At 65.0% G+C, this 57,671-nt stretch carries 46 protein-coding genes (1 of these 46 running past the window's edge); 15 read left to right on the plus strand and 31 right to left on the minus strand.

Annotation, left to right across the window (positions count from 1 at the left end):
* Positions 1 to 193: 193 nt before the first annotated feature.
* The 6 genes from C8J98_RS10030 to gltX all read right to left on the minus strand — a co-directional run bounded on the left by C8J98_RS10030 (position 194) and on the right by gltX (position 4,285).
* The gene (locus tag C8J98_RS10030) at positions 194 to 361 is read right to left on the minus strand and encodes a 30S ribosomal protein THX (RefSeq protein ID WP_107913073.1); all 168 of its coding nucleotides are present in this window, start codon (positions 359 to 361) and stop codon (positions 194 to 196) included.
* Positions 362 to 445: 84 nt separating this feature from the next.
* The gene (locus tag C8J98_RS10035; protein WP_107913074.1) at positions 446 to 1,411 is read right to left on the minus strand and encodes a cation diffusion facilitator family transporter; all 966 of its coding nucleotides are present in this window, start codon (positions 1,409 to 1,411) and stop codon (positions 446 to 448) included.
* A gap of 36 nt (positions 1,412 to 1,447) precedes the next feature.
* Positions 1,448 to 1,906, minus strand: a complete 459-nt coding sequence (locus C8J98_RS10040; RefSeq protein ID WP_107913414.1) for a MerC domain-containing protein — start codon at positions 1,904 to 1,906, stop codon at positions 1,448 to 1,450.
* 160 nt (positions 1,907 to 2,066) lie between these two features.
* Positions 2,067 to 2,540 carry a transcriptional repressor gene (locus C8J98_RS10045; protein ID WP_107913075.1) on the minus strand — a complete coding sequence of 158 codons (474 nt, stop codon included), beginning with the start codon at positions 2,538 to 2,540 and terminating at the stop codon, positions 2,067 to 2,069.
* 40 nt (positions 2,541 to 2,580) lie between these two features.
* Positions 2,581 to 2,889 (minus strand): hypothetical protein, encoded by a 309-nt coding sequence (locus tag C8J98_RS10050; protein WP_107913076.1) that lies wholly within the window; start codon positions 2,887 to 2,889, stop codon positions 2,581 to 2,583.
* Entirely contained in the window at positions 2,882 to 4,285 is a 1,404-nt protein-coding gene (gltX, locus tag C8J98_RS10055) for a glutamate--tRNA ligase (RefSeq protein WP_107913077.1), read from the minus strand. The genes C8J98_RS10050 and gltX overlap by 8 nt, the downstream gene beginning before the upstream one ends.
* Positions 4,286 to 4,418: 133 nt before the next feature.
* On the opposite strand from gltX, the gene C8J98_RS10060 reads away from it, so the two are divergent.
* Positions 4,419 to 5,579, plus strand: a complete 1,161-nt coding sequence (locus tag C8J98_RS10060) for a glycosyltransferase family 1 protein (protein ID WP_107913078.1) — start codon at positions 4,419 to 4,421, stop codon at positions 5,577 to 5,579.
* Complete coding sequence (locus C8J98_RS10065) at positions 5,551 to 6,093, plus strand: phosphatase PAP2 family protein (RefSeq protein ID WP_107913079.1); 543 nt, start codon at positions 5,551 to 5,553, stop codon at positions 6,091 to 6,093. The genes C8J98_RS10060 and C8J98_RS10065 overlap by 29 nt, the downstream gene beginning before the upstream one ends.
* Before the next feature lie 789 nt (positions 6,094 to 6,882).
* On the opposite strand, the gene accD is transcribed toward C8J98_RS10065, so the two are convergent.
* The 13 genes from accD to C8J98_RS10130 all read right to left on the minus strand — a co-directional run bounded on the left by accD (position 6,883) and on the right by C8J98_RS10130 (position 21,527).
* On the minus strand, positions 6,883 to 7,761 hold the full coding sequence (accD, locus tag C8J98_RS10070) for an acetyl-CoA carboxylase, carboxyltransferase subunit beta (protein ID WP_107913080.1): 879 nt from the start codon (positions 7,759 to 7,761) through the stop codon (positions 6,883 to 6,885).
* A gap of 37 nt (positions 7,762 to 7,798) precedes the next feature.
* Complete coding sequence (gene trpA / locus C8J98_RS10075) at positions 7,799 to 8,599, minus strand: tryptophan synthase subunit alpha (RefSeq protein ID WP_107913081.1); 801 nt, start codon at positions 8,597 to 8,599, stop codon at positions 7,799 to 7,801.
* Complete coding sequence (gene trpB, locus C8J98_RS10080; protein WP_107913082.1) at positions 8,599 to 9,810, minus strand: tryptophan synthase subunit beta; 1,212 nt, start codon at positions 9,808 to 9,810, stop codon at positions 8,599 to 8,601. Before trpB ends, trpA begins: the two co-directional genes overlap by 1 nt.
* 10 nt (positions 9,811 to 9,820) lie before the next feature.
* Positions 9,821 to 10,432 carry a phosphoribosylanthranilate isomerase gene (locus tag C8J98_RS10085; RefSeq protein ID WP_107913083.1) on the minus strand — a complete coding sequence of 204 codons (612 nt, stop codon included), beginning with the start codon at positions 10,430 to 10,432 and terminating at the stop codon, positions 9,821 to 9,823.
* Positions 10,429 to 11,196 (minus strand): tRNA pseudouridine(38-40) synthase TruA, encoded by a 768-nt coding sequence (gene truA / locus C8J98_RS10090; RefSeq protein ID WP_107913084.1) that lies wholly within the window; start codon positions 11,194 to 11,196, stop codon positions 10,429 to 10,431. Before truA ends, C8J98_RS10085 begins: the two co-directional genes overlap by 4 nt.
* A 222-nt stretch (positions 11,197 to 11,418) precedes the next feature.
* Complete coding sequence (locus tag C8J98_RS10095) at positions 11,419 to 13,884, minus strand: FimV/HubP family polar landmark protein (protein ID WP_107913085.1); 2,466 nt, start codon at positions 13,882 to 13,884, stop codon at positions 11,419 to 11,421.
* 168 nt (positions 13,885 to 14,052) lie between these two features.
* Entirely contained in the window at positions 14,053 to 14,343 is a 291-nt protein-coding gene (locus C8J98_RS10100) for a hypothetical protein (protein ID WP_107913086.1), read from the minus strand.
* Positions 14,343 to 15,371, minus strand: coding sequence for an aspartate-semialdehyde dehydrogenase (locus tag C8J98_RS10105; RefSeq protein WP_107913087.1), 1,029 nt, complete (start codon positions 15,369 to 15,371; stop codon positions 14,343 to 14,345). The genes C8J98_RS10100 and C8J98_RS10105 overlap by 1 nt, the downstream gene beginning before the upstream one ends.
* Positions 15,372 to 15,402: 31 nt before the next feature.
* A complete protein-coding gene (locus C8J98_RS10110; protein WP_107913088.1) occupies positions 15,403 to 16,401 on the minus strand; it encodes a D-glycerate dehydrogenase in 999 nt (332 codons plus the stop codon).
* Positions 16,394 to 17,509 carry a chorismate synthase gene (aroC, locus tag C8J98_RS10115; RefSeq protein ID WP_107913089.1) on the minus strand — a complete coding sequence of 372 codons (1,116 nt, stop codon included), beginning with the start codon at positions 17,507 to 17,509 and terminating at the stop codon, positions 16,394 to 16,396. Before aroC ends, C8J98_RS10110 begins: the two co-directional genes overlap by 8 nt.
* Positions 17,510 to 17,527: 18 nt before the next feature.
* Positions 17,528 to 18,448 carry a 50S ribosomal protein L3 N(5)-glutamine methyltransferase gene (gene prmB, locus C8J98_RS10120; RefSeq protein WP_107913090.1) on the minus strand — a complete coding sequence of 307 codons (921 nt, stop codon included), beginning with the start codon at positions 18,446 to 18,448 and terminating at the stop codon, positions 17,528 to 17,530.
* 152 nt (positions 18,449 to 18,600) lie between these two features.
* The gene (locus C8J98_RS10125; protein WP_107913091.1) at positions 18,601 to 20,727 is read right to left on the minus strand and encodes a phospholipase C, phosphocholine-specific; all 2,127 of its coding nucleotides are present in this window, start codon (positions 20,725 to 20,727) and stop codon (positions 18,601 to 18,603) included.
* An 8-nt stretch (positions 20,728 to 20,735) separates the two neighbouring features.
* Complete coding sequence (locus C8J98_RS10130; RefSeq protein ID WP_107913092.1) at positions 20,736 to 21,527, minus strand: inositol monophosphatase family protein; 792 nt, start codon at positions 21,525 to 21,527, stop codon at positions 20,736 to 20,738.
* Between the two features lie 170 nt (positions 21,528 to 21,697).
* On the opposite strand from C8J98_RS10130, the gene C8J98_RS10135 reads away from it, so the two are divergent.
* The 6 genes from C8J98_RS10135 to C8J98_RS10160 all read left to right on the plus strand — a co-directional run bounded on the left by C8J98_RS10135 (position 21,698) and on the right by C8J98_RS10160 (position 31,224).
* Positions 21,698 to 22,699, plus strand: a complete 1,002-nt coding sequence (locus C8J98_RS10135; protein ID WP_107913093.1) for an ABC transporter substrate-binding protein — start codon at positions 21,698 to 21,700, stop codon at positions 22,697 to 22,699.
* 28 nt (positions 22,700 to 22,727) lie between these two features.
* A complete protein-coding gene (locus tag C8J98_RS10140) occupies positions 22,728 to 23,729 on the plus strand; it encodes an ATP-binding cassette domain-containing protein (protein ID WP_107913415.1) in 1,002 nt (333 codons plus the stop codon).
* The gene (locus C8J98_RS10145) at positions 23,726 to 25,384 is read left to right on the plus strand and encodes an ABC transporter permease subunit (RefSeq protein WP_158272670.1); all 1,659 of its coding nucleotides are present in this window, start codon (positions 23,726 to 23,728) and stop codon (positions 25,382 to 25,384) included. The genes C8J98_RS10140 and C8J98_RS10145 overlap by 4 nt, the downstream gene beginning before the upstream one ends.
* Positions 25,374 to 26,129: a DeoR/GlpR family DNA-binding transcription regulator gene (locus C8J98_RS10150; protein ID WP_107913095.1), complete on the plus strand. Its 756-nt coding sequence runs from the start codon at positions 25,374 to 25,376 to the stop codon at positions 26,127 to 26,129. The genes C8J98_RS10145 and C8J98_RS10150 overlap by 11 nt, the downstream gene beginning before the upstream one ends.
* 120 nt (positions 26,130 to 26,249) lie before the next feature.
* Complete coding sequence (locus C8J98_RS10155) at positions 26,250 to 29,270, plus strand: TonB-dependent receptor (protein ID WP_107913096.1); 3,021 nt, start codon at positions 26,250 to 26,252, stop codon at positions 29,268 to 29,270.
* A 10-nt stretch (positions 29,271 to 29,280) separates the two neighbouring features.
* Entirely contained in the window at positions 29,281 to 31,224 is a 1,944-nt protein-coding gene (locus tag C8J98_RS10160) for a CocE/NonD family hydrolase (protein ID WP_107913097.1), read from the plus strand.
* 187 nt (positions 31,225 to 31,411) lie between these two features.
* On the opposite strand, the gene C8J98_RS10165 is transcribed toward C8J98_RS10160, so the two are convergent.
* From C8J98_RS10165 to C8J98_RS10190, 6 genes are all read right to left on the minus strand, one after another.
* Positions 31,412 to 31,924, minus strand: coding sequence for a hypothetical protein (locus C8J98_RS10165; RefSeq protein ID WP_107913098.1), 513 nt, complete (start codon positions 31,922 to 31,924; stop codon positions 31,412 to 31,414).
* A gap of 146 nt (positions 31,925 to 32,070) precedes the next feature.
* A complete protein-coding gene (locus tag C8J98_RS10170; RefSeq protein WP_107913099.1) occupies positions 32,071 to 33,009 on the minus strand; it encodes a LysR substrate-binding domain-containing protein in 939 nt (312 codons plus the stop codon).
* Positions 33,000 to 34,007, minus strand: coding sequence for a ferrochelatase (hemH, locus tag C8J98_RS10175; RefSeq protein WP_107913100.1), 1,008 nt, complete (start codon positions 34,005 to 34,007; stop codon positions 33,000 to 33,002). The genes C8J98_RS10170 and hemH overlap by 10 nt, the downstream gene beginning before the upstream one ends.
* A 174-nt stretch (positions 34,008 to 34,181) precedes the next feature.
* Entirely contained in the window at positions 34,182 to 35,618 is a 1,437-nt protein-coding gene (locus tag C8J98_RS10180) for a catalase (protein WP_107913101.1), read from the minus strand.
* 341 nt (positions 35,619 to 35,959) lie between these two features.
* Positions 35,960 to 36,172 (minus strand): 4-oxalocrotonate tautomerase family protein, encoded by a 213-nt coding sequence (locus tag C8J98_RS10185; RefSeq protein ID WP_107913102.1) that lies wholly within the window; start codon positions 36,170 to 36,172, stop codon positions 35,960 to 35,962.
* 8 nt (positions 36,173 to 36,180) lie between these two features.
* Positions 36,181 to 36,915 carry an SDR family oxidoreductase gene (locus C8J98_RS10190; protein WP_107913103.1) on the minus strand — a complete coding sequence of 245 codons (735 nt, stop codon included), beginning with the start codon at positions 36,913 to 36,915 and terminating at the stop codon, positions 36,181 to 36,183.
* Between the two features lie 97 nt (positions 36,916 to 37,012).
* Here C8J98_RS10190 and C8J98_RS10195 point away from each other — a divergent pair, with 97 nt between their 5' ends.
* Complete coding sequence (locus C8J98_RS10195) at positions 37,013 to 37,930, plus strand: LysR family transcriptional regulator (protein ID WP_107913104.1); 918 nt, start codon at positions 37,013 to 37,015, stop codon at positions 37,928 to 37,930.
* Between the two features lie 99 nt (positions 37,931 to 38,029).
* On the opposite strand, the gene C8J98_RS10200 is transcribed toward C8J98_RS10195, so the two are convergent.
* Positions 38,030 to 43,531, minus strand: coding sequence for an autotransporter outer membrane beta-barrel domain-containing protein (locus tag C8J98_RS10200; protein ID WP_158272671.1), 5,502 nt, complete (start codon positions 43,529 to 43,531; stop codon positions 38,030 to 38,032).
* A 271-nt stretch (positions 43,532 to 43,802) separates the two neighbouring features.
* Between C8J98_RS10200 and asd the strand changes: the two genes are divergently transcribed.
* Together asd and C8J98_RS10210 are read left to right on the plus strand one after the other, a co-directional pair.
* Positions 43,803 to 44,657 (plus strand): archaetidylserine decarboxylase, encoded by an 855-nt coding sequence (gene asd, locus C8J98_RS10205; protein WP_107913106.1) that lies wholly within the window; start codon positions 43,803 to 43,805, stop codon positions 44,655 to 44,657.
* Positions 44,658 to 44,783: 126 nt separating this feature from the next.
* The gene (locus C8J98_RS10210) at positions 44,784 to 45,230 is read left to right on the plus strand and encodes a hypothetical protein (RefSeq protein ID WP_199229876.1); all 447 of its coding nucleotides are present in this window, start codon (positions 44,784 to 44,786) and stop codon (positions 45,228 to 45,230) included.
* A 10-nt stretch (positions 45,231 to 45,240) separates the two neighbouring features.
* Here the strand turns inward: C8J98_RS10210 and C8J98_RS10215 are convergent, their stop codons facing one another.
* Positions 45,241 to 46,770: a transglycosylase SLT domain-containing protein gene (locus C8J98_RS10215; RefSeq protein WP_107913107.1), complete on the minus strand. Its 1,530-nt coding sequence runs from the start codon at positions 46,768 to 46,770 to the stop codon at positions 45,241 to 45,243.
* A 133-nt stretch (positions 46,771 to 46,903) separates the two neighbouring features.
* Between C8J98_RS10215 and C8J98_RS10220 the strand changes: the two genes are divergently transcribed.
* From C8J98_RS10220 to greB, 3 genes are read left to right on the plus strand one after another with little or no spacing between them, the layout of a single operon-like run.
* Positions 46,904 to 48,412 carry a helicase HerA-like domain-containing protein gene (locus C8J98_RS10220; protein ID WP_107913416.1) on the plus strand — a complete coding sequence of 503 codons (1,509 nt, stop codon included), beginning with the start codon at positions 46,904 to 46,906 and terminating at the stop codon, positions 48,410 to 48,412.
* 2 nt (positions 48,413 to 48,414) lie between these two features.
* Positions 48,415 to 49,677, plus strand: coding sequence for a hypothetical protein (locus C8J98_RS10225; RefSeq protein WP_107913108.1), 1,263 nt, complete (start codon positions 48,415 to 48,417; stop codon positions 49,675 to 49,677).
* Positions 49,674 to 50,174, plus strand: a complete 501-nt coding sequence (gene greB, locus C8J98_RS10230; RefSeq protein ID WP_107913109.1) for a transcription elongation factor GreB — start codon at positions 49,674 to 49,676, stop codon at positions 50,172 to 50,174. The genes C8J98_RS10225 and greB overlap by 4 nt, the downstream gene beginning before the upstream one ends.
* Positions 50,175 to 50,252: 78 nt before the next feature.
* Here greB and C8J98_RS10235 read toward each other — a convergent pair whose 3' ends face one another.
* Positions 50,253 to 53,792, minus strand: a complete 3,540-nt coding sequence (locus tag C8J98_RS10235; RefSeq protein WP_107913110.1) for a transporter substrate-binding domain-containing protein — start codon at positions 53,790 to 53,792, stop codon at positions 50,253 to 50,255.
* Between the two features lie 82 nt (positions 53,793 to 53,874).
* On the opposite strand from C8J98_RS10235, the gene C8J98_RS10240 reads away from it, so the two are divergent.
* Positions 53,875 to 54,510 (plus strand): response regulator transcription factor, encoded by a 636-nt coding sequence (locus C8J98_RS10240; protein ID WP_107913111.1) that lies wholly within the window; start codon positions 53,875 to 53,877, stop codon positions 54,508 to 54,510.
* On the opposite strand, the gene C8J98_RS10245 is transcribed toward C8J98_RS10240, so the two are convergent.
* From C8J98_RS10245 to C8J98_RS10255, 3 genes are all read right to left on the minus strand, one after another.
* Complete coding sequence (locus tag C8J98_RS10245; protein ID WP_107913112.1) at positions 54,507 to 55,307, minus strand: DUF3025 domain-containing protein; 801 nt, start codon at positions 55,305 to 55,307, stop codon at positions 54,507 to 54,509. The two genes, C8J98_RS10240 and C8J98_RS10245, sit on opposite strands and share 4 nt — an antisense overlap.
* A 5-nt stretch (positions 55,308 to 55,312) precedes the next feature.
* The gene (rimO, locus tag C8J98_RS10250; RefSeq protein ID WP_107913113.1) at positions 55,313 to 56,629 is read right to left on the minus strand and encodes a 30S ribosomal protein S12 methylthiotransferase RimO; all 1,317 of its coding nucleotides are present in this window, start codon (positions 56,627 to 56,629) and stop codon (positions 55,313 to 55,315) included.
* Between the two features lie 162 nt (positions 56,630 to 56,791).
* Positions 56,792 to 57,671 carry the 3' portion of a serine hydrolase domain-containing protein gene (locus tag C8J98_RS10255; RefSeq protein ID WP_107913114.1) on the minus strand. Its footprint extends 665 nt past the window's final position, so only the last 880 of its 1,545 coding nucleotides appear in the window; the start codon falls outside the window, past its right edge — the gene reads right to left on this strand; it ends in the stop codon at positions 56,792 to 56,794.

Consider the following 57,671-nt stretch of genomic DNA (forward strand, 5'->3'; position numbering starts at 1 on the left):
CGCAGGCCACATAAGACATGGGCCGCGAAGCGGTCTTCCGAACCGAGCGCGGAGGACTGTCTGAGCAGCGAGGGTGGGCACCGAAGGCTCTGCGCTGCTACGTCACCGAACGCAGCGACGTCCCCGGAATTCCGCGATGAACCAACAAAAAGCCCCGCAATGCGGGGCTTCTCATCTCACGCTACAAAGGCAATCAAGCCTTCTTGCGCGGGGCCGCCTTCTTGGCAGCGGCAGCGGCCGGCTTTGCGGCGGCCGGCTTTGCAACGGCTGCACCGCTGACAACGTCAACGTGCGGACGAGCATTGCCATAGCTGGAACGGTTGATCTTGCCGCGACGAGTGCGGCGATCGCCCTTGCCCATGGGAAACTCCTTGATTCTGAAAAATGAAGAGGAACGGCCGGCCATCGTATCAGCGGCGGCGCAAATGGCAAGCCTGAGGGCTGTTCAGTGAACGCGCTGGCTGCCCTTGCCGCAGCCTTCGAGCTCGTCCGGACAGGGGCCCGGGTCGAACTGGACGGTGACATGGCCCACCTGCCAACGCTCGACCAGCATGGTCTTGATGGCGGTGAGACAGCGCGACTGATCCGCGCCGGGCCTCAGTTCGGCATGCAGCGTGGCCATCCGCGCGCCGGCGGTGACCTGCCAGACATGCACGTGATGGATGTCCAGGATGTTCTCATCGGCCTCGCGAAGGCCCTTTTCGATGTCGACCAGATGCACGCCCTCAGGCGTGCCCTCCAGCAGGATATGGCCCGAGCGACGCAGCAGCGACCACGCGCTGCGCAGGATCAGCAGCGAAACCAGGATCGACAGCAGCGGGTCCGCCCATAGCCAGCCCGCCCAACGCACGGCGAGCGCAGCGAGCACCGCGGCCACCGAGCCAAGCAGGTCGCCGAGGACATGCAGGCTCGCGCCTGCGATATTCACGTCGTCGGGGTCGTGTCCATGCAGCGTGCGCAGCACCACCACGTTGGCCACCAGGCCAATCACCGCCACCACCAGCATCACGCCGGAGAGAATGGGCTGCGGATCGAACAGGCGCTGCACGGCCTCCACAACGATGAAGGCGACCAGGGCGAACTGGGTCAGCGCATTCACGAAGCCGGCAAGCACCTCGATGCGGCCGTAGCCGAAGCTACGCCTCGCGTCGGCGGGCCGGGCGGCGAAACGTGCACCGAGGAAGGCGAGCAACAGGGCCAGTGCGTCCACCAGCATGTGACCGGCGTCGGCCAGCAGGGCCAGCGATCCGGAGACCAGGCCACCGGCCGCTTCCACCACCAGCATGAGCAAGGTCAGGACGAAAGCGAACAGCAGCTTCTTCTCGCTGCTCCCTTCGGAGTGGCTGTGGCCGTGCGCGTGCACCTCACCGTGCGAATGGCCGGCGTGGGCGTGGGAGTGGTCGTGTGCCATGCGCAAAGGCTAGGTAATCGTGCCGCGGTTACACAATCACGGGTGCGCGCAGGACGGGCCGTGGATATGGCCCGCGTGCTCACTGCGGTCCACCCGCAGGTTGACGAAATGCGCCGAGGCCAGCAGGAAACCGCCGCAGGTGACAAGCACGCTATGGACGATAAGCGAGTCGCTGTGCAGGAAAGTCACGCCCAGCACCAGCAGCATCAAGCCCGGTGTCGCCAGGACCAACGGCAGGCGGCGGCGATGCCGGCGGAAGCCAGAAATGAGTGCCGCACTGGCCAGAACGCAGGCAAATGCCACGAAACCGGTTTCGAAGCGGTGATCGGCCAGGAAAGAAAGGCCGAGTACGGGCAGCAGGGCCAGCACGAACGGCAGCGCGGCACAGTGGATCGCACACAGGAACGACGCCAGCGCACCGACCCGATCGGCCGCATGCCACCAACGGCGGGGCGTTTCGGGATCGACGGGGGATTCGATGGGGAAATCGGTCATGGGATACATAGCGTGACTTCTTGCACGGGTGCAGGCAAGCAATGCTACTTTATAACATTCCGAAAGCCAAGAAAAACAGGACTCCCCGTAGGAGCCGCTTCAGCGGCGATAACCAGATTGCCCCACCCCATCGCCGGCATCGCCGGCTCCTACAAAAAGCCTAGCGGCAGTTCTTGCAGATACCGTGAACTTCCAGGGTCTGCGCCTGCGGACGGAACCCCAGGGCCTTGGCCTGCACTTCGATCAGCTCCGCGACGCGCTCGTCGCAGACCTCCTGCGCGCACTGACACTTATCGCAAATCAGGAAAGGCACCTGGTGCGACTCGGCCGGATGATGGCAGGACACGTACGCGTTTATCGACTCGAGTTTGTGGATGAAGCTGTTCTCAAGAAGGAAGTCGAGCGCCCGGTAGACCGTCGGCGGCGCGGCATTGCCGTGCTTCTCACGCAGCCGGTCCAGAAGGTCGTAGGCCTTAACGGGCTTGCCCGCACTCGCCACCAGCTCAAGGACTTCACGACGCAATGGAGTCAGCCTCAGGCCGCGCTCGTTTGAGGCATGCTCGACCGCCGCGACAAAGCTTCGCGCGTCGTCGTGGTGCTCGTGATCGTGTCGGTGGGCAGCGTGCGTGGTCACATCGAAATCCTCGTGTGCGTCAGTCTAACATGAGGCCACGTCAGCGCTTTTTCGAGCCCGGAAGGGGCGGAGGCAGCGGGCCGCCCCCGGGTGACTGTGAAGGCGGGACCCGCTTTGGCATGAAGGGAACGACCCAGCCGAACGGGCCCAGCACCAGTGCCGCGACGATGCCCGCCATGGTCCTGCCCCGCCACCAGCCCAGCAGCGCGCCGACCACGACGAAGAAGACCTGCCAGGCAATCAGGTTCCACCAGGGCACCAGCCCCATCAGATTGCTGAAGATGCGCAGGGACGCAGCAGGGTCATCGGGATCGACGCCCTGCATCGCCCTGGCGAGGAGCTCATCCACGCGAGCGGGCGAGTGCCTCGTCGATACGCGAGATGGCGCCCTCGCGTCCGGCCAGGTAAATGGTGTGCTCGATCGAGGGCGAGACCTGAGTGCCCGTCATCGCCACACGCAGCGGCGCCGCGACCTTGCCCATGCCCAACTCCAGTGAAGCGGCCACGCGCTCCACCGCACCGTGGATAGCTTCCGGCGTCCACTCAGGTAGCGAGACCATTTCCGCTTTCGCCGCATCGAGCGCGGCCGCCGCCGTCTCTGTGCGCAGGTGCTTCTCGACGGCCTTGTCGTCCCACTCGACGATCGGGCCGTACCAGATCTTCGCGCGCTCGGCCATTTCCTTGAACGTCTGCACGCGGTCGCGCAGCGCGACGACGACATCCGCCGGATTCGGGCCCTTCGACGCGTCGATGCCGGTCTTCTCCAGGTGCCAGGCCAGCTCCGGACCGAGCAGGGCCGGGTCATCCGTCTTCAGGTAGTGCTGGTTGAGCCAGGAAAGCTTGGTCACATCGAAACGCGATGCCGCCTTGTTGACGTCGGCAACGTCGAACAGGGTCTTCATTTCGTCGACCGAGAAGATCTCCTTGTCACCATGCGACCAGCCCAGACGAACCAGATAGTTGAGCAGTGCGTGCGGCAGGAAACCGTCGTCGCGATACTGCATGACGCTCACTGCGCCGTGGCGCTTGGACAGCTTCTGGCCATCCGGACCGAGAATCATCGGCAGGTGCGCGAACTCGGGCACGGTCGCACCGAGCGCCTTATAGATATTGATCTGGCGCGGTGTGTTGTTGACGTGGTCATCGCCACGGATCACTTCCGTGATACCCATGTCGATGTCGTCGACGACCACGGCGAAGTTGTAGGTCGGGAAGCCGTCCGAACGGAAGATGACGAGGTCGTCGAGCTCTTCGTTGGACCACTCGATGCGTCCCTTCACCTTGTCCTCGAAAACGACGCTACCGGCGGCCGGATTCTTGAAACGGATCACCCGGTTTGGATCGTCGCGCATCGCCTCGTTGCGATCGCGGTAGTAGCCGTTGTAACGGGGCTTCACACCGGCCGCCATGGCGGCGTTGCGCATGGCCTCGATTTCTTCCTTGGTCTCGTAGGCGTAGTAGGCCTTGCCCTCACGCAGCAGCTGATCGGCCACTTCGCGGTAGCGGTCCATGCGAAGCGTCTGGTAGTACGGACCCTCGTCATGCACCAGGCCGAGCCAGGACATGCCGTCGAGGATGGCCTGCACGGCCTCCTGGGTTGACCGCTCGCGGTCGGTGTCCTCGATTCGCAGCACGAACTCGCCGCCGCGGCGGCGGGATTCCAGCCAGCAATACAGCGCGGTGCGGGCGCCGCCGATATGCAGGTAGCCGGTAGGACTGGGAGCGAAGCGGGTACGGACGGTCATCGTGTAGGTCGTTCGGCAGGCAAGACCGCGATTTTAACCCAGCCCCGCTGTCATATGCCGGTCATGCCCCGATAACCGCCCGGACACGCCATTGCGCGAGCATGCGTCAAGCCAGGCCAGAAGGGGCACCGCCATGCGAATCGGCATCGTCACCGAGACCTACGCACCGGACGTCAACGGCGTAGCCATTACCGTCCAGGCGCTTGCCCGCGGACTCGTCCGGCGGGGCCACGCGGTCGACCTCATCCGGCCGATCCACCCGGATACGTCGCCACTGGCCGACGCGGGTATGGATGTTCTCGCGGTTGAAGGTGCCGCCCTGCCGCGGTATTCCAGCCTCCGCTTCGGCCTCCCTGCCCGCTTCCGCATCGAACGACGCTGGCGCGCGGACCGCCCTGACGCGATCTACGTGGCGACGGAAGGCCCGCTCGGCTGGACCGCTGTCAGCGCTGCCCGTCGGCTCGGCATTCCCGTCGCCACCGGCTTCCACACCCGATTCGACTTCTACGTGGGCCACTACGGCTTCGGCGCGCTGACGCCTTTCGTACGTCGTTACCTCGCCCGCTTCCATCGCCGGGCGCAGACCACTCTGGTGCCGACCGGCCAGCTCGCCGGCGAGCTCAACGACCTCGGCGTTCATGACGTACGCGTCCTGCGCCGCGGCGTCGACACCGCGCGCTTCCACCCGGAGCGTCGCGACGAGGCCCTGCGTGACAGCTGGGGTGCCGGTACCGACGCGCCGGTGGTGCTCAGCGTCGGCCGCGTCGCGCCGGAGAAGAATCTCCACGTGGTGATCGACGCATACCGCGCGCTCGCGCGTCGGGTACCTCAGGCGCGTTGCGTCATCGTCGGCGACGGTCCGGGCCGGGCGGCACTCGAAGCGGCCAACCCGGATGTGATCTTCGCCGGGACGCGTCGGGGTGATGAACTAGCCGCGTATTACGCCAGCGCCGACCTCTTCGTCTTCCCCAGCCTCACGGAAACCTTCGGCAACGTCGTACTCGAGGCGATGGCGTCCGGCATACCCGTCGTTGCGTACGCGGAAGCCGCCGCGCGCGAGTTCATCCGCAATGGCCAGAACGGCATTCGCGTCGCGCCTGGCAACGAAGGCGGCCTCATCGAACGCGCCGCCACCCTCGGCGCGGATGCCACGGTACGCATGGCCATGGGGCACGCCGCGCGTGCCTCCGTCGCCGGCCTCTCATCCGAGTCGGTCGTCAACGAGTTCGAAACCATCATGCAATCCCTTTCCGAGGAGAGCGTCCATGAGCGCAGCACCGCCGTCGCCGCGTAGGGCGAACCTCGACCGCCGCATGTGCGTCGCCGCCAATCGCTGGGGCGCACGCCGGGCCATCGGCATCTTCTTCGGCGCCATTAGTCGACTGGGCGACGGCGTCTTCTGGTACTCGCTGATGACCGTTATCGCCCTCGTCGGCGGCTGGCATGGTGTCGCTGTCGCCGTCCAGATGGCCGTGACCGGCCTGACCGCGCTGATGCTCTACCGCGTCCTCAAGCGCTGGACGCGCCGTCCGCGCCCGTTCCGCACCTGCCCCGGCGTGATCGCCCACGTGCCGCCACTCGACGAGTTCAGCTTCCCCTCCGGCCACACCCTGCAGGCCGTTGCGTTCACCGTTGTCGCCGTCGCGCACTACCCGATCCTCGCGCCCTTCCTCATCGGCTTCGCCGCGCTCGTCGGTGCCTCGCGCGTGGTGCTCGGCCTGCATTATCCGAGCGACGTACTGGCTGCGACGGTGATCGGTGCGGGCCTTGGCACGCTGTCGCTGTGGGCGGAACGCGTGCTGGTCTAAAAAGAACGGTCCATCGTGGATTACCGGGCCCGGGCGCCCGGCTTTCAGCCCGGGCATTCTTTACCTCGCACATGGCTCGCCGTCGGCCTCGCGGGGCTCTGCTGCGCCATCGCTCTTTACACTCGGGCGCTTCGCGGGGGAGACCTTGGTGCCCACCCTCGCTGCTCAGACAGTCCTCCGCGTTCGAGAAGGAAAGACCGCTGACGCGGCCCATGTATCTATCTGGCCTACGGCCGCTCCACTTGTGCGGAACTCGCCTCGAGGGTGGACACCAAGGTCTCTCACGACGATACGGTTGAGTGGAAGGAGAGCCGTGGCGTGGCGCCGTCGTCGGCCCCGTCGGCTCCCGGAACACCAGGGCGAAGCGGACGCGGTTGCGCTACCCGGTTGCCGAACACCTTCCTCGCGCCTTTGCCTGCGTGCCTGTGTGCCTGCCGGCGATGCGGCCGCTCGCTCTGGCTCGACCCACGCGAACCTCAGGGCTCGGGAGAGCCTTCGGTGCCCACCCTCGAGGCGAGTTCCGCACAAGTGGAGCGGCCGTAGGCCAATAAGAACACGGGCCGCGCAGCGGCCTTTCCGCTACGAAACGCGGAGGACTGTCTGAGCAGCGAGGGTGGGCACCGAAGGCTCTGCGCTGCTACGTCCACGCCCGCAGCGACGTCCCCGGAATTCCGCGATGAACCTAAAAAAAGCCCGACCTGAGTCGGGCTTGCTTGCTCGGCGATAGCACGCTGTTGCGGCGAAAGGTTTTGGCAACGTGGATGTCGCCGCTAAAGCGGCTCCCACATATCACGCCGCGGCGCGCGGCGCCTTTTCCATGATGCCGAGCATCGCGCCGAGCTTGTCGCGCATTTCGCGGCGGTCGACGATGACGTCGATGGCGCCGTGCTCGACGAGGAAGTCGGGACGCTGGAAGCCTTCGGGCAAGGTCTCACGCACCGTCTGTTCGATGACGCGCGGACCGGCGAAGCCGATCAGGGCCTTCGGCTCGGCAACATTGATGTCACCCAGCATGCCCAGACTGGCCGACACGCCACCGGTGGTCGGATGCGTGAGTACCGAGATGTACGGCACGCCGGCGTCGCGCATACGCGCCAGCGCAGCCGAGGTCTTCGCCATCTGCATCAGTGAGAACAGGCCTTCCTGCATGCGTGCGCCACCAGTGGCGGCGAAGCAGACCAGGGCACTGTTTTCGGCCAGGGCGCGCTCCGCGGCGCGGGCGAACTTCTCGCCGACCACTGAGCCCATCGAGCCGCCCATGAAGGCAAACTCGAACGCCACCGACACCACCGGACGATCCAGCAGGCGGCCGGACATCGCGATGAGCGCATCCTTCTCGCCCGTAGCCTTCTGCGCCGCGGCGACGCGGTCCTTGTACTTCTTCTGGTCCTTGAACTTCAGCGCGTCGACCGCTTCCATCTTCGCCCACAGCTCGGTGGTGCTGCCTTCGTCGAAGAATGCATTCAGGCGGACACGCGCGCTGATCGCATGGTGGTGGCCGCACTTGGGGCAGACCATCAGCGATTTTTCGAGCTCCGGCTTATAGAGGACGGTGCCGCAACCGGCACACTTTTCCCACACGCCTTCAGGCACCTTGCCCTTGTTGTCGCCGGCCGCGCGCTGCTGCGCGCGGGTCTTCGGCGTCATGATTTTCTGCAGCCAGTTCATCGTTCTCTCCGTGGATCCGTTCTAACGCAACGGCCGTTCAGCGCGCGTCGAGCGCAGCGCGGATCGGCGCGAGGAAGTCATGTGCCCTGCCGGCGAGGTCGTCCGCCGAGGTCGCGCCGGAGAGGCGATCGACCAGGGCGCTGCCGATGACCACGGCGTCGGCGAAGGCGCCAATCGCCACGGCACTTGCCGCGTCGCGGACACCAAAACCGACGGCCACCGGAGCCTTCGACCGGGCCCGGATGCCTGCTACGCGCTCGGCGATGTCGCCGGTGCTCAGCTGGGCCGCGCCGGTGATGCCAGCGAACGACACATAATACAGGAAGCCCGCGGCGGCCTCGCTCAGGGCGGCAAGGCGCTTCTCGGTCGTGGTCGGCGAGGCCAGGAGAATCTGGTCGAGACCGACAGCCCGGAGTGGCTCGAGCACGTGTGACTCCTCCAGCGGACAATCCACCATCAGCACGCCATCGACACCCTTTTCAACGGCATCTTCAGCGAACTCCGCGTAACCATACATCTCGACCGGGTTGAGATAGCCCATCAGGACAATGGGCGTTTCGTTGTCTGTCTCACGGAATGCTGCGACCCAGGCCAGCACGTTATGCAGGCCGACGCCCCTGGCGATGGCCCGCTCACTGGCGTGCTGGATGACCGGACCGTCGGCCATCGGATCGGAGAACGGCACGCCGAGCTCGATCAGATCGGCACCTGCGGCGACCAGGGCGTGCAACATCGGCACGACGGCGTCGGGCAGCGGATCGCCGGCGGTAACGAAAGGAATCAGTCCCGTGCGGCCAGCGGCCTTCAGCGCCGCGAAACGGCGTTCGATGCGGCTCATCAGAGTTCGATCCCTTCACGCTCGGCAATGGTGTGCACGTCCTTGTCGCCACGCCCGGAGAGGTTGGCGAGCACCAGGCCGTCTTTGGGTAGTTCGCGCGCGAGCTTGATCGCCTGGGCAACGGCGTGACTCGACTCCAGCGCGGCGAGGATGCCCTCGGTGCGCGCCAGCAGATGGAAGGCTTCGAGCGCCTCGTCGTCGGTGATGCCGACGTAGTCGGCACGGCCGGCGTCCTTCAGGAAGGCGTGTTCGGGGCCTACACCGGGGTAGTCCAGGCCAGCCGACACCGAATGCGTCTCGACAATCTGGCCGTTCGCATCCGATAGCACATAGGTGCGGTTGCCGTGCAACACGCCCGGCTTGCCGGCAGTCAGCGAGGCGGCATGGCGGCCGGTTTCGATGCCGTCGCCGGCGGCTTCGGCGCCCACCAGGCGCACATCGCGGTCGTTGAGGAACGCGTGGAAGATACCGATCGCGTTGGATCCGCCGCCGACACTGGCCGTGATCACGTCCGGGAGGCGCCCGAACTGTTCGAGTACCTGCTCGCGCGCTTCGCGGCCGACGATGGCATTGAAGTCGCGAACCATCTGCGGATACGGGTGCGGACCGGCCACCGTGCCGATGATGTAGAAGGTGTCGGCGACGTTGGTGACCCAGTCGCGCATCGCTTCGTTGAGCGCGTCTTTCAGGGTCTTCGAGCCGGAGGTGACCGGCACGACTTCCGCACCGAGCAGGCGCATGCGGTAGACGTTGATCTTCTGTCGCTCGATATCCACCGCGCCCATGTAGACCACGCACTTCAGGCCCATGCGCGCGGCGACCGTCGCGCTGGCCACGCCATGCTGGCCGGCACCGGTCTCGGCGATGATCCGCGTCTTGCCCATGTGCCGGGCGACGAGAGCCTGGCCCACGGTGTTGTTGATCTTGTGCGCGCCGGTATGGTTCAGGTCTTCACGCTTGAGCAGGATGCGAGCGCCACCGACGTGCTTCGACAGCCGCTCGGCGTGGTACACCGGGCTGGGGCGACCGACGTAATACTTGAGGTCGCGATCGAGCTCGGCGATGAACGCGGGATCCGTGCGCAACTTCTCGTAGGCGGCGGTCAGCTCGGCGAGCGGCTCCATGAGCGTCTCAGCCACGTAGATGCCGCCGTAGTCGCCGAAGCGCCCATGCGCATCCGGATAGGCGTGGAAATCCGCAATCTCGGTCATTGCCTTCTCGTTATCGTCGTACAGCAGAAATGAAGCGTTCCATCTTAGCCCGATCCTTGATGCCGGGCGACGACTCGATACCGCTGGAGACGTCCACCGCCCAGGGTTGCGCCACGCGAATGGCCTCGGCCACGTTGTCCGCGGTGAGGCCGCCGGCGAGGATCAACGGTTGCGCAAGATCCTTCGGCATCAGGGCCCAGTCGAAGCGCTGGCCACTGCCGCCCGGTTCGCCGAGGCCATGGCCATCAAGGAGCAGACCGGCCGCTTGCGGATACCCATGCAGATGTTCGAGCGCGGCTTCGCCCTCACCCATCGCGATGGCCTTCGTGTACCGGACGCCGTATGCGGCGCACTCCTGGTCGGTTTCACCACCGTGAAACTGAAGCATGTCGGGGCGCAACACACGCAGTACTTCCTCGATGTAGGCAGGTTCGTCGTCCATCACCAGCGCCACGGTCGTGACATAGGGTGGCACGGCGTCGCGCAGGCGCGCCGCCGCCCCAGGTTCGACGAAGCGCTTGCTCCGGCGTGTCATGACGAAACCGATCGCGTCGACGCCGAGGCGCGCAGCCAACTGCACATCCTCCAGGCGCGTGAGCCCACAGAACTTGATCCGGGTCATAACGTCACCTCCGGCGGCAGACCCCAGTGGGCTTCATAGAGCGGCCCGAGGAAGGTCAGGCCCTCCGCGGGCGCGGTGGCACCGGCCACCTCGCGATCGCGGCCGGCAAGCAGTTCGGCCATCCAGCGGACGTCCTCCTCGCCACGACCGATCCGCAGCAGCGAGCCGACGATGTTGCGCACCATGTGATGGAGGAAGGCATTCGCCTCGATCTCCACCACGACGTGGACGTCTTCGCGAAACACGCGGATGGAGCGCACGTTGCGGCGCGCGTGCACCGCCTGGCAGGAAATGGCCCGGAAGGCGGAAAAGTCGTGCTCGCCGACGATCGCCTGCGCCGCCTGGTTCATCACCTCGGCGTCGATCTGGCGACGCTCCCAGGCAACGAAACGCGCATCGAGCGCGGGCCGGACGAAGCGCGGCAGGATGCGATAGCGATAGCGACGTGCCCGCGCGGAAAAACGCGCATGGAAGTCGTCCGGCACAGGTTGCGCCCAGGTCACTGCCACCGTATGTGGCAGGTTGGAGCACGCGCCGAGAATCCAGCCGCGCAGGTCGCGAACCACGTCGGTGTCGAAGTGCACCACCTGGCAACGTCCATGCACGCCCGCGTCGGTGCGCCCGGCGGCGGTCACCTCGATCGGGGTGTGAGCGACGAAGCTGAGCGCCTGCTCCAGCGAACCCTGCACGGTTTTCGCATGACTCAGCCGCTGCCAACCGAAGAAATCGGTGCCGTCGTATTCGACGCCAAGGGCAATACGCATGGGGCGGTTCGTTGCGGTGGAAACGGTAAAGGGTAGCACCCTGGGTAGGGCGGCACCCAATGTGGGAGCCGCTTCAGCGGCGATAGCAGGTTGCGGCATCCCCCATCGCCGGCATAGCCGGCTCCTACAAAAAAAAGCCCCGGGGTGGCCGGGGCTTCTGTTTAGTGCTCGCCGATGAATCGGCTCCTACAAGGGCATCGCCGATGAATCGGCTCCCACAGGTCAGACGATGTCGTTGAGGATTCGCTTGGCCGTGTCTTTCTGCATCTGCGTGCCTTCGGAAATCACTTCGTCCAGCATCAGGCGGGCGCCTTCGGCGTCACCCATGTCGAGGTAGGCGCGGGCCAGGTCGAGCTTGGTGTCGACCGGGTCGTCGCTGAAGCTTTCCGGGTTGTGATCGGCGATCGGCTCTTCGTCGGCGAAGGTCGGTTCGTCGAAACGCGGGAGGTCGTGGGCGGATTTCGCAGCCGCTTCGGTCTCCTCGTTGAACGACCAGGACGAAGGCTCTTCAGCGAACGGAACCGGCTCGATCGCACCGTGCTCGTTCGAACCATGCGCCGGAACCTCGGTGTAGAGGGAGTCCGGAGCATCGGCGTCGAACACATCCGTTGCGTTGGGTCGACGGTCGGCCTCGGCGCGCTGCACCGGGGTCAGGTCGAAGTTGAAGTGGTATTCGCTGTGCTTCTGCGGCGTCGGTGTCGCCGGGCGATCATCCTCGTCCGGGCTGGTCACGTACGTGCCCAGGTCGAACTGTTCCAGCGCAGCGGATTCGTCGGCCGCATGCACGTGGCCCGGCTCGTAGTGGTCGTATGGCTCGTCGATCTCGTCCACGGGCACGCCGCCGAACAGAGGATGGCTGGGAGCGAGGTCTTCACCCATCGTGACCACGTCGCGCCATTCCGGCTGCTCGGGATCGGCGACGTGGGCGAACATCGCCTCGGCGGCAGCCTCGAAGTGCTCGACGTCGCGGCGGCCGTAATACAGGCTCACCAGCTCAAGGTGCAGCCCGATGTCGTCCGGGTGCTCGGCCAGGGCGTCGAGAATCTCGCGCTGGTCCTGGTCCATCGCATCGGTGTGGCCGAAGGTGTCGAAGTTCGGCTCACGACCGAAGCGATCCGCCAGCGAGGTGGCGGCCGGACCGGCCAGGGCCGGCTTCTTCTTGCGCCCGAACACGGCAGCCACCAGGAGCAGGAGAATGACGATCGCGCCGCCGCCCCAGGCCCAGGTCTGCAGGTACCACGGATCCTCTTCCACTACCGGTGCCGGGGTCGGCTTGTTCACGGGGCGCTTGGCGACCGATGCTGGCGTTGCCGGCGCGGCGATCGGCGTCGTGACGACGGCAGGAGCCTGTGCGGTGGCGGCATGGGCAGGCACGACCGGCGTCGCCGCCACGGCGGCGACCGTTGAAGCCGCGGCCGGCGCAGGCGCCGGCGCGTTGACAGGAGCGGCGACCGGCGTTGCGGCCGCGACCGGAGCCGGTGCAGGCGCAGCCGCTGTGGCGGCGGTCGCGGGCTGACCCGCGGCCTTGCGCGTCTCGGCCAGCTTGCGCTGGAGCTCGGCGATTTCCGAGTCCTTCAGGCTGATCAGGCGCTGGTTCTTGCTGTTGATTTCTTCGAGGTCGCCCAGACGCGATTTCAGTTCGGCGCCCTGCTGCTTGAGCGAAGCGACGGACTCCTGAGAGGTCGTCAGCTCCTGCTTCAGGCCGGCCACCTGGGCGTCGCCCTTGCCGTCCTTCGTGCCCGCGCGAGTGGAAGCGGCGTCGCCGCCCTCCTTCGAGGGGACAATGGCCAGGCGGTCGTTGGCGGGAGCGGCAGCCTTGGCCGGAGCCTGTGCCGCACCGGTGGAGGCCGCATCGGCGACGACTGAGGGCGAACGTGTCGTCCCCGAGCGCCACGCCTCGTTCTGGCGGCGCACTTCCGTGAGGGCGGCCGCGGCCGACTGGGCCTGGACGTCGTCAGCGGAAGGCATGCGCAGCACCGCGCCGGTCTTCAGCGCATTGATGTTGTCGCGGTAGAAAGCGTCCGGATTGGCCTTGTGCAAGGCCAACAGGACCTGATTGAGGTCGCCGCCGTTCGTGTGGTCGCGCGCGATCGTCGACAGGTTCTGGCCACGCTGCACCGTGACCGAGCTGTCGCCGGCACCCGACGGAGCCGCCGCGGCGCGGGCCGCAGCCGGCGTCGATTCACTACGCGAAGGCCGTGACTCGCTGTGCGCAGGCACGCGGGAGGGCACATCGGACGTGCGCGATGGCCTGGCCGCAGGCACGCTGGCCGTGATGCCGGCCGTCGAGGACGGCGTACCCGGCGGATCGAGCAGCATCGTGATCTCACGGACGACCTTGTTACCGTCGGTGGAGACCTCGACGAGGAAATCGAGATAGGTGTCGCGCACCGGTGCCGTGCTGGTCACTTTGATGACCGGCTGGCCGCTGGCGTTCTTGCCCACTACGAAGGTGAGCGCGACAGGCAGGCCACCGCGGTTCAGGCCCGCGCGTGAGAACGCCTCTTCCGAGGCGAGGGTGACATGGACGTTATCGGTCTTGCCCGACAAGCCATTCAATGGGATTTCAGCTACCAGCGGCTGGTCCATGGTCGAGCGCACCTGGACTTGGCCCAGGTCCTGCGCCAGGGCATGACCGCCCCCCGTGGCAAGCGCCAGCATGATCGACAGCTTCAACGTACGGTTCATCACTCGCTTCCCCCGAACTAATACCATGCTGACGGCACGCCTCTTTCGGGCGGTCGGCCGCGAAGGCGCCACTGTAGTGCACCCCAGCAACAACTAACAATAGCGAGTACGGGCAGTTACGCGACAACGTTGAGTCGGTCGCGAGGCCTGTACACGCCCCCTTACGTGTTATGGCTTGCGCTGGGCGTCCAGCTCGCGCTCGAGTTCGGCGATTTTCCGGTCCCGGTCGTCCAGCTGGCGGCCTGCGGCTTGCGTATCGGACTCGAGTGCGTCGACCCGGGCCTTGAGATGCCTGACGTTGGCGTCCTCGGCCTGGGCCTCCCCGTGCACCGCTGCCACCTTTGCGCGGGTGGCGGCGGCCGGGTCGGCGTGCGCCGCCTTCGTCTGGGTTTGCTGCGCGGCCATCGCCAGGGGCGAGGACACGACGAACAGGCAGGCGATGGCGACGCGATGGTTCATTACAGATAGTCCTCGATCAGGATCTCCGCGATCTGCACGGCGTTCAGAGCCGCACCCTTGCGGATATTGTCGGCCACGACCCACAGGTCCAGGCCGCGTTCGTGGGAAATGTCTTCGCGGATGCGGCCAACGAAGACCGGATCCTTGCCGGCGGCATCGCCGACCGGGGTCGGGTAGCCACCTGGCTTGCGCTCGTCCTTCACGACCAGACCCGGGGTCTGTTCGAGCAGCTCGCGCGCGCGTTCGGCCGTGATCTTCTCGCGGGTCTCGATGTGCACGGCTTCCGCGTGACCGTAGAAGACCGGTACGCGAACGGCGGTCGGATTCACCTGGATCGAAGGATCCTCGAGGATCTTCCGGGTCTCCCAGACCATCTTCATTTCTTCCTTGGTGTAGCCGTTGGGCTGGAAGTCGTCGATCTGCGGGATCACGTTGAAGGCGATCTGTGCCGGGAACTTCGAGTTCTCCACCGGCTGGAAATTGAGCATCTGGGCCGTCTGCTTGCCCAACTCTTCCGCGCCGCTGCGACCCGCGCCCGACACCGACTGGTAGGTGGCGACGTTGATCCGCTCGATGCCTGCCTCGCGATGGATCGGGGCCAGGGCCACCAGCATCTGCATGGTCGAGCAGTTCGGGTTGGCGATGATGCCGCGCACCGTGTAGTCGACGATCGCGTGCGGATTGACCTCGGCCACCACCAGGGGAATATCGTCCTGGTAGCGGAATTCGGAGGTGTTATCGATCACCACGGCACCGGCCGCGGCAGCGCGCGGCGCATGCTCCCGGCTGACCGAACCACCCGCGGAGAAGAAGGCGATGTCCACGCCTTCGAAGTCGTATTTGGCGAGATCCTGGACGACATAAGGTTTTCCGGCGAAGTCGACTGTGCCGCCCGCCGAGCGCTCGCTCGCCAGGGGTACCAGTTCGCTGATCGGGAAATCCCGCTCGGCGAGGATCGAAAGGAGGGTTTCGCCGACCGCGCCGGTCGCACCCACCATGGCCACCTTGTAACTCGTCTTCTTGCTCATTTTCGCTTTCGTCAGGGCGTGGAAAAACAGGTCAGCTGGCGTCGGCCAGCACACCCGGATTGATGATCGTGGGTGGCCGCCCGGCGTGAGGACCATGTCCGAACGCAGCCAGCACATTGTCCACAGCCAGCGCCGCCATATCGCGACGTGTGTCGCGACTTGCGCTGGCGATGTGCGGACTGAGCACGATATTTTCGATTTTCAGCAGGTCAGGGTGGACCGAAGGCTCGCCTTCGAACACATCCACGCCTGCCGAGGCGATAGTGCCGGCGGCCAGGGCACGGGCCAGCGCGGCATCGTCGACGATGCCGCCGCGGGCGATATTCACCAGCACGGAGGTCGGCTTCATCGCCTTCAGCTCGGCCTCGCCGATGCTATGGCGGTTTTCCGGCGTGTACGGCAGCACCAGGATCAGGTGATCGGACTGGGCCAGCAGGCTGGCCTTGTCGACGTAGGTCGCCGCGCATTCGCGCTCGAGCGCGGCATCGAGCCGCGAGCGGTTGTGATAGATGACCCGGGCCCGGAAGCCGGCCGCGCGGCGGGCAATGGCCTGGCCGATACGGCCCATGCCGAGAATGCCGATGGTCTTGCCGTGCACGTCTGCGCCCAGCCAGCCTTCGAAACGCGAGCCATGCCACTGGCCATCGCGCAGCCAGCGCTCGGCCTCGCCCACCCGGCGGGCAGCGGCAAGCATGAGCGCCCAGGCGTAGTCGGCCACGGTCTCGTTGAGCACGTCCGGCGTGTTGGATGCACCCACGCCGCGCTTCGTCAGGGCGTCGATGTCCAGGTTGTTGTAGCCGACGCCCAGGTTGGCCACGAAGCGCAGCTTCGGCGCCCCTTCGAGCACCTTGCCGTCGATCTTGTCGGCGAGGCCGACGATGGCGGCGTCGCTGTTGGCGAGGCGCTCGGCCAGCTCGGCGGCGGAGAACGCGCGTTCCTCAGCCTCGGCGTGCACGTCGAAATGATCACGCAGGCGGTCGATGATGTCGGGGAAGAACGGCCGGGAGATCCAGACCCTCGGCTTAATCATGCGAAGTCCCCTGTAGCGTGCCGGGGATCCGTGGCGGTACGACGCCCACGTCGCCGCACTGCGCACGGTGGCGAAGCGCCTGGTCCATCAACACGAGGGCGAGCATGGCCTCGGCGATCGGCACGGCACGAATGCCCACGCACGGATCGTGGCGCCCCTTGGTGACGACCTCGGTTGGCTCCCCTGCCCGGTCCACGCTTCGGCCGGGAATGAGAATGCTGGAGGTCGGCTTGAACGCCATGGAGACGACGACGGGCTGGCCCGAGGCGATGCCGCCGAGAATCCCGCCCGCGTGATTGGAGAGGAAACCGTCGGCGGTCATCTCGTCGCGGTGCTGGCTGCCACGCTGGGCCACGGCGGCGAAACCGTCGCCGATCTCCACGCCCTTCACCGCGTTGATCGACATCATCGCGGCGGCGAGTTCGCCGTCGAGCTTGCCGTAGATCGGCTCGCCCCAGCCGGCCGGAACGTTGTCCGCGATCACGGTGACCCGCGCGCCAACGGAGTCGCCCGACTTGCGCAGCGCGTCCATGTAGGTCTCGAGTTCGGGAATCTGCGCGGCATCCGGCCAGAAGAACGGGCTGGTCTCGATGGCTGCCGGGTCGAAGCCGCGGGGCACGACGTCACCGATCTGGGAGACATGGCCGCGAACGCTCACGCCGTAACGTTCGGCCAGCCATTTCTTGGCCACGACACCGGCGGCGACGCGCATGGTCGTCTCACGCGCCGACGACCGACCGCCACCGCGCGGGTCGCGCACGCCGTACTTCTGCCAGTAGGTGTAGTCGGCGTGGCCAGGGCGGAAGGTATCGAGGATGTTGCCGTAATCCTTGCTGCGGGCATCCGTATTACGGATGAGCAAGGCGATCGGCGTACCGGTGGTGACGCCCTCGTAGACCCCCGAAAGGATCTCGATGTCGTCCGCCTCGCGGCGCTGCGACGTGTGCCGCGAGCGTCCGGTGGCGCGGCGCTCGAGATCGGCGCGGAACTCACCGGCCTCGAGTGCCAGGCCGGGAGGACAGCCGTCGATCACGCACCCGATCGCCGGGCCGTGGCTTTCGCCGAACGTGGTGACGGAGAGGAGCTTGCCGAACGTATTGGAGGACACGATGCTTCCGGTAGGGGTTTAGTTTCTCGCGGCGCGCGCAGCGGAGATGTCACGGGCATGCTCGAGCAGGTCGCGACGCTCCAGCGCGAAGATACCCATCTGCCCGACCTTGAACTCCAGCCAGACGAAGGGCAAGCGCGGCAGGAGCGCGACCAGTGCATGCTCGCTATCGCCCACTTCGACGATCAGCAGGCCATCTTCGCTGAGATGGTCGGCGGCTTCGTCGAGGATGCGCAGCGTGATGTCCAGTCCATCATCGCCTGATGTCAAACCGAGGACAGGTTCATGGCTGTATTCGGCCGGCATCGCGGCATATTCGTCATTAGTCACGTACGGCGGGTTGGAGACGATGAGGTCGTAGACCACGCCCTTCACGCCGGCGAAGAGGTCCGACTTGATCGCCCTCACGCGGTCTTCGGCGTGCTGGTAGGCAATGTTCTCGTTGGCCAGCGAGAGCGCGTCGTCGCTGACATCGACCAGGTCCACCTGCCAGTCCGGGTTGTATTCGGCCATGGCGATGCCGATGCAGCCCGAGCCGGTGCAGAGATCGAGCGCGCGTTCCACGTGGCGGTCGTCCAGCCACGGGGTGAAGCGGCTCTCGATGAGTTCGGCGATGGGCGAGCGTGGCACGAGCGCACGGCGGTCGCTCTTGAACTTGAGGCCGGCGAACCAGGTCTCGCCCACCAGGTAGGCCACCGGCACGCGCTCGGCGACGCGTCGTTCGATCAGGGCGAGGACCTTTTCACGCTCGTCGGACACCAGTTTGCCCGTGCCATAGGCCGGCGGCAGGTCGGGCGGCAGGTGCAGCGCGGCCAGGACCAGGTGCGTGGCCTCGTCGATCGGATTGTCGTGGCTATGCCCGAAGGTCAGGCCGGCGGCCGAGAAACGGCTGGCGCCGTAGCGGATGAAATCGATGATGGAGGACAGTTCGCTGGTCACGGGCTGGGGCTTTCGGTATGGCTGGCTCGTGAGTATACCGTCAGCCCCGTGTGGGAGCCCCAGCTCTGCGTGGGAGCCGCTTCAGCGGCGATCGCCAGGTTGCCGCGACCTCATCGCCGGCATAGCCGGCTCCCACAGGAGCGCCTCATCAATCAGCTGGGGGCCCCCGGATCACTCGTGGCCGGTCGGCCATCCTCGTGATGCCCAGCGAACCGTCGCAGGTAGCGAGGGGCGTCTGGCGTCGTGATCGCGATGTCGTACCAGCCCGCGCTGGAGACCAGGTCGAGGGTAAGCGTCTGGCTCGCGCCGGGCGCCAAGGTCACGGACTGCGTCTGGCTGCGGACGTAGGCATTGGCAATGCGGCAAGCCATAGGCGCCGTGCCCCGGTTGCTCAACACCACGTCGACGGCACGGGCGCCAGCAAGACCGCGAACGCTCGCCTCGATCGCATCGCCCGCAAACCCGCGCATGGCGGCGAGATAGCCGTTCGGGCCATGGATACGCCGGTTGTACGCGTCGCCGGCACTCGCGAGCTTCCAGTCGTCGACGATGCTGGCGCCGGCGCTGACGGCGTAGCGCCGCGGCGGGGCTTCCCGGTCCAGGCCGTCATAGACGAGGAAAGCCGCACCACACGTCCCTGAATTGGCAAAGGCGATACGGCTCCTGCCTCCCTCGAGGCGGTGTTCGACGGTCCATGCGTAGCCGAGCGCACGTGCCGGGCGCACGCCGGGCTCCTGCATAGGCATTGCTTGAGACGATGGAATGTTGATGGGCGCCTTGCCAGCCGAGCCTTTGGGCAAAGCAATCGTCGGCACACGATGATCGGTCGTGCCGGCGAAGTCGAAGGCACTCGTGAGGTCGCCGCAGATCGACCGACGCCAATTGCTGATGTTGGGCTCGTCGACACCGAAGCGCCTGCCGAGGAAACGCAGCACCGAGGTGTGATCGAAGGTTTCCGAGCACACCCAGCCGCCACGGGTCCAGGGTGAGACGACGATCATCGGCACGCGATTGCCGAGGCCCACGGGCTGTTCTCCGCCGGGATCGCTGCCGGGCACCAGGGGCGCGACGATTCGCAGATGGGCATCGAGGTCCATGATTTCGTCGGCGAGACCCGCGACCAGATCGTCCGAAACGACGCCTTCGCCGCCTTGCCCGCTCTCCAAGGGCGGCGCAGGTGGAACCACGTGATCGAAGAAACCGTCGTTCTCGTCGTAGTTGAGAAACAGCACGGTGCGGCCCCACACCTTCGGGTTCGCCGTAAGTGCGTCGAGCACGCTACGGATGTAGAACGCGCCATCCGCAGGCGACGAGGTCGGGTGCTCGCTGAATTTGTACGGCGCGACGATCCAGCTCACCTGCGGCAAGCGATCGTGCCGTACGTCCTCGCGGAGTTCGCGCAGCGTATGCGTGGAAACACCGTTGCGGACGAGCGAGCCGGTGGGGTCGGCACCCTCCTTCACCTGGAACTTCGCGAAGAACTCCAGCGAGTTGTCGGTGTAGTTGTCCGTCGGCGACCCCGGCTCGCCGGTGCCGCCCTGGTAGACACGCCAGCTCACGCCCGCCTTTTCCAGCCGTTCCGGATACGTCGTCCATGTATAGCCGTTGGCGTCGGCACGTTCTTCGCTGCCCGGACCGTTCGCCTTGGTACCGAGGCGACCCGACGGATCGGACGTGCCGCTCCACAAGTAAATGCGATTGATCGCCGTGTCGGCGAGGGCCGAGGCGTGATACGCGTCGCAGACGGTGAACGCATCCGCCAGGGCGTAATGGAACGCGGCGTCCTCGCGACGCAGGTGCGCCATCGTGAGGACGTCCTGCTTCTGTTCGATCCAGCGATCACTGCGTCCCAGGTTCCATGCGCCATGGCCTGTGCTCCAGCCATGGTCGGTGCCTTCGTGATGGTCGCCGCTGGCGTGCGTATCCAGGTGGAATGGATAGACCCAGGCAACATCATCGGCCACGCCACGCGGCTTCCAGTACTTGGTATGCGTCGTCGCGACCGGCTGGCGCCAGATGGGATCGCCGTTGGCCAGTTCCACCACGCGGGGGTCGGCGAAGCCACGTACGCCGCGCAGGCTTCCAAAATAGTGATCGAACGATCGGTTCTCCTGCATGAGGATCACCACGTGAGCCACGTCCGCGATGGTGCCGGTTCGCCGGTCCGGCGCCGTCGCCAGTGCGCGGGCAATGGACGCCGGAAATCCCTGGGCGATCAGCGACGCCGCTACGGTGGCCCCGGCGGCATGGAGGAAACGACGGCGATCGCGGGAAAACATGAAAGGGTTCAGTCCTTGGCGAGCGATTCGATCAGGGCGGCGTGCAGGGCCGGTGTCGCGGCGGCGACCACGCGACCACCGCTGTTCAGGCCGAGCGTACGGCCTTCCCAGTCGGTGATGACGCCACCTGCTGCCTGGACCACCGGCGCGATGGCCAGATAGTCGTACGGCATAAGATTCGCTTCTATCACTGCATCGATATGACCGGACGCCAACATGCCGTAACCGTAGCAGTCGCCGCCGAAGCGGCGGGTATACGCGGCGCGGCTGGTTCGGTCGAAACGCGCCCATTCGTCGGCGGTGAACATGTCGGGCGTCGTGGTGTACAGCGTGGCCGCCTCCAGCGCCGTGCATCCGCTGGTGCGGCACAACGCACCGTTCATCGTCGTGCCGACACCCACATGGCCGATCCAGCGCTCGTCCAGTGCCGGCATGTCGAGGATGCCGAGCATCGGCTTGCCATGACGAAGCAGCGCGAGCAGCGTGCCCCAGAGCGGCCAGCCCGAAATGAAGCTGCGCGTGCCGTCGATCGGGTCGATTGACCAGACGAACTCGGCGTCGATACGGGTCGCGCCATATTCCTCGCCCAGCAGGCCGTGTTCCGGCCAGGCGGTCCCGATACGTTCGCGCAGCATGGATTCCACGCCCCGGTCTACGGCTGTCACGGGGCTCATGTCACCCTTCAGGGTGACGTCGACCGGCTGGCGGAAACGAGGCAACGAGAAGGCGCGTGCATTGTCGGCGATGCCGGTGGCAAACACCTCGAATTCCTTCCGCTCCGCGGCGGACAACGATTCCATCAATGACACTCCTGGGCTGAAAAAAACGTGCGCCATCTAGCGTTTGCACGTTTCGGATTGATGACAAAAACGGAAATTCTCTACTGGACCATATGCCCCATGTTTGCAAATATACCCAAATCGCCACACGGATGTGTCATCTTTCAACCTTGGGGACTGGACCGGCAACCATGCGTGCATACCGCCAAATCGGAAGCGTCCTTGCGCTGCTCGCGGCATGCGGTGCCGTGCGTGCCGGTGACCTCACCGTTTACTCGGCGCTGGAGAGCGACGAGATAGCCATCTATCTCGCGGCGGCGAAGAAGGCCCTGCCGGATATCGATGTCCACGTGCTGCGGCTGTCCAGCGGCGATCTTGCTGCCCGGCTGCTCGCCGAATCCGCGGAACCGCGCAATGACGCGATCTGGGGCATGGCCGTCACCGACATGCTCGACCCACGCATTGCCACCCTGCTGACGCCGGTGCACGGTATCAACATCGACCGCATGCCGGCGAGCTTCCGCGGCAGCGACGCCCGCTGGTTCGCACCCACCGGCTACCTCGCCGCCCTGTGCGTCAACCGCGAAGCACTCGCCGAGCGCGGGCTGCCCATGCCGCATACATGGCGCGACCTGGCCTCCCCGATGTATCGCGGCCAGATCGCCATGCCCGATCCAGCATCGTCGGGGACGGGCTACATGCTGATTTCCTCGCTGTCGGATGCGGGGCGCAATGCGGAAGGCATGCGCCTGGTCACCGACATCGCGCGCAATGTCGGCCAGGAGACCCTCTCGGGGTCGGCACCCTGCAAGCTCGCGCGTATCGGCGAGTTCCCCATTGGCATCTCCTTCGCCTTCTCCGCCATGCAGTCGATTCGCCAGGGTTACCCGGTGACCATGGTGATTCCCAGCGACGGTGCCGGCTACGAACTCGAAGGATCGGCGCTGATGAAGAGCGCCGCCCACGCCGCGGATGCGCAGCGATTCCTCGACTGGACCGCCTCGCCCGACGCCGCCGCGCTGTATCGCGGCTTCAAGGAGATCGTCGCCACGCCAGGAAGCGAACCCACGGACGAACAGCTACGGCAAGGTTTGCCTGCCCATCTCGTCGCGACGCTGCCTGCGCGCGACTTCGCCACCGCGGCGCGTGAACGCGCGGCACTCATTACCAGATTCAAGCAACTGACGCGCTGACGCGTCGGCTGCCGGGGAGACAAGGGGAATGCATCTTCGCATCGATGACATCGGAAAGGCCTGGAGCGGACATACCGTCCTCGACGGTGTGTCGTTCCATGCCGGCGAAAGCGACTTCGTCTGCCTGCTCGGTCCCAGTGGCTGTGGCAAGACAACCTTGTTGCGGATCGTTGCCGGCCTGACGGCTCCCGACAGGGGTCGGATCATTCTCGACGGTAGCGACATCACCGCCCTGCCCGCGCGCGAACGCCGCATGGGCCTGGTGTTCCAGTCGTATTCGCTGTTTCCCGATATGACCGTGGCGGCCAACGTCGGCTACCCCATGCGTTTGCGCGGCGAATCGCCCGCTGCGATCGCCACGCACACCGCCGAATGGCTGGAGCGCGTCGGCCTCGGCACGCTGGCCGCACGTTTCCCCGACCAGCTTTCCGGTGGCCAGCAGCAGCGCGTGGCCCTGGCCCGTGCACTGGCGGCGAACCCGTCGATGCTCCTGCTAGACGAGCCGCTCTCCGCCCTCGACCCCGCCATCCGTGCCCAACTGCGCGGCGAGATCCGAGCGCTGCAGCGCTCGCTCGGCATCCCCACCATCATGGTGACGCACGACCAGGACGAAGCGCTGGCCATGGCCGACACCATCGTCTGCATGAACCAGGGCCGCGTCGAACAGATCGGTACACCGCGCTGCCTCTACGAGAGACCGCGGTCACGCTTCGTTGCCGACTTCATCGGCCACGCCAACCTGCTGCCGACATCGTTCGTGCGCGCGACGCTGCCAACCTTCCTCGAACGCCGGCCACCCGGTGCCGATGCCACGTTCGAACTCTGCCTGAGGCCTGAAGATCTCGTTATCGAAGCCGACCCACGCGGTGAAGGCGTTATCGAAGACATTACCTTCCTCGGCAATCTCGCACGCGCCAACGTCGCATGGCGCGGACGCCGCGTCCTCGCCGAGTTCCCGGGGCGCAGCCCGCTGGTAAGTGGCGAGGCTGTGTCCATCGACGCCGTGCGCGGCGCGTGGGTGAACACGTGAGCAGCATCGTTGCCGTTCGCGCTGTCGCACGTCCGCGCTTGGGCGCGGGCCTGCTACTGGCACTGCCGTTGTCAGGCCTGCTGTTGTTCTTCGTGCAGCCCTTGCTCACCGTGCTCTGGCGTAGCGTCACCGATGCGAAGGGTGCTTTCACCTTCGCCAACTACGCACGCCTCTTCGACGATCCGGGGCTGCCACGCGCGGCGCTGCATAGCCTGAGCATCGGCGTCGCCACCACGTTCACGACGATGGCGTTCGGCCTGTGCCTTGCCATGGCCCTGCACCGCTCGCGCCTGCCAGGCAAGTTCCTGATCCGTGGTGCGCTGCTGCTACCGATGCTCGCACCGTCCCTGGTGCTCGGACTCGGGCTGGTCTGCCTGCTCGGTCGCAACGGCCTGGTCCATCGACTCACCGGCTTGCCGACGGATATCTACGGCTTCTGGGGCCTGCTGATCGCGAACACGCTCTACGGACTGCCCCAGGTCGTCATCATCGTCTCCGCAGCGCTCGAACGCACCCCGGCGCGCCATTACGATGCTGCCGAGTCGATGGGTGCCACACCGTGGCGCCAGTTCATCGACGTGACCGTACCGCGCCTGCGCTTCGCCCTGCTCGCAGCAGCCTTTCTCGTGTTCACTGAAACCCTCACGGATTTCGGCAGTGCCGTGGTCGTCGGTGGCAGCTACCGCGTGCTCGCGATGGAGATCTACAGCGAAGTGGTAGGCCAGCTCGATTTCGCCATGGGCGCCACACTCGGCGTGGTCCTGCTGGCCCCGGCCCTGCTCTCGGTCTGGCTCGGCCGCCTTGCCAAGCGTCGACAGGACAGTGGCGACGCCAGTCCCGGACGCGCGCTGGTGCCTGCCAGGCACGCTTTGCGCGATGCGGCGCTTGGCGCGCTCGCCCTGCTCGCACTGGTACCCGTGGTCGCGGTGGTCGGTACCGTGGCCTATGTGAGCGTCGTGAAGCTGTGGCCCTACGACCGCACGCTGACCCTGGCCAACTACACCGGCGGCATGCCTGACGGTTACGGGCCGGTAGCGACGTCTCTCGGCGTCTCCCTGCTCGCCGCTGTCGTCGGCGTGGTGATGATCTTCGCCTTGTCGGCGGGACTGCGCCGGGCGTCACCGCGCATCGCGCGGCCACTGCAAGTGCTCGCGTCCCTGCCCGCCGCCGTGCCGGGCATGGTGCTCGGCCTGGGCTATGTGCTGACCTTCAACCACGGTGTGTTGTCGAGCTGGTTCTACGGAAGCGCCGCCATCGTCGCGGCCTGCAGCCTCTACCACTACCACGCGCAGGCCTTTCTCACGATGCAGACCGGCATGCGCCAGGTGCCCGATGCACTCGAGGATGCCGTCGCGTCCTTCGGTGGCGATACACGCCACGTGCTGCGCGATGCCGTGCTGCCGTTCGCCATGCCGGCAGCCATCTCGGCCTTCTTCTACCTGTTCATGCGCTCGCTGGTGACCTTGTCGGGCGTGATCTTCCTCGTGACACCGGGCCTGGGTCTCGCGTCCGTCGCCGTCATGCGACTGGATGAAAACGGGTTCCTCGCCCAGGCCGCGGCGTACGCCATGTGCGTCGTCGTGGCCGGCGCGCTTGCCCTCGGGCTGATGCGCCTCCTCCTCCACGTACTCAAGGACCGACGCCATGTGGCATGAAGAAAGGCATACCCGTATCCGCGACCTGCTCCGCACGAGCGGCCAGGTTTCCGTCGAACGCATCGTGACCGAGCTGGGCGTATCGCGCGAAACCATCCGCCGCGACCTGGTCGAGCTTGCCGAGCGTGGCGAGATCCGCCGCGTACACGGCGGCGCGGTGCTCACCGGCGACGAACCGCCGATCGACGTGCGCCATGCGACCCGCGTGCGCGAGAAGCGCGCCATCGCGAAGAAGGTCGCCAGCCTGGTTGAAAGCGGCCAGACCATTTTCATGGACGCCGGCAGCACGATGACCCTCGTTGCCGAGGCGCTCGCCACGCGTAGCGGCCTGACCATCGTCACCAATGCGGTAGACGTCGCCGCGCGCTTCGCCGCACGCACGGGTAACGAGGTGCATCTTCTTGGTGGCCGCTTCAACGCACAGATCGGCTGCACCGGCGGCTCGGGCACCATTGCCGAGATCGCCCGTTATCAGCCGCACCTGGCGATCCTGTCGCCGGTGGGCATCGAGGCGAAAGCCGGTGCCAGCAGTTTCGAAATGGAAGAAGCCGAAATCGCACGAGCCATGTGCGCGAACGCACGCCGCATCGTGATCGCGGCCGACCATTCGAAGATCGGTGTACGCAGTCGCGTTGCCTGGTGTCCCGCAGATCGTATCGACGTACTGGTTACCGACCGGCGCTCGGAGAAGTCGCGCGCGATCGCCGGAATCGCCAAGGCTATCGGCGAGATCGCCTATGCCTGATCGAGCAGGCCCGATCGAACGGGCCTGAAACAACAACGTGCCAGGAAGGCCCTGTTCCGTCCCACCTTTAGATCGATTGAAACCTCACTGTCACGTTCAAAGCCCTTCCGGAGCATCCCCATGAGTTCCCGCATTACCCTCCGACGCACCCTCCTCTGCGCCGCCGTCGCGGCCTCTCTCACCGGCATCGCCCACGGTCAGGCGACGTCCGGCCGAATCGCCGGCCAGGCCCCCGTTGCCGCTGGCGAAACCATCCTCATCGAAGGCAGTAACGGCATCACCCGAGAGGTCAACGTCGACTCGCGTGGTCGTTATGTCGCCGAAGCGCTGCCGCTGGCCACGTACAAGGTCTCGCTCAAGGCCGATGGCAAGGTCGTCGACTCGCGTGACAACGTCACGCTGCGTGTCGGCGCCGCCACCGATGTGTCATTCGTAAGCGGTGCCGCCGCCAGCTCGGCAGACGCCCAGGATCTGTCGGGTGTCACCGTCTCGGCCACCAACCTGCCGAAGATCGACGTCGCCACCGTCGCCTCGAGCACGGTGATCACCGCTGCCGAAATGGCCCGCCTGCCACTGGCCCGCACCGCTGAAGGCGTCGCGCTGCTCGCACCGGGCGCCGTGGCCGGCTATAGCGGCTTCAAGGGCGCCATGGGCAACTCGCTGGTGAGTTTCTCGGGTTCCTCGGTGTCCGAGAACGCGTATTACATCAACGGCATGAACACCACCGATCCGCTCAGCGGTTTCGGTGGCATCAGCCTGCCTTATGGCGCGGTCGACCAGGAAGAAGTGCTAAGCGGTGGCTACTCCGCCATGTATGGCCGCTCGGATGGCGGTGTCATCAGCCAGGTCGGCAAGCGCGGCACGAACGAATGGCATTTCGGCGCCCAGGTGCTGTGGGAACCCGATTTCGCTCGAGCCGACGCGCGCAACATCACGTTTGGCCAGAACAACCCGCATCCGCCGGGCACGATCGAACAGCGCAACGACAGGAACAACGAGTGGACCTCCACCGTCAGCGCCTACGCCGGCGGCCCGCTGATCAAGGACAAGCTCTATGTCTTCACCGCCGTGGAAATGGCGCGTAGCGAAGGCAACACCATCGGCGATATCAACCACTCCTACGACACCAAGTACACGTACAAGGATCCGAAGTGGTACGGCAAGATCGACTGGAACATCAACGACAGCAACATCCTCGAGCTGACCGGTGTCAGCCAGACGCACCGTTCGAACGGTAACAAGTACGACTACGATTACGACACCAACACCACGGGCGATTTCGTCAGCACCGATTCGACGTACAAGACCAAGGCGATGGTCTATACCGCGAAGTTCACCAGTTACATCACCGACGACCTGACGCTCACGGCGCTCTACGGCAAGTCCAAGCTCACCTATTACAACGAGCCGCCGGACACCGGCGTCACCGGCCCGTTCATCGGCAACCCGGCCGGGGAAAACCTGGCTCTCACCGGTGGCTCGCCGATCACCAATGGCCAGACGCTGGATACCGTCGACAACCCGGACCACACCTCGACCAACCGCAACCTGCGCGTCGACCTGAACTACAAGATCGGCAACCACTCGATCACCGTGGGTATCGATAACCAGGATTCACACGATATCGACGATGGCACCACCATCGGCGGTGACGGCTACGAATTGTGGTACGCGAAGCAGGACCCGAACCTCAACATCAGCGACAGCCCCTTCGTCGACAAGCCGGGCAACTACCCGGGTGGCGAAACCGGCTACTACGGCTACATCCGTCACTACAACACGCTGGCGTCGGTACGTGTGAAGCAGCGCGCGCAGTACGTCATGGACGACTGGCAGGTCTCCGACAAACTGCTGCTTTCGCTCGGCCTGCGCAATGACCAGTTCACCAACTACAACCCGACCGGCCAGGCCTACCTGCGCCTGACCAAGCCGCAATGGGCACCCCGCCTGGGCTTCAGCTACGACGTGCTGGGAGACTCCAGCATGAAGATCTACGGCAACGCCGGCCGTTACTTCCTCGCCATGCCTGCCTCGGTCGCGCTGCGCACCTCGGCCGGGTCGCTCGCCACCAACCAGTACTTCACCTATACCGGCATCGATGCCAACGGCATGCCTACCGGCATGACCTTCGTGAAGTCGGCCACCGGTGGCGCGGTGTCGCCGAACGGCGAGTACGGCCAGCCGCCCGATCCGCGGACGGTCAGCGCGAAGAACATCAAGTCCGAGTACCAGGACGAGTTCATCCTCGGCTTCGACCAGCAGCTCAATGCGTCGTGGGTGTGGGGTACGAAGGCCACGCTGCGCAAGCTACGCAACGCGCTGGATGACGTTTGCGACAACGGCGCGATCACCCGCGCCGCGGTTGCCCAGGGCGCCGATATCGATGCAACGACGGTGGGTAGCTGTTACCTCTCCAATCCCGGCCGCGCCAACGTATATCAGCTCGCCCAGCAGGGCGGCGGGTACTACAACGTCAAGGTCACCAACGACGACTTTGGCTTCACGCAGCTCAAGCGCAACTACTACGGCCTCGACACTTATATCTCGCATCCTTTCGACGGCACGTGGTCGCTCAAGGCCGATTACCTGTACTCGCGCAGCTACGGCAACACCGAGGGCCAGGTGCGTTCGGACGTGGGCCAGGGTTCGGTCTCCGCGACGCGTGACTGGGATTACGCCACGCTGATGGAATACGCCAACGGCGACCAGGCCAACGATCGCAAGCACCAGTTCAAGATCTACGGTTCGTACCAGATCACCCCGGAGTGGATGGTCTCGGCCAACCTCACCGTGCAGTCCGGCACGCCCAAGTCCTGCCTGGGTCGTTACGGTGCGGACGAGAGCGATCCGTCCGGCTACGGCAGCTATTACCACTACTGCTTCGGTGTCCCGTCGCGTCCCGGCGACAAGGGCCGCAACCCGTGGGAAGAGCTTATCGACGCGAACGTCGAGTACCGTCCGCTGTGGGCTGACCGCAAGCTGGCCTTCAACGTTTCGGTGTTCAACCTGCTCAACCAGCAGCGGGCACAGGCGCTCAACCCGGTGTCGGGTAGCACCAACTCAGTGAACGACGGTTATAACCAGGTCATCAGCTACACCCAGCCGCGTTACGCCCGCTTCGGCATCACTTACGACTTCTGACGGAGAGGTCATGCACGCACTACTGCGACTGGGTATCGTCGCGCTCGCCGCCGGGGTCCTCGCGACCCCGGCGGTCGGCGGCGAAAAGACCTATAAAGACCTGCCGACGGAAACGCCGGCCCATTTCACGCCGACGAATCCTGGCTTCGATTTCGAACGCCGTACTGTCGACATTCCAATGCGCGACGGGGTCAGGCTGCACACGGTGATCCTGCTGCCGAAGGGCGCGAAGCGCGCGGGCATGCTACTCACGCGTACGCCTTACGGGGCCGATGGCATGGGCCATCGCTCCGACAGCCCGCATCTGGGCCCGACCCTGCGCGGCTATGACAACCCGTCCGACGTGATCGTCCAGGACGGCTATATTCGCGTTCTCCAGGATATTCGCGGCAAGCACGGCTCCGAAGGCGACTTCGTGATGAACCGCCCGCCGGTCGGTCCTGGTAACCCGACCCCGATCGATGAGTCCTCGGACATCTACGACACCATCGACTGGTTGGTGAAGCATGTGCCGGAGTCCAACGGCAAGGTCGGCATCATCGGCATTTCCTACGACGGCTTCGAGGCGATGATCGCCACGATCCATCCGCACCCCGCCCTCAAGGTAGCCGTGCCGATCAATCCCATGATCGACGGCTGGATGGGCGACGACTGGTTCCACCGCGGTGCGTTCCGCCAGCAGATGATTCCCTACATCTACGGCATGGTGAACTCGCGCGAGAGCAACATCGGCTGGACCAGTGGCTACCGTGACGACTACGACCTGTACCTGCATGGCGGCTCAGCCGGAGACATCGGCCGTGCCTACGGCATGGAGGCGCTAGGCTTCTGGCAGAAAGTGCTTGCCCATCCGGCATACGACAGCTTCTGGTCGCAACAGGCGCTGGACAAGATCGCCGCGAAGGAGCCCATGACGGTGCCGACCATGCTCGTGCACAGCCTGTGGGACCAGGAAGACAATTACGGCGATATGTCGGTTTATCGTGCCCTCGCGCCGCGCGATCCCGAGCACAAGAAGGTGTGGCTGGTGATCGGGCCATGGCGGCATGCCAAGACGTGGGAGAAGGCGAACACCATCGGCGCACTGGATCTGGGCAGCGATACCGGTACGACGTTCCGTCAGGACATTCTGCGTCCCTTCCTCGCGCAGTATCTGAAGGACGATGCACCGAAGGCGGATATCGCACCGGTCAACGCCTTCGTGACCGGCGATAACACGTGGCGCAAGCTCGATACGTGGCCCTCAGCCTGCCGCTCCGATTGTGCGCCGACGATGCAGCGCTGGTATGTGGAGGCGGATGGTGGCCTTGGTGTTACCGCTCCGAGCCAGGGCTCGGACGATTACGTTTCCGATCCCGCCAAGCCGGTACCCTATCGCGTGCGTCCCATCCAGGCCTGGTCGCACGGTGCCCCGGATCAGGTCGACAGCTGGCCCGAGTGGCTGGTGGACGACCAGCGGCAGTTCGCCACGCGTACCGACGTGCTTACCTACGTCTCGCCCGTGCTGGACAAGCCGATGGGCGTCGCTGGCGAACCGCTGGTGCATCTGCTTGCGTCCACCAGTGGCACGGACAGCGACTGGGTGGTCAAGTTGATCGACGTCTACCCGGACGAAGTGGAAGAGAAGCCGTCGATGGGTGGTTACCAGCTACCGATCGCCATGGAGATCTTTCGTGGCCGTTACCGCGAGGGCTACGACAAACCCATGGCGCTCACCCCGGACAAGCCGCTGGACTACCGCTTCCCGCTGCCCACGGTGAACCACGTGTTCCAGCCAGGCCACCGCGTGATGGTGCAGATCCAGTCGAGCTGGTTCCCGTTGTACGACCGGAATCCGCAGACCTTCGTGCCGAACATTTTCAATGCGAAGCCTGCTGATTATCAGAAGGCGACGCAGAGAATCGTACGGGACGGGAACAACGGAACGTTCGTTGAATTGCCGGTCGTCAAGTAGGAAGACTGACTGGGGCCAAAGGAACATCGCCGATAAATCGGCTCCTACCAAACAAGGTCGTCCAACCTTGCAGGAGCCGATTCATCGGCGATCCGGCAGCCGCCGGCCCGCTGCCGACCGACGCCGGGCCCTACACAACGGAGGGAGCTAGCGCCTCACCCTTCGCCGCTCGTGCGGACCTGATGCCTTAAGGCGTCCGGATATTGTCGATCGCGACATATTCCGGTCCGTCTTGCGTGACATAGATAGTCACCGCGGTCACATTGCCTTTCTCTGGTGCCTTGCACTCAGCCGCCCCGTTGGCTCCGTAGAAGGCCTTCTTCTCACCGGCGCCATTCGTATACGTGCATGAGTAAGAAGGCGGAGCTTGACCGGCACGCACCACCGCGAAATCGAACGATACGCTGGGCTGGGGCCCGGCCAGGGTAATCACCGCTTTTACCGTCTTATCTTGCCTCTCTACCTGCAGGTTGCTGCCCTTTACGTTCCCCCCGGGGGTGCCTGTGTTCGAGATAGTCAGGGCACTCTCCGCCGACGTCACCGTAATTCCGTCCCCACTGGTCGTAGTCATCCAGTGGCCGACCTTGAAACTGTCAAAGTTGGTCAGGTTCCGGCTCGGCGCTTCGTCGGCGATAACCGAAAAACTCGCACTCGAAACGACCAGCAAAGCGGAGACACACAACGCGAAATTCCGTTTCATGACAAATCCTTGGTTTTTGGGCGTCACGACCGACGCCAACCGACATTGCCATAGGCAACGCAGCCGCCGCAGAACTCTTGATACGTCGATCCGGAACGCGGTGCGTATCTCTCTGATCCGTACCAGAAAACCCTATCTTCCCGCCATCAGGCGATGAGTTGCGACGGTCTGGATACCCGCAGCGTGGCGGCCAATGCTCGAAAATCGTCCGCGCGGGGATCTGACTTACGCCAGGCCAGCACGATGGTCCGCGCAAACTCTTCCGGCAGCGGCAGATAGCGCATGCCCTGAACCTGCGTTGTCGCAAGCTGGGGCATCAGCGTGCACCCCTCGCCAGCGGCAACCATATACCGCAGCATCTCAAGGCTGGTGCCCTGCCGTTGGTCGGGAGCGACGTCATCGCAAGCAGCAAGCGCTTGGTCGCGCAGACAATGACCCTCTTCGAGAAGCAGACGTTCACGGGGTTTGAGCGACGCCCAAAGATCGCCGGCTTCTGTCGTAGCCGGATGATCGTCACGACAGGCGAGTCGGAACGGCTCCTGGAAGATCGCCACGCAACTTACCTGCGTGTCGGTAACGGGCGCGGACATGAGTACGACATCCAGTTCGCCACGGATCAAGGCATAGACAAGATCGTCCGTCTTACCCTCGCCCAGCTCGAGCGATACATCGGGGAAAGCCTTCTGGATGTCTCCCAACACATGCGGAAAGTAGTACGGACCGAGCGTCGCGATTGCCGATAGCCGCAACGCGCCGCCGAACGCTCGCTTCGGGCGCAGCGCCATATCAAGTAACCGTCTCCCTTCGACCAGCACCTTGCGCATCTGGTCCACCAGGCGAGCGCCCTGCTCCGTCACCAGGATCCTTCGCGTCGTTCGCTCGAAGATGACGGTACCCAAGCGGGTCTCCACGCGACGGATCTGCACCGAGAGCGAGGGCTGCGTCACGTGGCAGCGTTCGGCAGCACGCATGAAGTTGCCCAGATCTGCCACCGCAACGACGTACTCGAGGTCGCGTAGCGAAAGTCCGGCGAGGTTGTCCTGATCGGCGACCACCTCAAGACGCGTCGCGTACTTCACAGCCATCCCTGCGTCTCCTCCAGCACGCGATCACACAACACCGCCATGCCGTCGTCGCTGTCGTTGAGGCAGGGAATCAGCGTGAATACCTCACCACCTGCCTCCCGGAAATAGTGCGCGTTCTCGCGACCGATCTCATCGATCGTCTCGATGCAATCCGCCGAGAAGCCCGGGGATATCACGGCGACGCGACGGACACCCTCGTGGGCGAGTTGGCGCATGGTGGCGTCGGTGTACGGCTGGAGCCAGTCCGCATAACCAAATCGCGACTGGTAGGTGATACGGAAACGTGTCGGCGGAAGGTTCAAGGCGTCGCGAAGCAATTCGCCGGTGTGCTGGCACTGCTCGTAATAGGGATCGCCCAGGGCAATGTTGCGCTGGGGAATGCCGTGGAACGAGGCGACGATCACCTCAGGCTCCTCCGCGAAGGTTTCCAGCGTGGTTCGGACGGAACGGGCCAGCGCTTCGATATACGACGGTTCGTCGAAGTACGAAGGCACCACGCGCACCGCCGGCTGGTTGCGCATACCGCGTAACACCTCGAACAGCTTGTCGTTAGCCGTCGCCGTGGTCGTCGCGGAATACTGCGGGTAGAGCGGGAACATCAGGATACGGTCACAACCCTCGGCGGTCAGGCGAGCTATGGCATCCGGGATGGAAGGGTTGCCATATCGCATGCCCCAGTCGACCGCCACACGATCATCGCCGAACATCTCCGCGGCCCAGGTCCCGAGTTTCCTCGCCTGGTTTCGGGTCACGGTCTTCAGCGGGCTCTCGTCGAGTTCCCGGTTCCAGATTCGCGCGTAGTCCCTGCCTTTGACGGCGGGACGACGGAGCAACACAACGCCTTGCAGGATCGGTTGCCAGATGAATTTCGGAAGTTCGATCACGCGCTGATCGGAAAGGAATTCGGCGAGGTAACGGCGCACGGAGGTGTAGTCGGTGCCGTCGGGTGTGCCGAGGTTGGATAGGAGGATGCCGACCTTGCCTCGGGTCACCGACATCGGTGCACGCGTTTGGAGTCGGGTCTTCGACGCCGTGGTTGGCGCGGTTTCGGTGGGTGTTGTTCGCCGCTGAAGCGGCTCCCACAGGGGTCTGGTGTGACTGGCGGTGGTCATGCTGTGGCTCCGGCTTTGACGAGAGGGGCCATGGCTGGCCCCTCTGCTTTGCTTTCGCTATCAACCGAGCCTTACGACGGCCTCGGCGATGCCCTTGCCGTAGTCCGGGTGGCAGGCCGTGCAGTTGTCGATATGGCGCTGGACCACCGGCTGCGAAGCACCCTTGATGGCGCGGGCCGTGTTATCGAACAGCACCTGCTTCTGCGCCGGGGTCATCAGTTCGAACAGCTTGCGAGGCTGCGAGAAGTAGTCGGTGTCTTCGCGATGGTTCCAGCGCTTGGCCACCGTCTCGCCGATTTCCAACGGCGGCTCGGAGAAGTCCGGCTGGGCTTGCAGGGCGCCACGACTGTTCGGCTCGTAATGCGTCGAACCGCCGCCGTTGCCGTCGACGCGCATCGCGCCGTCACGGTGATACGAGTGGACCGGGCAGCGCGGCGCATTCACCGGAATCTGCGCGTAATTCACGCCGAGACGGTAGCGCTGTGTGTCGCCGTAGGAGAACAGGCGGCCCTGGAGCATCTTGTCCGGCGAGAAGCCGATGCCCGGCACGATCACCGCCGGCGCGAACGCGGCCTGCTCGATATCCTGGAAGAAGTTCTCGGGATTCCGGTTCAGTTCAAAGAAGCCCACTTCGATCAGCGGGTAATCGCCGTGCGGCCAAACCTTGGTCAGGTCGAACGGGTTGTATGGCGTATTGGCCGCTTCGGCCTCGGGCATGATCTGCACGAACAGCGTCCAGCGTGGGAATTCCTTGCGCTCGATGGCTTCGTACAGGTCGCGCTGGTTGCTCTCGCGGTCCTTGGCGACCACCTGCCCGGCTTCGTCGTCGGTCAGGTTCTGGATACCCTGCTGGGTCTTGAAGGTGAACTTTACCCAGAAGCGCTCGTTGTTTGCGTTGATGAAGCTGTACGTGTGGCTGCCGAAACCATGCATGTGACGGAACGACTTCGGCACACCGCGCTCGCTCATGACGATGGTGACCTGATGCAGCGCCTCGGGCAGCAGCGTCCAGTAGTCCCAGTTGTTGTCGGCGCTACGCATGCCCGTGCGCGGGTCGCGTTTGATGGCGTGGTTGAGGTCCGGGAACTTCAGCGGATCGCGGATGAAGAACACCGGCGTGTTGTTGCCGACCAGGTCCCAGTTGCCCTCTTCCGTATAGAACTTCATGGCGAAGCCGCGGATGTCGCGCTCGGCATCGGCCGCGCCGCGCTCGCCGGCCACGGTCGAGAATCGGGCCATCATCTCGGTAGTCTTGCCCACGTCGGAGAAGATCTTCGCCCGGGTGTACTGCGTGATGTCATGGGTGACCGTAAACGTACCGAAGGCACCGGCGCCCTTGGCGTGCATGCGGCGCTCGGGAATCACCTCGCGGTCGAAGTGGGCGAGCTTCTCGAGGAACCAGACATCCTGCAGCAGAGCCGGGCCACGCGGGCCGGCGGTCATCGTGTTGTTGTCGTCGGCGACGGGGGCGCCGAAGGCGGTGGTCAGCTTACTCATGGGTCTTACCCTTGCTGTGTTCGTGGGAGAGGCGAGCGGCGGGGCCGCGACGTGGACGCAACGTTAGGCCCCGTCGACTGATTAGGGAAATTCATATTTGTGACGGGGGCGATAGGGATTGACTATGGATAGTCAGACACCTTTCGCCCAATAGGATCAGGCACACCCCCTCTCCGGCGATTGGATATCTCCGCCCCTGTAGGAGCCGATTCATCGGCGAATGGGTGCGTGCAGCAACCCGGCCCGCTGCCGCGGGATCGCCGATGAATCGGCTCCTACAGGGAACCGAGGCAATAAAAAACGCCGCTGAGTTGCCTCAGCGGCGTTTGGCTTTTCGGCTATCAAACCGGCCCGGGATTGGGCGGCCGCAGCTTCGATGTGGGCAATCCCTTGTAGCCCCAATCTTCCATCGGCACCTCGTCGATGACCACGAAAGTCACTTCCGGCGGCTTGCCGAGGACGCGCTGGAGCGTCTCGGTGATTTCGGCGATGACCTGGGCTTTCTGCTCAGGCGTATTGCCTTCTTTAGTGATGCGAACGTTGACGTAAGGCATGTTGGCGATTACCAGCGGCCGGCGGTGCCGCCGCCGTCGACCGGCAGGACCACGCCATTGATGAAGGAAGCCTGCGCGAGGTAGACCACGGCCTCGGCGATCTCTTCCGGCGTACCCAGGCGCCCTGCGGGGTTGAGGGCGCTGAGGAATTCATGCGTTTCGGGCGAGTGCATCGGCGTGTCGATGACGCCCGGAGCCACGGCATTGACGCGAACGTTGTGGCGGGACAATTCGATCGACAGGCCACGCGTCACGGCATTCAGGCCGCCCTTGGTCAGTACCGCCATCGTGCCGGGCACGTTGCGATCGGGCTGCATGCCCACGGACGCCGTCACGTTGACGATGCTGCCTTCGTTGCGAGACACCATGTGACGGGCAACCACCTGCGTCGGATAGATGAAGCCACGCAGATTGGTGTCGATCACCGCGTCGATCTCGGCCGCCGTAAAGTCGATGAAATCCCGTGCGACGAAGATACCGGCGTTGTTGACCAGTACGTCGACCTTGCCGAAGGCCTCCAGCGCATGGTCGAGAAGGCGCTCAGCGGTTTCCGGCAGGCTGATGTCGCCGGCCACGCCGAGGAACCGATCGGAGTTACCCAGTTCGGCATGCGCGGCATCCAGGCGTTCCTGGGTGCGGGCGTTCCCGACCACGTTGTAACCGAGGTCGAGGAAGGCTTTTGCGATGGCGAAGCCAAGGCCACTGGAGGCACCGGTGACAATCGCGGTCTTGTTGCTGCTCATAGGTTTGGACTCCGGATGACTGGAACACAATCTATTGCTGCGGCGGGCGGTGATAAATAAGATCCGGGACACAAGACTCATTACACGGTGTAACGCTATGCAAAGGCAGTTCGACGACCTGATGCTGGGTAGCATCGAACTGTTCTGCCTGGCCGGTGAGCTTGGCGGCTTCACGGCGGCCGCCACGGCGGCGGGGGTCACGCCAGCGGCCGTGAGCCGCTCCGTGGCTCGCCTGGAGGCGCGGCTGGGCGTTCGCCTGTTCGTCCGTACGACCCGGAACATCCGCCTCACCGAAGCCGGTCGCGTCTATCTGGACCAGAGCCGCCTGGCCCTTGCCCAGTTCACCGAAGCCGAGCAGATGGCGACAGGCCAGCAAGGACGCGCCGCCGGTCGCCTGCGCATCAGCGTACCGACCACGTACGCGCACCATCGCCTGCTGCCGCTCTTGCCAGCGTTTCACGGCGAGCACCCGGATGTCCTTCTCGACCTGCATATAAGCAATCGCAACATCGCCTTCGCCGATGACGCGTTCGATCTCGCCATTCGTGTCCGCGCGCAGGCGGACTCCACGATGATCGTGCGCCACCTGGAAGATGCGGCGCTTGTAGTAATCGCCTCTCCCGCCTACATGGAACGCAGGCGAGCACCGCAGACACTTGCCGAACTTGCGACGCTGGAGTGCATCCAGTTCGACCTGCCCAGCAGCGGGCGACGCATTCCGTGGTTGTTCCACGAGAGCGGCGACGACGTGGAATTCGAAGCGGAGAGCGCGTTCACCGTGGGTGAGGATGTACTGGGCGGGGTGACGCTTGCCCGTGCGGGCGCCGGCGTTTTTCAGACGTATCGGTTCATCGTCGAGCGCGACCTTGCCGAGGGCACGCTCGTTGAATTACTGCCGCAACTGGGCGGGCGATCACGACCGTTCAACCTGCTTTATCCGCATAGCCGGTTCGTGCCGCTGCGGGTGCGGGCGTTTATTGATTTTCTGACCGGGCGTGTGGCTGTTGACCATTGAGTTGTCGCGAACCCATCGCCGATGAATCGGCTCCCACAAGGAGCAAGGTTAATCCGCCGAAGCCCGCTCATGTGGGAGCCGATTCATCGGCGATAGGCGTCAGAAGTCCCAGCGAGCCCCCAGATTGAGCCCCCAACCCCGCGTACCCGCATCGCCAAGGTTCTTCTGCCAGTCCGCCTCGCCATAAATGGACAACCGGTTGGCCCAGCCCACGGTCCCGCCGAAACCAATCTCGCCCATGCGACCGAAGCTTCCGCCGGTGAACTGCTGGGTGAGATCGAGCCCTTCAGCACCAACGTCGACCTTCGTGTTGCCACCCCAGCCGCGGATGTAATTCACCCGCACATAGGGTGTCGCCTTGCGACCGCTGTCGCTGACCCAGGTGCGGTCGAAGCGCAGCCCCGCCCGGCCGATGGTCTGCTCGAACGTCTGGTAGTGCGTCGTCACACCGTCGAGATCCACCTGGTCATGCAGGCTGATGTTCTGCCGCGACAGCTGCAACTGAGGCTCGAGTTCCCAACCACCGTCGAAGCGCCACGGGTAACCCGTTTCCACGGAGCCTGTCCACCCGGACGCACGTAAACGCGCCGCGCCTTTCGCGCGTGCGGTGTCGACATCACCCTGCTGCCGGTCGCCGGAGGCGACGACATCGACATAGAAACCGTTCGCACGCTGCCAGGTAACGAACATGGCGAAGGAGTTGCCGTAGAACTTGACATGGCTGTGGCCATCCACGGCCCTGGGGTCGAGGTCCGTCGTGCCATGCGTATACGCGATGCCCGCGTGCAACGTCGAAGCATCGGAATCCAGGGCGAAGATGTTCGCACCGACCTGCACGGCGCGTGTGTCCACGTCGGCGTCGTAACCGAACTCCTTGAACGAGCGGTTGGTGGAATACGTGTAGTCGCCACCGATAAAGCGTACGAACGGCTCGCCACCCAGCCCTTCACCCATATCGTCCATGTCGCGGATCTCGCCGAGACGGCGATGCAGGTTGTCGACGTTCTGGTAGCTGTACAGCGCCAGGGCCGAGGGCGAAACGATATATGCCGGCACCTGTGGAACCACTGCCGGCCGCGCATTCGACGGCGGCAACGATTCCACCGTGGGCATGATGTCCGGTGTCCCGGGCGGCGCCCCAGCCGGAGGCGGTGTCGTCCCGGGCGGCGACGGTGGCGCGACGTAAGCCACACCGGCAGGAGGTGTGGGGGCCGGTGTAATCGTGGTGGGTGCGGGACACGGGCCATCGCAGACCAGCACATTGGCAAGCCTATAGTCCCAGAAGTCGTTGCCTGACGTGGTGCCGCCAACGACACGCTGCGACGCTTCGCTGCTGCCGGGTGAGAAAGCGTACAGCCCATACTGCCACGGACCGACGGCAAGGTATCCACCATTGAGACGGAAGGCGCCGCCGGTCGACGCGCCGGCTACCTGCACGACGGAAATGCCCTCGTTCGAGCTGACGTAGCCATTCACATCCGCATCGGTCAGCGCGCCCGTGCTTGCTGTCGCGGGGGTGATATTGAGCGTTGTCTCGCCACTGGCATCGCCCTGCACGAGCAGGCGATCGGTCGACTGGTTGCCAAGTGCACCGCCCGCATTGACGTCCGTGACGAAATTAATGTGACCGTTATCGCCGATGTACGAGCCATCGATGGTCAGGCTGTTGCCTGGTGAACCGGTCCCGTTGGTGAGATCGATAGTGCCCGCGTTGCTGACGTTGGCCGATCCGGGCGATGCACCCGAGATCACCGGATGCACGCCGTCACCGGCAAACAGCGTCGATGTCGGATCGATCGTAATGTCGCTGTTCGCAAGGTGAACGTTGTCGGTAAGGGTGAATCCCGCACCGTTCGCGAAGGCGATGGTGTTCCAGCCAGTCCCCAGGTTGATGCCTTTACCCAGGGTATCGGTCACGAACGAACCACCGCGTGCCTGCGTGCCGTCGAAGTTCAACGTATTGCCGCCGCCCGTCCCGGCCAAAAGGTGATACGTGCTGGAGGTATCGACGTTGCCAACGGTCGCCACGTTGTTCGCGCCGTCACCCATCGTGATACCGCCATCGAGCGTGCCGCCTGTCCATGTGACGCTGTCGCTGCCACCACCGGTGGCGACATCGCCCTGGATCGATCCGGCGGTGATGCCTACCGTGTCATTTCCGGCGCTCCCGCGCACGGCAATCGCCGCTGGCGATACCGCGGTGATCGCGCCGCTGTTGCTGAAGCTTGTACCCGGGCCGTTGGACAGGTCCACCACCGGCGCGGTGGTACTCACCGAGCTAAGGTTGCCGCTGTTGACGACCGAAGACGCCGTGCCCGCAAGCAATGCGGGCCCGCCTGCGGCACTGAGGATATTGACCGTGGCGGCGCTGGTCACCGCGCCCGTGGTCAGCGCCTGAATACCCGTCGCACCGGCACCGTTGCCGTTGACGACGAAGCCCGGACCGATGGCGAGGTCAGTGCTGGCCGCACTCCCGTCCGCACGACGGAATGCGTATCCGACGCCAGCCCCGTCTACCTGGACGGTCGCCGTCGATGCCGGATCGATCGACGTCGCCGTGCGCAGGCCCGCGCCATTGCCGACGCGCAGCGTGGCACCGCTCAGGGTGATCGCGCCGATCTCGGCCGCATTCTCGATCGCATTACCCGTACCCAGCGTGGTGATCGTCGTGCCCGTCGCCGTCAACGATGTCGCGCCGGTGTCGAGCAGGACACCGTGGGCCGAACCGTTCGTGATGATGGCCGAGTCGCCGGCACCGAGCGCGAGGCCGGCGCCACTGATCAGCTGCACGCCCGCGACGCCGTCGTCCACCATGATCGATCCGGCCGGGTTCAGGCGTTGCGTGCCCGCTCCCTCCACGCGCACACCGGTTCCGTTCAGCACATGAATCGTGCCGTTGTTGGCGAACGTGCCGCCCGTGCGCAGGATGGCACCCGTCGCCGCCGGCCCGCTCAGGTTCACGGCGGCTCTGTTGGTGGCAGCCGCATTCGTCTCCACGATAAACCCCGTGGCGTTGGCCCCGGTGAAGTTCATCGCGCCGGCATTCGACAACGAGGCGCCATTGCGCGCGATGTACCCGGTCACGCCGCTCTGCGACGACGTCAGGCTGGCCAGGCTGTTGAGCGACGTGCTGCGCACCACTCCACCGGAATTCGCTCCGGTAAGGTCATGCTTCTGGCCGTCGGCGATGCCGGCGATGGCACCGGCACCGGTTAGCGACATGGTCGTGGCTGCATCGATCGTGGCCGTGGAGCCACCTTCGGCGACGACACCCTGCGCCGCAGCACCTGAAACGGCGATGTTCGCGTTACGCGTGTTCAGCACCGACCCGGCCCCCGTACCGAGGATGCCGGTGGACTGCGCACCCGAAGCACTCATGGTCAGCCCGGTGCCGTCGAAGTCGGCACCGCTGTCGAGCCGGAACAAGGTGGACTGAGCTGTCGATACGTCGAGGTTCGAGCCACTGTTGACGTTGATATGCGCATCGTTACCGAACGCGAAGAAGCCGATCTGCCTGGTCCCGCCGGAAAACGTAGGAGCCGCACCCGCCGCCACATCCACCGTCGCGCGACCACGCGCGTGGATGCCGATGGCACCGTCACCGAGCAGGTGGACGGCCCCCTGAACGTTGGCGCGCGCCGTTCCCGTGCCCTGCCCCTCGGCCCACACGCCGAAGTTACGGGTTCCGCTCGAGGGATCGGCACCACCGGCGACATTGATCGTGCCAGTCGACCGCACGGTCGATGCCGCCGCGGTCGTTGATAGCGCCTTGATCCCGACGCCGTTAACACCATTGACGTTGACCGTTCCGCTGTTCACCACGACACCGGTAACGCCACCGTTCTGGACAAGAATGCCGTCGTTTTCGCGGGGCACAGCGGCCGCCCGGCCGTTTACGTTGATCGTGCCGGAACTGGTGACATTCGCCGTGGGCGAGGTCACCAGGATGCCCGCTGCATTCTGCGTAAGGCTGCCGATGGTGATGTTGCCCTGGTTGTTCACCGTGCCACCTGTGGCGACATTGATACCGGTGGTCACCGCCTGTTGATTGATCGCCACGTCCGCGGGCGCGACCGCCGGATCCTGTTGCGGGCCACGACCGATGTAGATCGTCCCGCCAGCGGCATTGGTGAAGTTTGCGGTCGCGTCGTTGATGTACACGCCATCCATCGAGCCGTTGGAACGTGAGCCGGTGACACCGACGTTGACGATGCCGCTATTGGTAGCGCTCGCACCGGCACCGATGCGAATACCGGTCGACTTGCCCGCCCCGTTGGAGTTTCCGGTCGCCAGGTTGAGAATGCCTGCGTTGGCGAAGCTGCTGTTCGACTGCACGTCGACCACGTTGGAGCCAAACTCGCCGTTGGTTATCAGCGCGCCGGCACCGACGGCCTGGCGGAAGAAATTGCCGTTGATCACGCCGTTGTTCGTCCCTGAACTGCCGGTGGTGAGGATCACCGCCGAGCCGTCACCCGTCGTGTGGGTGGTGGCCAGGGTTCCCTGGATGTTCACCGTGGCGCCGCCTTCACCGCGTACCGCACCGTTGTTCGCGTTCACCACCTCAAGCGTGGCGCCCGGAGCGATCGTCCCGTGCGCATTGGCGCCTACCAGGTGCATCACGATGCGATTGCCGATCGGTTGCGCGACTTCGTCAGGCGGGCTGTCGGCACTCTGTCCGTAGGTGATCTGCTCCGTGGTGAACGTATAGCCGCGGGAGAACAAGGTGTTGTACTGGGCCGGGTCGAGATTGCCGGCCTGCAACTGGGCGATCAGGAAGTTGTTGTACGTCCGCAGGTCAGCATCGTTGTTCACCGTGTGCGACGAGGTCACGCCATCGGTGGTGGTGACGTTGAACGTACCGCCATAGTGCGCGACGAAGGACACGCCGAAATTGTTCGGAACCGTCGGGTTGGCTACCGCGCCGGTGAAGGTGATCCGGTTGTTGGAGGTCCAGTCGATGTTGCTGGCCGCGCTGCCCGTGCCGTCGGCATAGAAGAGCGACGATTGCTTGGCGGCTATCGTCCAGCCATTCGTCGCCGCCGTGGACGCTGCGCCGCCCGTACCGATGTTGACGTTGAGTGTCCCGCCTGCAGACGTGACCGTGCCCACGCGCGCGTTGATGTACTGCTGGTTATTGACGTTGACCACGTCGGGGACCGTGGTATTGAGGTCCACCGGCGCCGTGGGGTTGAGGTTGGCCGTGGCGTAGGTCGACACGACGCGACTTCCACCCGTGATCGGATCGGGCACGCTCACGCCGAAATTCTGGCTGCCGGGGTTCAGCCGCGCAGCACCGATCCATTGCGTACCGGTGAGCAACCGCCCGAGGGAATTGAGTGCGCCGAGCGTGGTGTTGCGGGTGCCCGAGTCGCCGGCGGCGAACAGCTGCGGCCCGGATAGCGTGACCGTTCCGCCACCGGGAACGACGGTCTGGCCGACCAGATTGTCGTTGACCGTGGGATCGTACCCCGGGAGGGTCACGACCTGCGCATCGGCTCGCCAGGGGAGCGAAGCCAGGGCAGCCATGACGGCAAGGAACAGTACATCGTGTCGCCGGGCAACCCCATGGGGTTGCCCGGACGTCGTGTGGTGCTTTTTCATTGTCGTGTACCCCGTTCCACCGCGTCCCAGTGGTGTGGTGCACGTCCTGACATCCCTGATCGCCAGCAAGGCGGAAGTCCCCCTTCCCTCCGCTCCCGCCGTGGTCGCCATTGACCCACGTGCGAAGCGGCGATTCGCACGTTACCGTTGCGAACCTGCCCGTGGGCTCTTCATAAGCGTGATCCGATGAAGAAAACGTAGATGCAGGGATCACCGCCGGTAAACAGACACCGGGCTGAACCCTGTCGCAACCTCCCCTATACTCCCGCCGATGAAGCCAACCGTCCTGCTGCAGTACCTCCTCCCGCACCGCTTCCTGTCGCGCATCGTCTACTGGGCGACCCGGTGGGAATGGACGCCGTGGAAGAACTTCCTGATCGGGGAGATCGTGCAGCGCTATGACGTGGACATGAGCCAGGCAGCCCAACCGGACCCGCTCAGCTACGCGCATTTCAACGCGTTTTTCACCCGAAAGCTGAAGCCCGGGGCGCGCAGTGCCGACCCGGACCCGCAAGCGATCCTCTGCCCGGCGGACGGACGCATCAGCCAGTCGGGACGCATTCGCGACGGCCGGATCTTCCAGGCCAAGGGCCAGGAATACACCGCCGCCGAGCTGCTCGGCGACGAGGCCGCCGCCGCGCCGTTCCGCAACGGCAGCTTCGCCACGATCTACCTGTCCCCGCGCGACTACCACCGGGTGCACATGCCCCTGGCCGGCGAGCTGACCGGAACCACGCATGTGCCGGGGCGCATTTTCAGCGTCGCCCCCTTCGCCGTCGCCGACATTCCCCGCCTGTTTGCCCGCAACGAGCGCCTGGTCTGCAAGTTCCAGGGAGAGCATGGCCCCTTCGTCTCTGTGATGGTCGGCGCCATCCTGGTGTCCAGCGTGGCGACCGTCTGGGACGGCATGGCCATCCCGCCGTATGCCTCGGACGTCATCCGGGTGGACTGCGCGGGCCGCGATATCCGCCTCGACCGATTTGCCGAAATGGCCCGGTTCAACATGGGTTCGACGGTTATCCTGCTGTTTCCGGAAGGTTATGAGCTGGACAGCCTCCAGCCGCAACAGCAAGTGGTCGTCGGGCAACGTATCGGTCGCTGGACAGGGCCCTCGTCACACACGTGACGGCGGACGTCACTTTGTGACGAAAACGTCTTACATTTGACGTAAGGGCAGCGTATGCTTCGGGCCTCTGGTGCCCCTCGGGGGAGGGCCTGGACCGAAGAAGCATCCGTCTAGGGGAAGTCGTCCATGCGTCTCGTCAGCCATCTCATTGCCGTCAATCGCGAAATCCGCCTTCGCAGGCAGCTCGCCGATATCGAACGCGTCGTCCTGGCCCTGCCAGTGCGTGCGCATGCCGACCTGCAGCAGCTGGTACGGCGCGAAATGGAACAGGCCGCCGCCTGTGACTTCCCCCATCTGTATGGCACGCCGCCCGAAGAACGCTACAGCACCTACGGACACGGTCCGGACATCGGCCTGGGTAAGGCCCGGTCCGAAAATCCGTTGATCGCCACCCGTGGCGTGGCATTGTGGATCGCCTCGGTGTACCACGAGACGCTCGACGCCCGCCGGCCGAACATGGAAGACCTGCACCGCCAGATCCTTCGCCTGATGCGTCAGATCAAGGAGCTCTCGGCTCCCGGCCGCGCCGGTGACGCCAGCGACCGTTGGATGGAACCTCACGCCGTAGCGTGAGGCGCCCGCGTCAGCGGCAGATCGGCACCCGGATCGCCTGACCCACCCTCAATGCATGGCCCTTGAGGCCATTGATCTTCGCGATGTCCTCGACATCCGCGCAACTGCTCTTGCGCGCGATGCTGACCAGGGTGTCGCCACGACGAACCGTGTAGCTCTTCGACGAGCTTCCCGAGGACTTCGAGGAGGATGACGACGGGCCGCTGGCCAGGGCCGCTGAGGTCGCGGCCGGCGGCGGAGGAGCGATGATCTTCACCGCGTTATGCAGGTCGCTGGCGAGGATCGGCCAGGGGCCGTCGCCACAGCTGGAGGCGTACGCCTTCTCGAGCTGCCTGGGCACTTCCAGACGCGCACCCACAGGCTGGCTCACTTGCGGATCCAGGCGGGGATTCAGGTTGCGCAGCGTGCGGAACCAGCCCTGCGGCATGTCCTCGGCCGAACCCAGGCAGACGGTAAGTTCCGACAGCGATGCCGGACGCTTGAGCACGATCTGCCCCGCCTCACCATCGATCTTCGGCCACTTCAGGTGGTAGCTGTCCGCGTGCAGGAACAGCCACGCGGCGGCGAGCACCATCGGCACATAGTCTCGCGTCTCGGCCGACATCTGGCCGTAGATCTGCGGGTCGTAAAAGCTGGCACCCGGGCTACCGGCGGCAATGCGGCGCATGCGCCCTTCGCCACCGTTATAGGCGGCCAGGGTCATCTCGAGATTGTTGTTGAACGCACCGAGCTGCTCGTCGATGTATTCGGCATTGGCCTGCGCGGCCATGGTGGGGTCGAAGCGCTGGTCGAAGCCGTCCGCGTTGGACAGGCCGAAGCGCAGGCCGGTGGCATACATGAACTGCAGGGGGCCCGACGCGCCCGAGCGTGACACCGCGTGTACCTTGCCACCGGATTCCTTGGCCATGATGCCGAACAGCAGGGCCTCGGGCAGGTCGGCCTTCTTATAGGCCGGCCACATCTTGTAGCGCATCATCTGGTAGTTGACGTAGGCGTCCATGAGGTTCGGGCGCAGCTGGGTCAGCCACATCTCGAGCGCCGCCTTCACCGGCCCGTTCATCACCATCATGTCGGAGAACTGCTGGCCGCGAAGCATGGTCACGCTGCGCTGCGCCTGCGGCAGGGTGCCCACCGCCACGGCACCGGACGTATCGCCCGGCTGGGCACCGACTTCGGCACCCTGCTCGGTGTCGTCGGCATCCTCGCCCTCGATGAAGCTACCGTCCTTCAGGCGCAGCAGGCGATCGAAAACGGCGGCGAAACGCTGTGGGTCGCAACCCGGGGTCAGGCCGCAGCGAGCCGAAGCGTCCTTGAGCTGGTCCAGGGCCTGCTTGCGGGTCTGCGCGGCCTGCGGGGTGTCTCCGCGACGTGCCTGGTCGATCGAGGACTCATAGCCCTTGCTTGCCTGGTTCATCCGGTCGTACAACGCATTGACCTCGGGCGTCGCGGCCTTGCCCGGACGCGTAGCGCCACCGGAAGCGCAGCCGGCGAGGATCGCCAGCGGCAGGAAAAGAAGGGAGCGCGGGACGCGAACAGACATGCAGGACTCGGGGTAAGACAATGGCGGTCACGTTACCTCTGGTGTCTCCCCGACTCAAGCGGCGCGATGCGAAATTCTCCGTAACGGCGTGCTGTTGCGTAAACTTGTTCAGGACATCCTTAAGGACGAAGCCATGCCCAACATCCTGATCGGCCGTAACGACGAGGCCGCCGTTGAACTGGATTCCCGCTACGGCAACCGGCACGGCATGATCGCCGGCGCCACCGGCACGGGAAAGTCCGTGTCGCTGATGTTGCTGGCGGAAGGCTTCTCCCGGCTGGGCGTGCCCTGCTTCCTCGCCGACGCCAAGGGCGACCTCGCCGGCCTGTCGCAGGCTGCCGGCGCCCCTTCCGACAAGCTCACCGCCAGACTGGCGAAGCTGGGCCTCACCGACTGGAAACCCCAGGCCAATCCAGTGGTGTTCTGGGACATCTACGGCAAGCTGGGCCATCCGGTCCGCGCCACCGTGTCGGAAATGGGACCGACCCTGCTCTCGCGCATCCTGGAACTCAACGACACCCAGGAAGGCGTTCTGGAAGTGGTCTTCCGCGTCGCCGACGACGAAGGCCTGCTCCTGCTCGACCTTGCCGACCTGCGCTCCATGCTTGGTTTTGCCGCCGACCACGCCAAGGACATCTCCTCGCGCTATGGCCTGATCAGCGCGCAGAGTGTCGCCGCGATCCAGCGCTCCCTGCTCAGGCTGGAGCAGGACGGCGCGGACTCGTTCTTCGGCGAGCCGGCGCTCGAACTGGCCGACCTGATGCGCCAGGACATGAGCGGCCGCGGGGTCATCAGCGTGCTCGCCGCCGAAACATTGATCATGAAGCCGCGCCTGTACTCCACCTTCCTGCTCTGGCTGCTGTCGGAGCTGTTCGAGCAGATGCCCGAGGTGGGCGACCTGGACGTGCCGAAGATGGTCTTCTTCTTCGACGAAGCCCATCTGCTTTTCGACGACGCACCGGCAGCGCTGCGCCAGCGGGTGGAGCAAGTCGTGCGACTCATCCGTTCCAAGGGCGTAGGCGTGTACTTCTGCTCGCAGAACCCGGACGACGTGCCGGGCGAGATCCTCGGCCAGCTCGGCAACCGCGTGCAGCATGCGCTACGGGCTTTCACCCCGCGCGACCAGAAAGCGGTCAAGGCCGCGGCGGAAACGTTCGCGCGCAATCCGAAGCTCGATGTGGTCGAGACCATCGGCACGCTCGGTACCGGCGAAGCGCTGGCCTCGACCCTGGGCGATGGCGGCGTGCCGTCGCCGGTGCAGAAAGTGCTCGTGGCAACGCCCGTCTGCCGCATCGGTGCGATCACGGCCGAGGAACGCACGGCCGTGCGTTCGCGCTCGCCCGTCGGCGCCAAATACGACACGACGGTGAATCGCGAATCGGCCGAGGAAATGCTGGCGGCTCGTGCCTCACAGAAGAGTGCAGCGGACGCGCCACCCGTTACATCGCCGAAGGGAAAGAACGCCGACGCGCCGGTCGATGCAGGATGGAGTGGCGCCGTGCGGGATGCCGTCTTCGGCACCAACCGTCGCCAGGGCATGATCGAGACCATGGCCAAGTCCATGGTGCGCACGGCCGGATCGCGCGCCGGCCAGCAGATCGTCCGCGGGATCCTCGGCAGCATCTTCGGTGGAAAGCGCTGACCATGCCGCGACACGCGCTTGCCGATGCCAGCACACCCTTTGCGCAGCGGATCCTCATCGGCGTGCGTTACCCGTTACGCGGCGCCGCACCGGTCACGATCGTCGCCGTCGCTGCATTCGAGCTGCTGACGTTTTTTCCCATCACGTTCCTGCGCCTGATCGTCATGTTCTTCGGCTGGATCGCGACCTATACCTATGCGATCGAGTGCCTGCGGCATACCGCGGATGGCTTCGCCGATCCACCGGAGGTGGCTCTCAACACGGACGACCGCACCAGCGTTGCGCTTATCGCCATCCAGCTCACGGGCAATGCCCTCGCTGTGCTCGCGACACTCTATTTCGGCGCCCCGGGGCTACTGGTCTTGCCGGTCTTCGCCTTCGTGTTGCCGATCATGACGATGTCGCTGACCTTCGACGGCGTCGAGGCGGCGCTGAATCCGTTCACCTGGATCAGGGTGGTGGGACGCCTTGGAAGCGACTACCTGCTGTTGTTCGTGGTCGTAACGGCAGCCACTTTGCTCCAGGCCGGCGCCTTGTATGCCCTTGCCGAGCACGGCCCCGCCTTCCTGGGCACCGCCGTGTTTTACATCATTGCCAACTACCTCACCATCTACACCTTTCACCTCATGGGCGCGCTTATCCATCATCGCCACGAGACGTTGGGTTACCAGCCCGAATCCGAGGTGATCGCCGACGCTGCGAATCCGGACGATGACGTCGCACTCCTGGGGCATGTGAACCTGATCGCCCGCGACGATATCCCGGGCGCCACCGACATTCTCACCGAGCGCCTGCGCGAGGGCATCGCGCCCGTGGCGATGCACACGCGCTATCGCGAACTGCTGCGGGTGCAGGGTCGCCTTCCCGAGCTGCTCGTGCATGGCCAGATATGGATCGCCGCGCTCGTGCAATCGCACGAGGAACGTCGTGCGCTGGGTGTGGTGCAGGACTGCATCGACGTCGACCCCGTGTTTCTTCCCGATGCGACGATCACCTGCGGATCCCTTGCGGATACGGCGGCCCACGGCGGCATGACCCGACTCGCCCTGCACCTCGCCCTGGGCTACCTGCGCTCATGGCCGGGTGATATGGGCGCGCCGCACTACGGCCTGCTTGCCGTGCGCATGCACGAGCGTCAGCGCGAACCGGCCGAGGCGGCCGCACTGGGTCGGCGCCTGCTGGTCGCTTACCCCGAGCACCCGCTCCGCGTGGACATCGAGGCGCTGCTCGATACCCTCACTGCAACGCCGAAGGTATCGTCATGAGCCGCTGGCGTCCGCCGGCGCCGTCATCGACCGCGATCATCACGCGTGACGGCTTTGAACGCCTGAAAAGCGAACTCGACCACCTCTGGCACACCGTGCGGCCGGAAGTCGTCAAGGCGCTGGCCGCGGCCGCGGCGGAAGGCGACCGCTCGGAGAATGCGGAGTACACCTATCGAAAGAAGCAGCTCGGCGAGATCGATCGTCGTGCGCGTTACCTGAGCAAGCGCATTCCGGTACTGCAGGTGGTCGAAGCCGTGGCGTCGCAACGCGACGCCGTCTTCTTCGGCGCAACGATGGAAATAGAGAACGTCGAGAGTGGTGAAACGGTGCGCTACCGCATTGTCGGGCCCGACGAGACGGACGCCCGCAAGGGTTGGATCAGCATCGATTCGCCGATGGCGCGTGCGGTGCTGAAAAAGCGCGTCGACGATGAGTTCGATGCCGATTTGCCGGGTGGACGTACGCGGTTCGCCGTCGTCTCCGTCGAGTACCTCTGAGGGAATGTTTTTTTGTGGGAGCCGCCTATGCCGGCGATGGGACTCGAGGGAACCTGGCTATCGCCGATGAATCGGCTCCTACAAGGAGCGTGCGACACGCTCCAACCCATCGGTAAATCGCGCCACATCGCCGGCGAATAACTCAACGGCTGGCAGATCGACGTCAGCCCCCTCGCGCAGCGCCAACTCCATCCGCTCGCCGTCTTCGGCGACCTTCGACGCGCCGAAGACATTCACCCCGCCCAGCACGTGGTGAATCCATCCCGCGACTTCTTCGCGATCGCCGCGCTCGATCACGGGCGACAGTCGAGCCAAAGCCTCCCGCGTCGCATCCGCACCCGCGCGAATCACACTGGCGATGTTTTCGTCCGAGCCAAACGCCCGCCGCAGGCGGTCCATATCGATGGCCGGCTCCGGCGCAGCGTCCTCCTCCAGCCAACGGGCGACCATGGCGTGAAATGCCTCGAGCCGGATCGGCTTGCGCAGGAGGTCGTCCATGCCCGCAGCCAGGCAAAGCTCGCGTTGGTCGACGCGTGCGTCCGCGGTCATCGCGATGATCGCAAGATGCCGCCCCGTACCCGCCTCGCGGCGACGCACTTCTCGCGCCACGGCATAGCCGTCCATGCGCGGCATGTGGCAGTCGACGAGGAGAAGATCGTAGTGCTGCGCTTCCATCGCCTCCATCGCCGCAACGCCGTCTTCGACCACATCGCATGTGTAACCGCGAAGACCCAGTTGCACGCGCACGAGCGCCTGGTTTACCGGGTGATCCTCCGCCAGCAGGATGCGCGCGTCGGGACGGAGCGGGAGCGCGGGCGCAGGCGCATCCGCGCGCATGTCCACACTTGGCAAAGGCAGCTCCGTCACGGGGAGATCCAGTGTCACGGTCACCGTCGTACCCTGCCCCGGCTCGCTGTCGATGGCGATGTGGCCACCCATGCGCTCGATCAACCGCCGCGAAATACTCAGGCCCAGGCCGGTGCCGCCGAACCGCCGCGTCGTGGACGACTCGGCCTGGCTGAAAGGCGCGAATACGTGACGCAGCTTGGCCGCGTGGATGCCGATGCCGGTATCGGCAACGATAAAGCGCAACCGCTGCCGCGAAGCCAGGGTTTCGTCGACCCGCACCTCCACGCGCACTTCGCCGGACGCCGTGAACTTGATCGCGTTGCCGATGAGGTTGAGCAACACCTGGCGCAGCCGCCCGTCATCCACCATCACGCCGGGCGCGAGCGCCTCATCGAAGCACGTCTGCAAGGCGAGCCCCTTGGCTTCCGCCTGCGCGGCAAGGATGGCCACCGCACCCTCGACGATGCTGCGCGGGTCGGACGGACGAGGATCGAAGGTGAGATGGCCCGCCTCGATCTTCGAGAAGTCGAGCACGTCGTCGAGGATATGCAGCAAAGCCTCCGCGGAGTGCTCGATGGTCGAGACCATCTTGCGTTGCTCCGTATCCAGCCGCGTGCGTTCGAGCACGTCGAGCAGGCCGATCACGCCATTCATCGGCGTGCGGATTTCGTGACTCATCGTGGCAAGGAAATCGCTCTTGGCGCGCGTGGCCGCTTCGGCCTCATCGCGGGCGTGCGCAAGGCCACGCGCGGCCTGTTCTTGCGCAGTGACATCCACCCAGTAACCATTCCAGCGTACGGTGCCGTCGGCGGCAGCCAGCGGGACGGCGTCCGAACTGAGGTAGCGCACGCGACCACCGACCTGCGCACGTACCGTGACGTGCACGGGCGTGAGTTCACGTGCCGAGCGTTCGAAGGCCGCACGCAGGGCTTCGCGGTCTTCCGGCGGTACCGGCGCCAGCATGGCTTCACCACCGCTGAGTAACTCGCCGGGCTCCATGCCAAGCACGCGCTGTGGATCGCCACCGACGTAGGTCATGGCGTAGCCGCCTTCCGTGCCACGCACGGCTTCGTAGACCACCGCTGGTACATGGGCGGTGACTTCGGCGAGCCTGCGCTCGGTCCGCTCGCGACGACGCGTTTCACGGCGCAGGTTGAGATACGCGTAGCTGATGGCAATAAGCGAGAACAGCAGCACCGCGACGAAGGGCAACACGCGCCCGGCGACCTCGCGCCACGTCGGACCGACGACGTAATGCGAGGCGAACCAGGTATTGCGGATCTCCTGCTGGCGGTGCGTGGAAAGATTCACCAGCACCCGATTGATCAGCGGCAACAGCGGGGCCAGCTCGCGCCGCACACCGATCGCGATCGCCTCGGACTCACCCGTCGGCGCGGCGACTTTCAGCTGACCAAGGAAGTTTTCTCGAATCAGGTAGTCGATCGATGCCAGGTTGCCGACGAATGCATCCCCTTCCCCGGCCGCGAGCCGGCGCAGGCCTTCGGCTTCGGTATCCACCGCGACCGCCTGCACGCCCGGAATGCGTGCGAGCAGGCGCCGGATAGGCTCACGCGCCATGTTCGCGATGACGCGCTTGCCCGTAAGGTCGTCACGACCGGCGATGGTCGGCGCGCCCTCGCGGGTGACAATCATGATCGGGAAGTCGAGGTAGGGCACGCTCGCTTCAAGAAACGGAAAGGTCGCGCTCTGCGGGTTAATGGCGGCGACCAGGTCCACCTCGCCCTTCTTCACCCGATCCACCGTGCCGGCCCAGTTCTCACTAGGCACCTGGGTAATCCGGATACCCAGCTCGGCGGCAATCTCACGCACGTAGTCGAGCGACAGGCCCTCCGCCTCGCCCTGCCCCGTGATCAGGCTGAAAGGCGCATAGCTGGGGTCGACCCCGAGTCGCAGCGGCGGGAGCGTGCCGAGCCACGCTTTCTCGCGCTCGCTCAGTGGAATGCCCGCCTGGCGAGGCCGGGGGGCAATATCGCGACCGACCCAACGGGCGCGCAGGCGCCCGTGGTCGGCGGCGGTGAGCTCGCCCAACGCGTGGTCTATCGCATCACCCAGCGGGGCGCGATCGGCCGGTACGGCGAAAGCCAGCGCGCTGATCGGCAAGGCCAGCGGACCGCCCACGCGCAGTTCGTTCTCGAGCCCCAGGCGCGACACGAATTCGCGGGCCGAGTACGGGTTGTCGATATACGCGGCGACACTGCCGGACCGCACTAGGGCGAGCGCCTCGGCGGTCGAGCCGGTTTCCACCAGCGTGGTCTCGGGCAGTTCGCGACGCAGCGCGCCGATGTCGAAATAGCCGGTATGCACGGCAAGGCGCTTGCCACTCAGTTCACCCGGGCGGTGGATGATCGGCACGTCGACACGCTCGACCAGCGCGGGCAGCGACTCGAAATAGGTCGCCCCTACCCGAATACCCGGCATGCCCTGTTCAAGCGGCGTGACCGACGTGGCCACGTCGATCTCGCCCCGAGCGAGCGCCTTTAGCAAATCCGGCCAGGAGGCGAACACGCGAGTCTGTAACGTGACCCCGAGCTCACCGGCGATCTCGTGCAGGTAATCCGGCCCCAGGCCTTCCAGCTCGCCGTCATGCAACTCCTCGAACGGCGGGTAGCCTTCGCGATACGCGCCCACGGTCAGCACCGGGTGCCGGCGCAGCCAGTCGCTGTCTTCGCGGGGCAGCGGCGTATCGGGCCTGGCCGAGACCGGACCGGCGAGCACAACCAGTATTAACAGGAGGATTCGTCGAATCACGTCACAGGCTTCGTCAGGGGAACTTCATAGGCATAATCAGCTCTATACGCCGCGTTGACACGCCAACAGGAGAACACAAGGCATGCCACTCAAGGTCATTCTGGCAGACGATCACCCCCTGGTTCTGGTTGGGGGAAGGCTTGCGCTGGAGAACGCGCACATCGAGGTCGTCGGTGCCGCCAAGGCAGCGGACGAGCTTTTGAGCATGCTCGCAGAGCACGAATGCGACGTGGTCATTACGGATTTTCTCATGCCGAGCGATCGGCAGGACGACGGATTCCCGCTTCTCGAGACCATCACGAAGGCTTATCCGCACGTCGCCCTGGTCGTGCTGACCATGATCAACCGTCCCGCCGCGTTGCAGGCCATGCTGAGCCGTGGCGCCCGCGGCATCATCGACAAACGGGCCCCGATGGATGAGCTGGCGACCGCGGCGCGCGCCGTGGCCGATGGAGAAACCTACCTCAGCGAAACCCTGCTCGACATCCTCAATGAGGCCGACGAATCCTCGGTGGCCATGCCCGGCACACCGCTGTCGCCGCGCGAGGCGGAGGTCATCCGTATGTTCGTCAACGGCATGTCGCTACAGCAGATAGCCGAGCAGGAAGGCAAGTCGGTGAAAACCATCAGCCGGCAGAAGCGCGACGCCATGCGTAAGCTCGGTGTCGATCACGACAGCCTGCTGGGCGATTTCGTGCGCGACCACGGCCTGATCTAGACGCCGGCCTGTAGCGGCGCCGGATACGTCCGGCCCGCACGCAGCGGCTGGAAACACGGCGCAGTCGTGTAGAACGACTCCTGGTTCGTTTCGGCGTGCCAGCCTGGTACGCCCGATACGGGCAACGGACGCAGCTCCTGCGGATCGTTGAGCACGGCGGCAGCAGCGATCGCTTGGGCGCACACCGCGCTGGCGTCGCCCTCGCCCATGACCACAAGGGCCTTGCCGACCAGAAGCTTGTCTGGCGTGAGCGCATGTTCGAGCAGCGCATGGCCGAAGATCTCAACACGCGCCCGTCCGTCCATCCATGCCTCGCGATGGGTCCAGAGCAACGTGTGCCAGTCGTGCGCGTCCCACGCCTCGAGCATGGCCGGGTCCTGCAAGGTCACGACCATGCCTGCCTCGTCGAAATGCGTTAGCGCGCACTGCGCGCGCGACCGCTGGCGCGGACCCATCAGGGCGATCTCTGCCATCTGCCGCGCGTTCAACGCACGCTTGAGCGCGCCATGGCGAAGCCAGACGAAGGCGTTGAACAGGTCGTGCCAGTTTTCCGCTCGCGTGGCGATGGCGCCACGGCGGGCGATGCGCTCCTCGTAGTGCAGGCCATCGGTGAGGAGCGCGGGGTCCTGCGTGACGAAGCGGATATCCGAGGCGTCCGGGAGCAACGCATTCAGCGCGTCGACCGCGGGCCACGTGGGCCCGTCGATCAGCGCGGCGAATTCATCCCAATGGGACAGTGGCGGCGACACGAGCACACTCCGCTCGAGCATGTCACGCGAGGGCGCCACGTACCGCATGGGACTTAAGCCAGACGACCGTAGAGGTCGTGCGCGTCGGCTTCTTCCACGAGCACGTCGACGAACTGACCCGGCTTGAGCATCTGGCCATCGTCGATGCGCACGGCACCGTCGATTTCCGGCGCGTCGGCACTGGAACGGCCCCAGGCACCCTCGGCGTCGATCTCATCGATCAGCACCTTGATCGTGCTGCCGACCTTGCGCTGAAGCTTGGCCGCGGAAATCTCCGCCTGCACGGCCATGAACTGCTCGAGACGGTCTTCCTTCAATTCTTCGTCGATCTGACCGGGGAGATCGTTTGCCTTCGCGCCATCCACCGGCGAGTAGGCGAACGCACCGACACGGTCGAGTTCGGCTTCACGAAGGAAACCGAGAAGCTCCTGGAATTCGGCGTCGGTCTCGCCGGGGAAGCCGACGATGAAGGTGCTGCGGATGGTGAGATCCGGAACCTGGCGGCGCCAGTTCTGGATGCGTTCGAGCGTCTTGTCGACGTTGCCCGGGCGCTTCATCAGCTTGAGGATGCGCGGGCTGGCGTGCTGGAACGGAATGTCGAGATACGGAAGGATCTTGCCGTCGGCCATCAACGGCATGATCTCGTCGACGTGCGGGTACGGGTAGACGTAGTGCAGGCGCGTCCAGATACCGAGCTCGGAGAGACCTTCGCAGAGTTCGGTCATGCGCGTGCGATATGACTTACCGCGCCATTCGCGCTCGGCGTAGCGAACATCCACGCCGTAGGCGCTGGTGTCCTGCGAGATGACGAGCAGTTCCTTCACGCCGCCCTTCGCCAGCTTCTCCGCTTCCATCAGCACCTGGTCGACCGGACGGCTGACGAGGTCGCCGCGCATCGACGGGATGATGCAGAAGCTGCAACGGTGATTGCAGCCTTCGGAAATCTTCAGGTAGGCGTAGTGCTTGGGCGTGAGCTTCACGCCGATGTCCGGCACCAGGTCGAGAAACTTGTTGCGCGTCGGCGGAATGGCCAGATGCACCGCGCTCATCACGCTGGCGTAGTCCTGCGGACCGCTGATCGAGAGCACATCCGGGTAGCTTTCGCGGATGAGTTCCGAGCGCTTGCCGAGGCAGCCGGTGACGATCACCTTGCCGTTCTCATGCAGCGCTTCGCCGATGGCATCCAGCGATTCCTGCACAGCGGAGTCGATGAAGCCACAGGTGTTGACCACCACGGCATCGGCCTCGCCGTAGCTCGGGACGATCTCGTAGCCCTCGACCTTGAGCTGGGTGAGGATACGTTCGGAGTCGACGAGCGCTTTCGGACAGCCGAGGCTGACGAAACCGACTTTGGGTGCGGCCTGGGACATTGCCGTGGGTACCGGGGTGTAGGAAGCCGGGCATTATAGCCGGTTGACGGCCACGCGGCCGGCCGGCCCTTCACGCCAGTTCCGACTGTATCCGGGCGCATCCGGGCGCATCCGAGCCAGTCGCGGCGCTGGCTGAGACATCTACAACGCAAGGTCTGCCCCCTACTGGCGCCGGTAGTAGGCACGATAATCGCCGCTTTCCACGCTAGCGGCCCGGACCTTACCGCGTGCGTCGCGATGAAACTCAAGCTGCATGAGAGGCATGGAGTCGGAATCCGGATCGACGAAGCGTGTCGGCGACAGGGCCTCTAGCTGGTGCACGTTATCGTCGCCCGGCACTCGCATCGATGCCTTGCCGTGGGACATCGTGATCTGAAACGAGTCGGCATCGAAGTCATCGGCGAGTCGACCGCGAACGTCCATAGGCACGCTGTTATCCAGGCGATACGTGCCCTGGTAGTCCGCATAGGAGACATCCGCGGGATCGAGTGAAACAGCATGTAATACCGGATCCACGCCCTGACCGATCATGTCGGACAACGCATGCCGGATTTCCAGGCGCAGACGGGCACCGTTGGGGCTGTTGGTAAGGATCACGAAGCCGTCGCCTGTCTCCAGGTAACCCTCCATCCAGGCGCGGTAGTTATCGTTGGAGCCGCTGTGGAAGAAAACCCGTCCGTTACCCGATCCCAGCAGCTCCGGTCCAAGCCCCTGAGGGCTGGGCGAGACGGGGCTCATCATTTGTGTGGCAAGGGCGCGCGACAGGAACCCGTTATGCCCCTGATAGCTCTCGATCAGCATGGCAACCATGGCACCGAGCTCGTTCGCGCTCGTCCAAAGTCCCGAAGCGGCCTGCTCGGGAAACGACTGCCAGCCACGCGGCAACGCGATGAGCTTGCCTTGCTCATCGTGGGCCTTGGCGATATTGCCGCGCGAGGCCGACAAGGGGCTCTCAAACGTGCTGCGCTGCATATGCAGCGGATCGAGCAACCAGGTGTGGGCCGCCGTGGCGAAATCGGTGTGGGTCATGTCTTCGAGTAGC

It is taken from the genome of Luteibacter sp. OK325 (genome assembly GCF_003050935.1).
Taxonomy (GTDB): Bacteria; Pseudomonadota; Gammaproteobacteria; order Xanthomonadales; family Rhodanobacteraceae; genus Luteibacter.

What these genes read in the sequence shown, in the direction of transcription:
- C8J98_RS10215 (WP_107913107.1), bottom strand. Translation starts at nt 46,770, where the DNA reads ATGTCTGTTCGCGTCCCGCGCTCCCTTCTTTTCCTGCCGCTGGCGATC.
- C8J98_RS10210 (WP_199229876.1), top strand. Translation starts at nt 44,784, where the DNA reads ATGCGTCTCGTCAGCCATCTCATTGCCGTCAATCGCGAAATCCGCCTT.
- C8J98_RS10185 (WP_107913102.1), bottom strand. Translation starts at nt 36,172, where the DNA reads ATGCCTTACGTCAACGTTCGCATCACTAAAGAAGGCAATACGCCTGAG.
- C8J98_RS10110 (WP_107913088.1), bottom strand. Translation starts at nt 16,401, where the DNA reads ATGATTAAGCCGAGGGTCTGGATCTCCCGGCCGTTCTTCCCCGACATC.
- C8J98_RS10095 (WP_107913085.1), bottom strand. Translation starts at nt 13,884, where the DNA reads ATGAACCGTACGTTGAAGCTGTCGATCATGCTGGCGCTTGCCACGGGG.
- C8J98_RS10220 (WP_107913416.1), top strand. Translation starts at nt 46,904, where the DNA reads ATGCCCAACATCCTGATCGGCCGTAACGACGAGGCCGCCGTTGAACTG.
- C8J98_RS10165 (WP_107913098.1), bottom strand. Translation starts at nt 31,924, where the DNA reads ATGAAACGGAATTTCGCGTTGTGTGTCTCCGCTTTGCTGGTCGTTTCG.
- C8J98_RS10160 (WP_107913097.1), top strand. Translation starts at nt 29,281, where the DNA reads ATGCACGCACTACTGCGACTGGGTATCGTCGCGCTCGCCGCCGGGGTC.
- C8J98_RS10150 (WP_107913095.1), top strand. Translation starts at nt 25,374, where the DNA reads ATGTGGCATGAAGAAAGGCATACCCGTATCCGCGACCTGCTCCGCACG.
- C8J98_RS10130 (WP_107913092.1), bottom strand. Translation starts at nt 21,527, where the DNA reads ATGGAATCGTTGTCCGCCGCGGAGCGGAAGGAATTCGAGGTGTTTGCC.
- C8J98_RS10245 (WP_107913112.1), bottom strand. Translation starts at nt 55,307, where the DNA reads ATGCGGTACGTGGCGCCCTCGCGTGACATGCTCGAGCGGAGTGTGCTC.
- C8J98_RS10085 (WP_107913083.1), bottom strand. Translation starts at nt 10,432, where the DNA reads ATGACCCGGATCAAGTTCTGTGGGCTCACGCGCCTGGAGGATGTGCAG.
- hemH (WP_107913100.1), bottom strand. Translation starts at nt 34,007, where the DNA reads ATGTCGGTGACCCGAGGCAAGGTCGGCATCCTCCTATCCAACCTCGGC.
- C8J98_RS10060 (WP_107913078.1), top strand. Translation starts at nt 4,419, where the DNA reads ATGCGAATCGGCATCGTCACCGAGACCTACGCACCGGACGTCAACGGC.
- accD (WP_107913080.1), bottom strand. Translation starts at nt 7,761, where the DNA reads ATGAACTGGCTGCAGAAAATCATGACGCCGAAGACCCGCGCGCAGCAG.
- trpA (WP_107913081.1), bottom strand. Translation starts at nt 8,599, where the DNA reads ATGAGCCGCATCGAACGCCGTTTCGCGGCGCTGAAGGCCGCTGGCCGC.
- C8J98_RS10040 (WP_107913414.1), bottom strand. Translation starts at nt 1,906, where the DNA reads ATGACCGATTTCCCCATCGAATCCCCCGTCGATCCCGAAACGCCCCGC.
- C8J98_RS10135 (WP_107913093.1), top strand. Translation starts at nt 21,698, where the DNA reads ATGCGTGCATACCGCCAAATCGGAAGCGTCCTTGCGCTGCTCGCGGCA.
- C8J98_RS10200 (WP_158272671.1), bottom strand. Translation starts at nt 43,531, where the DNA reads ATGAAAAAGCACCACACGACGTCCGGGCAACCCCATGGGGTTGCCCGG.
- C8J98_RS10065 (WP_107913079.1), top strand. Translation starts at nt 5,551, where the DNA reads ATGAGCGCAGCACCGCCGTCGCCGCGTAGGGCGAACCTCGACCGCCGC.
- C8J98_RS10140 (WP_107913415.1), top strand. Translation starts at nt 22,728, where the DNA reads ATGCATCTTCGCATCGATGACATCGGAAAGGCCTGGAGCGGACATACC.
- C8J98_RS10155 (WP_107913096.1), top strand. Translation starts at nt 26,250, where the DNA reads ATGAGTTCCCGCATTACCCTCCGACGCACCCTCCTCTGCGCCGCCGTC.
- asd (WP_107913106.1), top strand. Translation starts at nt 43,803, where the DNA reads ATGAAGCCAACCGTCCTGCTGCAGTACCTCCTCCCGCACCGCTTCCTG.
- C8J98_RS10240 (WP_107913111.1), top strand. Translation starts at nt 53,875, where the DNA reads ATGCCACTCAAGGTCATTCTGGCAGACGATCACCCCCTGGTTCTGGTT.
- gltX (WP_107913077.1), bottom strand. Translation starts at nt 4,285, where the DNA reads ATGACCGTCCGTACCCGCTTCGCTCCCAGTCCTACCGGCTACCTGCAT.
- C8J98_RS10105 (WP_107913087.1), bottom strand. Translation starts at nt 15,371, where the DNA reads ATGAGCAAGAAGACGAGTTACAAGGTGGCCATGGTGGGTGCGACCGGC.
- C8J98_RS10190 (WP_107913103.1), bottom strand. Translation starts at nt 36,915, where the DNA reads ATGAGCAGCAACAAGACCGCGATTGTCACCGGTGCCTCCAGTGGCCTT.
- truA (WP_107913084.1), bottom strand. Translation starts at nt 11,196, where the DNA reads ATGCGTATTGCCCTTGGCGTCGAATACGACGGCACCGATTTCTTCGGT.
- C8J98_RS10195 (WP_107913104.1), top strand. Translation starts at nt 37,013, where the DNA reads ATGCAAAGGCAGTTCGACGACCTGATGCTGGGTAGCATCGAACTGTTC.
- C8J98_RS10170 (WP_107913099.1), bottom strand. Translation starts at nt 33,009, where the DNA reads ATGGCTGTGAAGTACGCGACGCGTCTTGAGGTGGTCGCCGATCAGGAC.
- C8J98_RS10180 (WP_107913101.1), bottom strand. Translation starts at nt 35,618, where the DNA reads ATGAGTAAGCTGACCACCGCCTTCGGCGCCCCCGTCGCCGACGACAAC.
- trpB (WP_107913082.1), bottom strand. Translation starts at nt 9,810, where the DNA reads ATGACCGAGATTGCGGATTTCCACGCCTATCCGGATGCGCATGGGCGC.
- C8J98_RS10225 (WP_107913108.1), top strand. Translation starts at nt 48,415, where the DNA reads ATGCCGCGACACGCGCTTGCCGATGCCAGCACACCCTTTGCGCAGCGG.
- greB (WP_107913109.1), top strand. Translation starts at nt 49,674, where the DNA reads ATGAGCCGCTGGCGTCCGCCGGCGCCGTCATCGACCGCGATCATCACG.
- C8J98_RS10035 (WP_107913074.1), bottom strand. Translation starts at nt 1,411, where the DNA reads ATGGCACACGACCACTCCCACGCCCACGCCGGCCATTCGCACGGTGAG.
- C8J98_RS10125 (WP_107913091.1), bottom strand. Translation starts at nt 20,727, where the DNA reads ATGTTTTCCCGCGATCGCCGTCGTTTCCTCCATGCCGCCGGGGCCACC.
- rimO (WP_107913113.1), bottom strand. Translation starts at nt 56,629, where the DNA reads ATGTCCCAGGCCGCACCCAAAGTCGGTTTCGTCAGCCTCGGCTGTCCG.
- C8J98_RS10100 (WP_107913086.1), bottom strand. Translation starts at nt 14,343, where the DNA reads ATGAACCATCGCGTCGCCATCGCCTGCCTGTTCGTCGTGTCCTCGCCC.
- C8J98_RS10030 (WP_107913073.1), bottom strand. Translation starts at nt 361, where the DNA reads ATGGGCAAGGGCGATCGCCGCACTCGTCGCGGCAAGATCAACCGTTCC.